Here is a 48,194-nt window from a genome sequence, read left to right as displayed (position 1 = left end):
GCCATGGCGATCACCGAGGCAATGATGATGGGCAGCATCATGCCGCCACCGGCCAGAACGAGATCAAGCATGTTCGTGGTAGGTCCTTGTCCGTGGATGAATGGGTTTGCTTCGATCCGCCTGCCGCGGCATTTCGGTCACTCGCGGCCCCACGGCGACGATCGCGCTGAAACGCTCGCCGGGGGATCCCGCCGCGGATGTCAGAACGGCGAGATCCGCTTGCCCTCGGGCCAGCGCACGCGATAGTCGAAGTCGATCTGCCAGGGCTCGTCGGGCACCAGCTCACGCTGGTAGGCCCAGACGCCCTTCTGGTCGTCGAAGGCACGTTCGGTCGGCGTGTCAGCGGCCGAAAGCGGCTCGACCACGATGTCGGCGTCGAGCGGTGTCGGCATCCGCATCAGCACCGTCACCGGCACGGCCTCGCGATGGCGACTGGTCACCGTGACCTGGCGACGGCGCTCGATCTGGTGGAACTTGCCGATCAGGCCGTGGCCGGCCCGCTCGTCCGGCGGTGCCTGGTAATCGACGACCAGTCGCGGATCGACACCGAAGCTCAGCTCGACCGGCTCGTCGGGCTGGAGCGCCGGCCGCGACGCGCTCGCCTGCTGCTGGCCGTCACGGTGGATCTCCCAGCGACCGGCCGGCAACGGGTTGACGATACTCGGCGCGAACCGGGCCACCACCACCGCGTCGCGGCTCGCCTGTGGCGCGACGCGCAGCGACATGGTGGCATCGAGCCCCTGGTCCAGCACCGAGAGGTTCACCCCGCCCTCGCCACTGGGAACGGAGGCCGGCCTGTTCACCGCGATGCGGGTCGCAAAGCCCGTCTCGTCCTCGACCCGCGCGGCCTCGGCCATGCCCGCGGCGTCCGCGCGCATCAGGGAGTGCTTGGCCAGCGGCCGCACCGGCGCGCCGTCATCGGGATCGACAAAGCCGATGGTCAACGGCGCGAGTTCCGGCACCGGGTAGAACCGCCGCTGGTCGCTGGTCACCAGCGTCATCGGCACCGCCGGCCAGTCCTCGCCGGTCTGCTGGTGCACCCGCGCGTTCATGCGCCAGTCGACGTGCCGCTCGGTCGTGTCGAGCCGCACACGGTAGATCGGCTCCCAACCGGCGTCGGCGACCCGGTACGCCAGCCGCACCGCCTCGTCGCCCCCTTCCAGCTCCGCCTCCCTGAGCGCCACGCCGACCTGCCAGCCGGGCGCCTGCCCCGCCAGCTGGTCGAGTGCGCGGCGCAGGGCATCGCGGTCCTCGTCGATCGTCGCCTGCCGCTCGAGCAACGCCTGGCGTTCCTCGGTCAGGCGCGACATCAGCGTATCGACCGTGCCGTTTTCGCCCCACAGCGTATCCACGTCGCCGTCTGCCGGCTCCAGGGCGGCCAGCTGGTCACGGGCGATGCCACGGCGCAAGTCGTTCTCCTCGAGCTCGGCCGCCACCCGGCGGGCGTCGGCCCGCAACTCGTCGAGACGCTCGGCCAGGCGCCGGTAACGCGGCGTCTCGCGCATTTCCTCGCGCTCGAGGCGTAGCCCGGATTCGGTATCGACCCGCGCGCCCTGCACCCGCAGGCTGTCCCGGTCGAGGTCGGCCGGCAGGCCACCGATCCAGAGGCGGCCGCCCTCCTCGCGCGGGTCGCGATGCAGCAACGAGCTGTCGCCCGGTTCGAGCGCCGCCAGTGACTCGGTCGTCAGCGAGCGGCTCACCCAGGCCCCCGACGGGGCCACCGTCAACTGGTCGATGCCCATCGCGTGGTCATCGACCGATTCGATCAAGGCCTCGATCTCTGCCGAAGCCGCCTGCAGCCCCCCGGCCCAACCCAGCCACGGCGCACCCAGCGCCAGGACCAGCCCGACACCGCCGCGGCGCCAGGCCGGCAGACGATGACAGCGGCTGCGAGTTGGCTCAGCCATGTTCCGGCAGCTCGTCGAGCACGCCACCGCCGGCGCGACGGATGCGCACGGCTTCGGCGAGCCGGTGGATCACCGCACGGCTGTCGTCCCAGCCGATGCAGGCATCCGTGATGCTCTGGCCGTAGTGAAGCGGCTTGCCCGGCACCACGTCCTGGCGGCCGGCGACCAGGTGACTCTCGACCATCGCGCCGACGATCCCGGCGTTGCCGCCGGCGATCTGGCCGGCGACGTCCTCGGCCACCTGGATCTGGCGGGCATGCTGCTTCTGGCTGTTGGCGTGCGAGAAATCGATCATCAGCCGCTCGGGCATCTCGGTCTGGCGCAGCTGCTCGAGCGCCTCGGAGACGCTGGCGGCATCGTAGTTGGTGCTGCGCCCGCCGCGCAGGATGATGTGGCAGTCCGGGTTGCCGCTGGTGGCGAAGATCGCCGAGCGGCCGGCCTTGGTCACCGAAAGGAAATGGTGCGGGCGGGCCGAGGCGCGGATCGCGTCGATGGCCACGCGCAGGCCGCCGTCGGTGCCGTTCTTGAACCCCACCGGGCAGGACAGCCCCGAGGCCAGCTCGCGGTGCACCTGCGACTCGGTGGTGCGCGCGCCGATCGCGCCCCAGCTGATCGAGTCGGAGATGTACTGCGGGCTGATCAGGTCGAGGTACTCGGTGGCCGTGGGCACGCCCATGTCGGCCAGGTCGACCAGCAGGTGGCGGGCCACGCCCAGGCCCTTGTTGATGTTGAAGCTGCCGTCGAGATCCGGGTCGTTGATCAGCCCCTTCCAGCCGACCGTGGTGCGCGGCTTCTCGAAGTAGACCCGCATGATCAGGAACACGTCTTCCTTGACCTCGTCGGCCAGCTCGCGCAGCCGGGCGGCGTAGTCGCGCGCCGCGTCCACGTCGTGGATCGAGCACGGTCCCATCACCACCATCAGCCGGTCGTCCCGACGGTCGAGGATGTTCTGGATGGTCCGGCGGGCGTGATCCACCAACTCGGCGCCCCGTTCCGAGAGCACGTATTCGGCCCGGAAGACCTCGGGCGGGGTCAGCTGGTGGATCTCCTCGATGCGCAGGTCGTCGGTCTGTACGGTCATCTTCGCTCAACTATTGGCTATGGTCGCCCGGACAAGCATTGCCGGGCCGAAATTCAGGGATTCCATGGTAAAGGCCCAGCGCGATTTGCGCCATGGGCGCGGGCCAACTCAGCGACCGTCCGAAAAGACCTCGGGCCGGTGCAGCCGCCGCACGGGAAAGCGTTCCCGCAGGCCGCGCAACCAGGGGTACTCCAGCCGGGCCAGGCGAACGACATCGGCGGTCTCGCCGGCATCCGCCAGCACGCGCCCCCAGGGGTCGACGATCAGGCTGTGACCGAAGGTCTCGCGCCCGTCGGCATGGCGCCCGACCTGTGCGGCGGCCACCAGCCAGCAACTGTTCTCGATCGCCCTTGCCCGCACGAGCACTTCCCAATGCGCCTGTCCCGTGGCCCGGGTGAAGGCCGACGGCAGGCAGAACCAGTCCGCTCCCGCCGCGGCGAGGTGGGTGAACAGCTCGGGAAAGCGCAGGTCGAAGCAGGTGGCCATCCCCAGGCGACCGGCGGGCGTGTCGACGACCACGGGGCGATCGCCGGCGACGAAGGTGGCCGATTCGCGGTAGCTCTCGCCGTCCGGCAGCACGACGTCGAACAGGTGGATCTTGTCGTAGTGGGCGACGATGCGTCCGGTCGAGTCGATCACCAGGCTGCGCGAGAAGACCCGATCGGTCTCGGCCGGGTCGTCGGGCACGAACGGCAGGGTGCCGGCCACCAGCCAGATGTCGTGTTTGCCGGCCCAGGCGACCAGGTCGTCGACCGCGCCCGGCGTGTCCAGCCGCGCCATTCCGACCAGCTCACGCGGGTCGGCCGGCATCGCCAGGAGGTTCTCCGGCAGGACCACCACGCTTGCCCCGCCCTCGGCCGCCGCGGCGATCAGCGGCTCGACGGCGGCGCGATTGGCGGCCCAGTCACCACGACCGTTGAGTTGCACGACGGCGACGGTCGGTGTCGCTTCGGTCATGGACTGTCTCCTTGGGTGGCCTCGGGCTGGGTGACCTCGGGCTGATCGAACGATCCACCGACATGGTAGGTGACCGACGGCTCCGGGGCCTGATCGAGTTGCCGGAAGGTCTCCTGCAGGGCCAGCACCGCCCCGCCCACCAGCGGGCCACCGGCCACGGTGCCGATCAGCGGCAGCAGCATGCCGAAGTCGGCGTAGATGCGGGCGGTCAGGTCGAGGCGTCGCTCGACCAGCTGCAGTTCGCCGTCGATCAGGACGCTCAGCGACGGGTTGATCAGCTCCAGGGGGTCGACCATCAGCCGGCCGCGATCGAGCCGCCACTGCCCGGCCAGCGTCTCGAAGTACAGACCCTCGCGGGTGACGTCGCGGAAATCCAGGCGCAACCGGTCGGCCAGCGCTCCGAGGCTCATCAGCCCGACCAAGCGACCGGCACCCGGGTCGATGCGTCTGAGCTGCCCGTCGGACAGGAGGAACTGGCCGTTGCCGGCCGCCCGACCGACGAAGAAGCTCGTCGGGCTGCCGGGCCAGGCGAGGGTCAGCTGCCCCTCGTCGACGTCGCCGCCCTGGATGGGCGAATCGCCGTTGACGGCCTCGATCGCCGCACCCACGTCCTTGCCGTCGATCGCCAGCGACAGACGGGTACGCTGGCCCTGCGGCCCGTCTCCGACCCCGTCCTCGACGCGCCCGCTCCCCGAGACGCTCAGGCTGGACACCGGCTGCCAGTCGATGCGGTCGATCCGGTAGTGATCGTCTTCCGGCAACGCCTCCACGCCCAGCCGACCGAGTCGGAGCTTGTCCACCGTGAGGGCATCCACGCGCAGACTGGCCGCCGGGAGTCCTGCCAGGTCCCACGCCTGCGGCGGGGCGGGCGCTCGATCGGAGGACGCCGACTCGCGATGCAGGCGCAGGCGATCGAACTCTCCCTCCAGTCGGCCGGAGGGCGTGGCCCCGCCGTCGGCAAGGCGCAGCTCGCCGCGGTTCTCCTCACCGGAGACGCCCAGCCACCAACCATCGTCACGAGTCGCCCAACCGACCGTGACGCCCTCTAGCCACCAATCGCCCAGCCACAATCGATCGAGGCGCGCATCCACCCACCAGGACCCGGCATCACCGGCGACACCGGTCTTGCCCGGCCCATCCGATTCGACCGATTCCCACCAGGACAGCCACGGGTCCACCGCCAGCTCCTCGAGCGTCAGCCCCACCCGGTGCGCCGCCGCCTTGCCCTGATCGTCTCCGATCTCCGCCAGGTCACGATTGCCCACACGGGTTTTCACCAGCGAGCCGTCGTCGTCGAAACCCAGATCGGCGCGCCAGGTCTGGCGACCGTCGAGTCGCGCGGACAGGGTGCGCAACCCGCCATCGCGCACCGCCATGTCGACCGTCAGCGGCCACCGGACCGGTGCCGGCTTGTCCAGCGGGGCGGGAAGACGGCTCTGCCATCCCTCCAGCCCGGTCTCGACGCGCACCCCGACCGCGCCCCCGCCGTGCGGCACGTCGACACGCATGCCCACGTCCGTTTCCCCCTCGAGCTCGGTGATCAATGCCCGGGGCAGCGGGGTTCGGCCGACCTCGCCCAGCACCGAGGTCAGACCGCCAGGTGTAAAGCGCGTACGGGCCTGGATACGGGTTGCCGAACCCTCCGCCGCGGGATCGATGCGGGCGTGGAAGGGCCGGTCGAGAAAGCGCCCCTCGATATCCTCGGCGCGAAACCGGGTATCCGAGAACCGCAGCGGTCCCCGGACGTCCTCGAAAACGAAGCGCCCGTCGGCCACCGAAAGGCGGTTTCCGTCAAACCGGTACGCCCCGGAAGCTGACGGCGGCGGTGAGCCCGGGGTCAGTCCGATCAACACGTCCAGGGTCAGGCGCCCGTCACCGCTACCCGACAGCCCGGCCAGCGCCCCGGCATCGATCAGCGGGGTCTGGCCCAGACCGTCTAGCAGGGTATCGATGGCCACCGGACGGTCGACGGCGACCTGCAACCTGGGCTCGTCGAGTTCGAAGATGCTCACGCGCGAGCCGCCGACCGGTACCGGTCCGACACGCCCCTGCTCGACATCGACGTGGTATTGCTTGTTGACGAACGCCATGCTGCCGCCGGCCTCTGTCAGGTCCGGCCAGCCCGGACGATACGGCAAGGTCACGTCGTGGAAGTCGAACACGATGGAGAAGTAGCCGCCGCCGTCGGTGAACGGCATGCGCGACGGATCGCCATGGAAGATGAACCGTCCGCCGTCGATGCGTCCCCGGGCGCCATCGCCCTCGAGGGCCGCATCGAGCCAGCTGAGCGTGTTCGGACCGATCACGTGACGCGGCAGGTATGCCGGTGCCTGACGCGTATCCTCGACGGCAAAGCCGCTGTCGATACCGAGGTAACCGGGCTGCTCGTCGGTCGCCTGGCGATAGAAGAACCGCCCGGCGACGTCAAGCCCCGGGGATTCGAGTACCAGGTTCGGGCTGTACAGCGCCAGCCCCGCCCCCGGCGTCGCTTCATCGGTTGAGGCGATCCGGTCGAACCAGTAGAGATCGCCGTGGAGCCGATCGACTGCCACCGGCTCGCGGAACATGCCCGGCACCGCCAGGATGAGGTCAGACTGGTCGACGCGCGCCAACCAGCCGCCAGGCCGCCGGTACAGGGTCAGATCCGCGCCACCGCGCCCCGAACGGGTACCGATGACCGGTCGCAGCGGCACCCCGGTGGTGTTGCCGAAGCCCCGGAGATCGAGAAAGCCCTCGACGAACTCTCCGTCGACAAAGCGTAGGCGCACGTCACGTGCCTGGCCACGCGGCACGTTCTGGTCGAGCAGTTCGAGAAAGTCGGTCGGCAGGGGCGCGGCGGCCAGCCAGACGGCCAGGTGGCCGAGATCGGCGTGATCGGTGGCAAACCGCAGGTCATCCCCGACCGAGCGCATGCGCACGAACTCGGTCGGCAGCGGCTCCTCCTCACGCGAGGGGCGCACCCTGACGTCCTCGGCATCGAGGTGCCAGCCGTCGGCATCACGCACCCAGGCCAGCGTCGTCGAGACCCGATCCAGCGAGGCCTGGCGGGCGTCGTCCACGCCCAGCAGTTGTTCGCGCGTCACGGCGAGATCGCGCATGTCGGCTTCCACGGTGAGATCGGTCAGACGCTGCTGGTGCCAGTCCAGCCACAGCCGACCATCCAGCACGCCGGAGTCGACCTGCGGCATGCCCACCTCGCAACGCGCCGGGTCGCCGTCGCCGGGGCAGCCACCCAGGCTGCGTCGGACGCCGGGGCCGCCGTAGCGATCCAGCCGCCGCTGCACCGCGGGCAGTTCCCAGTCCGTCACCTGCAGGAACAGCGAGACCTCGCCAGGCTCGCCGAAGCGCCCCTCGCCGGCGAACCGCATCGGCTCGTCGCTGATCCCGGCGAGCCGGGCGTTGCCCGATGCCCGCCAATGCTCGCGGTCGAGCTCGGCGGCCAGGCTGAACGTCAGCCGGTCGCCCTGACCGTCGGGATCGCGGAACTCGACCACCGCATCGCGCACCGACAGGTGCCCCAGGCGCGCCAGCTGGTCTTCCACCTCGGCCCAGGAGACGCGCTGTGCGGTCACGCCGGCCCGCCCCTCGAGCGACAGGTCGGCCACCGACCAGCCTTGCCGGTCGCGAATCAGGGTGAACCGGGGGGCATCGAGGGTGATCTTGTCGGCGACCAGGCGCCACTCGGTGAGGCTGCGCCACCAGGAAAGCCCCAGGCTCAGCGCGTCGGCCCGCGGGCCGGCATCGATGCGCACGTCGCGCAGGATCAACTGCGGCTGGTAGCCCTGCCAGCGCAGGTCGAGGGCACCGAAGCGCACCGGCACGTCGAGCGCCTCGCTGACCCTCGCCTCGAAATCGGGCTGGTAACGCTCCACCCAGGGAAGCAGCGCGCGCGAGACGGCGCTGAGTGCGGCGATCAGTACCACCAGCAGCGCCCCCGCCATCAGCAGGCGGCGAAATGCCACGCGAAGGCGGCGTTCCCTTTTTTCGCTGCTAGTCCCCATTTACCCGGCCACTCCGCATGCGTCCGCCAGCCCAGCCATCCCCGGCCACCGGGGCCGGCCGTGTCCGATCACATCAGGACGATGTCGTATTGTTCGGGCTGATAGTGCAGGTCAATCTGCAGTTTAAGCGGAACGCCGATGAATTCCTGCAACTCGGCCAACGAGGTGGAGTCCTCCTCGCGTAGCCGGTCGATCACCGAGGCGCTGGCGATCACCAGCATCGACTTGGGCCGGTACTGACGCGCATCCCGGGTGACCTCGCGGAAGATCTCGTAACAGACCGTCTCGGCGGTCTTGACCGACCCGCGCCCGGCACAGACCGGGCAGGTCTCGCAGAGCACGTGCTCGAGCGACTCGCGGGTGCGCTTTCTCGTCATCTCGACGAGACCCAGCGTGGAGACGTCGCAGACCTTGGTGCGCGCGTGATCGCGTTCCAGCGCCCGGTTGAGCGCCTGATGCACCTGTATCCGGTGTTCCGGCTCGGCCATGTCGATGAAGTCGATGATGATGATCCCGCCGAGGTTGCGCAGCCGCAACTGGCGCGCGATCGCCGCGGCCGCCTCGAGGTTGGTCTTGAAGATGGTCTCTTCGAGCGTCTTGTGACCGACGAAGGCCCCGGTGTTGACGTCGATGGTGGTCATCGCCTCGGTCTGGTCGATGACGATGTAGCCGCCGGACTTCAGCGCGACGCGCTTTTCCAGCGCACGCTGGATCTCTTCCTCGATGTTGTGCAGCTCGAAGATCGGCCGCTCGCCGGGATAGTGCTCGACGATCGGCAGGATGTCCGGGACCATCTCCTCGGCAAACGCGATCGCGCGGTGGTAGGTCTCGCGCGAGTCGATGCGGATCTTCTCGACGAACTGGCCGAGGGTGTCGCGCAGGGTGCGCAGCGCCAGCGGCAGGTCCTCGTAGACCAGCCCGGGATCGGTCATCTGCTGGCGACGCTCGGCCAGGTTGCTCCACAAGCGGCGCAAAAAGCGGTAGTCGTGGCGCAGCTGCTCTTCCTCGACACCCTCTGCCGCCGTGCGCAGGATCAGGCCACCGACACCCTCGAGCGAGCCCTCCTCCTCGAGGATGATCTCGGTCAGCCCCGTCTTGAGCCGGTCACGCTCGTTCTTGTCCTCGATGCGGCTGGAAACCCCGATATTGCGCCCGTTGGGCACGTAGACCAGGTAGCGCGACGGAATGGTGATCTCGGTGGTCAGGCGCGCGCCCTTGGTGCCGATCGGGTCCTTGATCACCTGCACCAGGAGGTTCTGCCCCGTGCGCAGCAGCATCTCGATCGACGGCGATGCGGACTCGAGCTCGGTGTCCGGATCGTCCACCTTCAACTCGACGTCGGAGACGTGCAGGAAGGCCGCACGCTCCTCGCCGATGTCGATGAAGGCCGCTTCCATGCCAGGCAGCACGCGGGTCACGCGCCCGCGGTAGATGTTGCCCACCATGCCCCGCGAGCGCGAGCGCTCGATGTTGATCTCCTGGAGCACCCCGTTCTCGACCATCGCGATGCGGGTCTCCTGCGGGGTGATGTTGATCAGGACTTCTTCACTCATGACTCAGTTCTCGTTGTTATTCCGTGTCGCCCCGATCCGTTCGCCTCGGTCCATCCATGCCGGCCGGATTCCGAACGACGCCAGCAGTCGACGCGTGGCCGCCAGGGGCAGTCCGATCACCGCGCTGCAATCGCCATCGATGGCCGCGACGAAACTGCCGCCCCGGCCCTGCAGGCCGTAGGCGCCTGCCTTGTCCAGCGGCTCACCGGTGGCCACGTAGGCCCGGATCGTCTCCCGGGAGAGTGGGTCGAAGCGCAGCCGCGAGGTGACCACCTCGTCGCCGAACCGCTCACCGTCACCGACCGCGACCGTGGTGACCACCTCGTGCCAGCGACCGCTCAGGGTAGCCAGCATCGCCTCGGCATCGGCCGCGTCGGCGGGCTTGCCCATTGGCCGACCATCCGGTCCGGAAACCAGGGTGTCCGCCGCCAGGAGCACCGCGCCCGCCGGGCGCGCCGGGTCGGCCAGCGCGGCTTGCAGCTTCGCTCGCGCCAGACGACGCGATGCCGCACCGGCCGCCTCGCCCGGCAACAGCGACTCGTCCACCTCTCGCGTGGGCCGTGCCCGTCCGGCGATGAGGAAGCCGGCCTGCTCGAGCAATTCCCGCCGCCGCGGCGAACCGCTGGCCAGCCACAGTGACGGCGGATGGGGACTGGAAGTCATCGTCTCATTCTAGGGAAACCCGCCACGTAATGGCATGGCATCCGTGCACAGGTTCCCTGACAAGTCCATCCCATACGTGGGGCCGTTCTCGCGGCCTTCACTCGCGGTGGTAGGGATGATTCTGGTGCAACGACCAGGCGCGGTAGAGCTGCTCGGCGACCAGCACGCGCACCAGCGGGTGCGGCAGGGTCAGCGCCGACAGACGCCAGGTCTCGTCGGCGCGCTGGCGCAGGGATTTCGCCACGCCGTCCGGGCCACCGATCACCAGGGCCACATCGCGCCCCTCGACCAGCCAGTCTCCCAGGGCAGCGGCCCACTGGCGGGTATCGCGATCACGCCCCCGCTCGTCGAACAGGATCACGCGCGCCCCGGCCGGGATGGCCCGCTCGATGCGCTCGGCCTCCATCGTCTTGACGCGGTCGATGTCGGCGTTCTTGCCGCGCGGGGCGGCGGGGATTTCCGTCAGGCGCGCCGGGCAGCCGGCCGGCAGCCGCTTGAGGTATTCCTGCGTGCCCTCCTCGGCCCAGCCAGGCAGCTTGTGGCCGACGCTGATCAGCTCGATCCGCATCCGGGCCTACGCGTCGGAGGCGGACGGGTCGGCCGCGGGGGCCGACCAGAGCTTTTCCAGCTGATACAGCGCGCGGGTCTCGGGCATCATCAGGTGCACGATCACGTCGATGAAGTCGACCAGCACCCATTCGGTCTGCGGCGTGTCGTCGCCCTCGACGTTCATCGGGCGCATGCCGTGGTCCTTGAGGGTCTTGACCACTTCCTGCGCCATCGCCTTCAAGTGGCGATCGGAGGTGCCGGAGGCGAACACCATGTAGTCGGTGAAGTTGCAGCGTTCGCGCACGTCGAGCGTGACCAGGTCGACGGCCTTGAGCCCCTCGAGCGCCTCGACGGCGTGCTTGAGGATCTCGTCGGCCGGCATCGGCGGGGTCTGGTCGACCGGCTCGTTGCGGGTGGATGGCGGTTGCTTCGCGCTCATGTAGGAAAACCTGTGGCATGGCGGCACCGGGCCGCCAATGGAAAATGAAACGGGGAAAATGAAACGGGTTGATTAGGCGTCGAAAACCGGCAATGGTCGACGTAACCGGCGATGCGGTCAACCACGGCGGAAATGGCGCACCACCGGCTCGGGCACGAGATAACGCAGCGAGCGGCCCTGATCGATGAACCCGCGCAGCGTGGTCGCCGAGATGTCCAGCCGGGTAATGGCCACCGACACCATCCGGCCCGCCGGGGCCGTCGCCAGCTCCGCCGGGTCGACCCGGCGCTCGGCCAGCCATTCGGCCGCCCTCCCCTCGGCCCGCGATCCGGGACGGGTGGCGACCGCGATGTGGGCGAGTTCCAGGATGCGCCCGACCTCGTGCCAGCCCGGCAGGCCGTTGAAGGCATCCATGCCCATCATCAATACCAGCGGCTCGCCCGGGTACTCGGCGGCGAACTCGGCCAGCGTGTCGGCGGTGTAGGACGGTCCGGTCCGGCGGTGCTCGCGGTCGTCGAGCAGGAAGCGCGGCTCGTCGGCGATCGATTGCGCCACAAGATCGAGGCGCGTGGCCGGATCGAGCAGCGGCTCGCCCCGGTGCGGCGGAATGGCCGCGGGCACCAGGTGCACCCGATCCAGACCCAGAGTCTCGGCCACCTCGGTCGCCAGGCGCAGGTGGCCGATGTGGACCGGGTCAAACGTGCCGCCAAAAACACCGATCATGATCCGCTCCTCAGGCCTGCTGCGCGGCTTGATTGCGGCGTCGCGTGCGGACTCGGGGCGTCCCTGCCCCTCGCAAGCGCAAGCGGAGCTTGCGTCCGGAATGGCGTCCCGGCCATTCCGTCGCTCGCTCCTCTCGATTCGCCGAGAGCGAATCGAGGCGCACTAAGTGCGCTCGAAGAGTGCAGGCCAAGGATGGCCTGCATCTGCCTATCGATCGGATATGTCTCGTCGCTCACTCCGCGGCTCCTTGCACTCAAGCCGCTCACGACGGCCTGAGAAGCGGATGCGATACCGGTCTCGTCAATGACGCGTCTCGCCGTTGCCCAGCACGATGAACTTCTGCGAGGTCAGCCCCTCGAGGCCGACCGGGCCGCGGGCGTGGATCTTGTCGGTGGAGATGCCGATCTCGGCGCCCAGACCGTATTCCATGCCGTCGGCGAACCGTGTCGAGGCGTTGATCATCACCGAGGCCGAATCGACCTCGCGCAGGAAGCGCCGCGCGGTGGTGTAGTTCTCGGTGACGATGCTGTCGGTGTGGTGCGAACCGAAGGTCTCGATGTGCTCGATCGCCGCGTCCAGGCCGTCGACCACGGCCACGGCCAGAATGGGCCCGAGGTATTCCTCGCCCCAATCTTCCTCGGTCGCTGCGGTCATCGAGGGCACGATCGACCGCGCACGCTCGCAACCGCGCAGCTCGACGTCTAGCTCGCCGAAGCGGTCGGCGAGATCCGGCAGCACGGTCTCGGCCACGGACTGGTCGACCAGCAGGGTCTCCATCGCGTTGCACACACCATAGCGATGCGTCTTGGCGTTGACCGCGATCGCGCGGGCCTTGTCGAGATCGGCATCCCGGTCGATGTAGACGTGGCAGACGCCGTCGAGGTGCTTGATCACCGGCATGCGCGCCTCGCGCGAGACCAGCGCGACCAGCCCCTTGCCGCCGCGCGGGATGATCACGTCGAGCGCCTCGGGGCTGTGGAGCATCGCCGTGACCGCCTCGCGGTCGGTGGTGGCGACGATCTGCACGGTCTCGGACGGCAGGCCGGCGGCCTCGAGCCCGTCGCGGATGCAGGCGGCCAGCGCCTGGTTGGAATGGATCGCCTCGGAGCCGCCACGCAGGATGGTGGCGTTGCCGGATTTCAGGCACAGCGCGGCGGCATCGATGGTCACGTTGGGACGCGACTCGTAGATGATGCCGATCACGCCCAGCGGCACGCGCATGCGACCGACCTGGATGCCCGAGGGACGGAACACGGTGTCGGTGATCTCGCCGACCGGGTCCGGCAGGGCGGCGATCTGGCGCACGCCCTCGGCCATCTTCTGGATGCCGGCGGTGTCGATGGCCAGCCGCTCGATCATCGCCTCGTCCAGGCCGTTGGCACGGCCGGCCTCGAGGTCCTTCCTGTTGGCCTCGATCAGCGTTCCGGCGTGCTCCACCAATTGATCCGCGATCGCCAGCAGGGCGGCGTTCTTCTTCTGCGTGTCGACCCGCGACAGCGCACGTGCCGCGCGGCGGGCCGCCTGGCCCATTGCCTGAATGGTCTCGGTGACGCTCTTGTCATTGGCCATCGGTAGCTATCTCCTGATCAGGTTCGAAACGAGCCAACGGGGGCGCTCGTCATGGATTCGGTCAAGGCTGGAGGCGTTTTCCCGGGATCATTCAAGGGATTCAACGCCCCGGCCGGGTCGCGTGCAGCATCACCCGGTCGAGCAAGGCCCAGACCCGCGCCCCGCCGTCGGCCGTGTTGCAGCCCTCGCCCAGGCCCTTGATGCAGCGGTCGACCTCGGCGCAGCCGGCCAGCAATCGCTGCCAGTTACCCGGCGGCATCATCCGGGCGCGCGCCTGGTAGCGGCGGGCGAGAAAGGCCGGGATGCGGGTCTTCTTGAACCCCGCCTGGTCGTTGCCCGCCAGCGCGACCAGTGCCCGCAGATCCCGGGCGATCACCCACAGGATCAACAGCGGCTCGGTGCCCTCGGCGCGCAGGCGCGAGAGCAGGTACAGGCCGCGCTCGCGGTCGGCGTCGAGCACCGCGTCACTCAGGGCGAAGGTATCGACTCGCGACTGGTTGGCCAAGCCCTGGGCGACCCGGGCGGCATCGACCGGACCCTCGATGTCCATCAACGCCAGCTTCTCGATCTCCTGGGCGGCGGCGAGCAGGTTGCCCTCGACGCGCCCGGCGATCAGTTCGGCGGCGTCGCGCTCGAGGCTCACGCCCTGCGCCGCGGCCCGCCGGGTGATCCAGGCCGGCAGTTGTGCCAGCGGCACATCGTTGAACCGCACCGCCAGCCCCGCCCCGGCCAGTGCCTTGAACCAGGCGCTTTTCTGCAGCTGGTTGTCCAGCCGGGGCAGGCTGACGATCCAGACATCCGACTCGTCGCCGCGCTTGACCCGTTCGGCCAGCGTGCTCAACGCCTTGGAGCCCACACGGCCCGGCTTGCCGCCCGGCATGCGCAGGTCGATGATCCGCTGGCTGGCGAACAGCGACAGGCTCGCCCCCTGGCTTTCCAGCGCGCCCCAGTCGAACTTGCCGTCCACCTCGAAACGCAATCGTTCCTCGCAGCCGGCCTCGCGGGCCTTTGCCACGATCGCATCACGCGCCTCCTGGACCAGCAACGGCTGATCGCCGCCGATGACATAGAGGGATTCCAGGCCCCGCGCGAGGCGCTGCTCGAATTCCTGTGGCTTGGCGAGCACCTAGGCCTCAGCGACCGTCGGCGGGGTCGATCAGGGTATCGGGATCGACCGGCGCGAGCAGGCGGTAGAACAGCAGCTGCCCCACCAGCTCGCCCAGCTCGCGACGAATCTGGCCCTCGTTGCTCGACGAGGCCAGCACCCCGGTCGGGTCGTAGTTGTAGTTGCGCGCCTGGCTGATCTCGCGGCTGGGCGTGCGCGACCCGTCGGGCAGCTCGATGTGGTAGCGCAGTTCGTGCAGCAGTTCGTACTGGCGCACGTCGGCGCTGGGATCGACCACCGAGGCACGCTCCTCGACCGAATCGCTCTCGACCACGAGTCGGGCCGTGGCCTCGCGACGGTCGTCGACCAGCACCGCCTCCGACTTGTCCAGTTCGGCGACCAGCGCACGGTAGACCGGGCTCGATTTCGACAGCCCCGAGACGTGCACCCGCTCGAAAGTCGGGTCGACCTCGGTCACGCCCCGCAGGTGGTATCCGCAGCCAGAGGTCACCAGCAGCGCCGCGGCCACCGCCATGACCATCCAGACGGTAACGGCGTGCCTGCCGACGGTTCGGCCGGTCGTCCTAGCCCGGGTCGTATCCATTACTTCGCCACCACGATATTGACCAGTTTGTTGGGAACCACGATCACGCGCTTGATCTCGCCCTCATTGGTAAAACGCTGCACGTCCTCATTGGCCAGCGCCTGCGCCTCGATGGCGGCCTTGTCGGCGCCGGACGGCACATTGATCTTTGCGCGCAGCTTGCCGTTGACCTGCACGACCATCTCGATCTCGTCGCGCACCAGCGCGGCCTCGTCGACCGTCGGCCACGCCGCATCGGCAATGCAGCCATCCCCGCCCGTTTCCTTCCAGAGCACGTGGGTGATGTGCGGCACGATCGGCGCGAGCATGCGCAGCATGTCCTGGATGACCGCGGCGACCACCGCCTGCCCCGTCTCGTCGGTCGCCTCGAACCGGGCCAGCTCGTTGAACAGCTCCATGTTCGCCGCGATCACGGTATTGAAGGTCTGGCGCCGATCCATGTCCTCGGTCACGCGACCGATGGTCTCGTGGAGTTTGCGGTAGAGCTCCTTGGCGGCTGCCTCGCTGTCGGCCAGCTCGTCGGCCGACTCGATCCGCCGGGACAGGTCGATGCCCGCTGACCGGCGCTCGGCCACCTGCCGCCACAGGCGCTTGAGGAAGCGGTGCGCGCCCTCGACGCCCGAGTCGGACCACTCCAGCCCCTGGTCGGGCGGCGCGGCGAACATCATGAACAGGCGCACGGTGTCCGCGCCGTATTCCTCGATCAGCTCCTGCGGGTCGACGGTATTGCCCTTGGACTTGCTCATCTTCGCGCCGTCCTTGTTCACCATGCCCTGGGTGAGCAGGCGGGTGAACGGCTCGGCGCAGTCGGCCGGGATCAGGCCCTCGTCGCGCATCAGCTTGTGGAAGAAGCGCGCGTACAAGAGATGCAGCACGGCGTGCTCGATGCCGCCGACGTACTGGTCGACCGGCAGCCAGTAGCCGGCGCGATCGTCGAGCATCGCCTCACTGGAATCGGCGCTGGCGAACCGGGCGTAGTACCAGCTCGACTCGAAGAAGGTGTCGAAGGTGTCGGTCTCGCGCTCGGCGGGCGCGCCGCATTCCGGACAGGTGGTGTCGATGAACTCGCGATCGGACTTGATCGGCGAGCCCGGCCCGTCCATCACCACGTCGGTGGGCAGGACCACCGGCAGGTCCTCGTCGGGTACCGGCACCGCACCACAGTGCTCGCAGTTGACGATCGGGATCGGGCAGCCCCAATAGCGCTGCCGCGAGACGCCCCAGTCGCGCAGGCGGTAGTTGATGGTCTCCTCGCCGCGGCCGTCGGCAGCGAGCCTGGCCACGATCCGGTCGAAGGCTTCGTCACTGGAAAGCCCCGTGAACTCGCCCGAGTCGATCAGCGTACCCTTCTCGGTCATCGCGCCCTGAGCGTAGTCGTGATCGGGGTCACTGCCCTCGATCACCGGCTTGATCGCCAGATCGTGCTTGGTCGCGAACTCCCAGTCGCGCTCGTCGTGCGCCGGCACGGACATGACCGCGCCGGTGCCGTACTCCATCAGGACGAAGTTGGCCACCCAGACCGGCACCGACTCACCGGTCAGCGGGTGCGTGGCGGTCACGCCCAGCGGCAACCCCTTCTTCTCCATGGTCGCCATGTCGGCCTCGGCGACCTTGGTATGGCGGCATTCCTCGCGGAACGCGGCCACCTGTTCGTCCTGCTCGGCGGCGGCCACCGCCAGCGGATGGTCGGCGGCCACGGCCAGATAGGTCACCCCGTACAGCGTGTCCGGGCGCGTGGTGAACACGCGCAACGGCTCGCCGTTATCGACCGCAAAGTCGAGCTGCACACCACGGGAGCGACCGATCCAGTTGGCCTGCATGGTGCGCACCTGCTCGGGCCACTGGTCGAGCTTGTCGAGATCCTCGAGCAGCTGGTCGGCGTAGTCGGTGATGCGGATGAACCACTGCGGGATCTCGCGGCGCTCGACCGGCGCGCCGGAGCGCCAGCCCCGTCCGTCGATGACCTGTTCGTTGGCCAGCACCGTCTGGTCGACCGGGTCCCAGTTGACCACCGCGGTCTTCTTGTAGGCCAGGCCCTTCTTGACCAGGCGGGTGAACAGCCACTGCTCCCAGCGGTAGTAGTCCGGGTCGCAGGTGGCAAGCTCCCGGTTCCAGTCGTAGGCGAATCCCAGGCGCTGGAGCTGGCCGCGCATGTAGTCGATGTTCTCGAAGGTCCAACGCGCCGGCGCGGCCTTGTTCTTGAGCGCGGCGTTCTCCGCCGGCAGGCCGAAGGCGTCCCAGCCCATCGGCTGGAGGACGTTCTTCCCCAGCATGCGCTGGTAGCGGCTGATGACGTCCCCGATGGTGTAGTTGCGCACGTGCCCCATGTGCAGCCGTCCGGAGGGATACGGGAACATCGACAGGCAGTAGAACTTCTCGCGGGTGGGATCCTCGCGGACGTGGAATGCCTGCGTCTCTTCCCAGAAGCGTTGCGCCTCGTCCTCGATCTTCGCGGGGTTGTATTGCTCGTGCATGAACTAGGGGGTCTACCTTGGCTGCGTGCGTGTTATTTGCCCGACTGGCAAGAAGGCCTGCAATCGGCCACGATAAAGGAACCTCTGCTCGAATAGTATTACCGCTCTGCGCGGCTTGAGCGGGGCAGATGCAAGGCATCCGTCCGTAGTGGAAGGGTTGCTCCCTTGCCAAGGACGGTAACGCCGCAGATGCCCCGCTCAAGCCGCGCCCGCAGGGGCTTGCCGAGCCACCCGCCCCTCGGCGTTGCGATGTCTTGACGGGACCACCGGCACGCCGGCGCCATCGCGCCTTGATGGCGAGCGGCTCGGCAAGCCAGAGCGGCAATACTATTCGAGCAGAGGTTCCATAGAGGCGACTAGAATACCGAAAGGAGCCCCCCCCTGCACGACTCGACGCGCACGACGTCGCAGCGGGAGAGGCCCTTCCAGACGACAAGACGGAGACCAGAGCGAATGACCCAAGACCAGCACGAGCACAGCGAGACCTTCGACGCCCTGCGGCACGGCTACTACCAGCTGCTCGAACGGATCTACGCCCGCCTGCTCGACGAGCCCGAGAACCGCCCGGCCGACCGCGCCCGCATCGCGCAACTGGCCGAGGAGGAGGCCGCCGGGCTCGACACGCCCGATTTCCGTCACGAGATCGTCGAGGCGGTCAAGGACGATCTCGAGCACACCCGCGAAAATCTCGCCCACGAGGGCGAAAGCATCCGCGAGACCCTGCGCGACTGGGCCGGCGACATCGGCGCCAAGCTGCTGTCGATCGCCGATCACACCGACGTGACCCTGGAACAGATCCGCAACGAGGCCGAACGCACCCGGCCACGCGAATGGGCCGCCGGCCACGTCACCAGCCCGAAGCGACTCAAGTGCGTCGACTGCGGCGCCATCCTTCACCACGACACCTTCGGACCGCTGCCGAAATGCCCCGAGTGCGGCGGCCAGTCCTTCCGGCGCGCCTGATCGCCGGACTCAGTCGCGCTTGAACAGCCGCGGATTGGCCTCGAGAAAGGAGGCAATCCACTGTTCGAGAAACGACCGGCCAGCGGCCACCTTCAGATAACCGTAGCCCAGCACGGAGATCACCCCGGCACCGAGGGCATCCACGATCAGATCCCACATGGTGTCGGTCAGACCGGAGGGATCGCCGAGCATCGCCTTCTGCATGTCGGTGCCGAACCATTCATCCATCGAGAACTCGAAGATCTCCCACAGGGCCCCTATCCCCAGCGCGAACATGAAGGCGAACAGCGCCACGAAGCCCGGGGTCATGTGAAAGCGGAGATTCTTCTTCTCGTTGAGGATGTAGACCAGCAAGAAACCGACGATGCCCAGCAGGAACCCCGAGGCGGTGTGGAGCACCAGGTCCCACCACCAGAAGCGCGTGTAGTACCCCTGCACCTCGCCGAGAAACAGCGAGGCGAAGATGAACAGGGTAGCCAGCAGCTTGAACTCCGAGGGAATGAACACCTCGAAGCGCCTGACCATCAGCACGGGCGCCAGGGTCAACAACAGGATGAAAACCGTCATGGCGGCCGTCAGCCACAGCCCCTCCCACAGGGCGAAGGCCAGCTCGATCAGCATGATCACCTGGATCACCTGAGTGACGCGCTGATGAATTCGTCGTCGTTGCATACACTCCTCACGCTCGAACCCGTTGAGGTGAACAGACGAGCCGCGGCCCGGCCGGCGCGGTCACCCAGCGCCGGTCCCCGTGAAGCCCAAGACCGCGTTACGTCCCCCGGATCGAAGCCACCTCGAGGCGAAAGGGTCCGGCCCGACGGTCCGCCAGCAGAAACCCCAGCCGATTGATCCGCTCGGGCGACAAAGGCGGTGCATCCGGCACGGCCTGACCCCGAAACACGGCCGCGAACATCTCCCAGGCCAGGGGGATCTCAAGCCAACGACCGGCAACGGTGTCGAAACCGGCGGCGTAGGAAACGCCCGGCGGCACTTCCTCCGTTCCGACCCGACACTGGTAACGCCGCCCGTCACCGCGAACCCGAAGCACGATACCCGCCGCGTCGACCAGCTCTCCCGTCCGAATCTGCCGTCGGACCGAGGCGAATCCACCGCCATGCGCCAGCGACAGCTCGCCGCTGAACACACCGACCCCGCCTTCGACATGAAACCCACCGGAGGAGATCCCGCCCATCACCCCGTCGTTGACGTCGCGCCAACGGCATTCCTCGTCGGTATCGGTAAACTCGATTACCTTGCGCATGCCGGGAGCATAGACACCCTGCGACGGCGGGCGCGGAAAACGACCGTCACCACCGGCCGGGTTTCAGGAAGTGCTTGAAAGCGGCACCCCGGACGAGCACCATCCAATGCAGGACCTGTCAGACGCCACCCTGACCGGATCGCGCGACGAGACGAGGCCCTCGATCCCGCCCATGTCCATTAATGCCCTGAAAGCGATCGCCCGGAAACTCGCCAGACTCTCCAGCCCCGGTGTCCTGATGGGCCTGTGGCTGGTCTATTCGCTGGCGATGCTGGGCTATCTGGCTCATCTTGACGCCCAGCGCGGCATTTTCTGCATGAGTCTCTGACCCGGCAAAACATCGAGCAAGGACCCGATGAACGCATCTTTCCTTCAGCAACTGCAGAACGAGACGGAATTCGATTGGTTGTTGCGCCCGTACCGGGAGCGCGCCGACCGCATCATGCTCGGCATGCTGCTGTTCCTGCTCGCCGTCTGCCTGTTCCTCGTGCCACTGCGCGACACGCTCTGGTCGGTACTGCTGATCGGCCTGCCGACCCTCGCGCTGGGCCTGTGGCTTGTCCGGAGTCACGGCGGGGAACTGGTCACCCGCCTGTTCATGGCCTCGGCCTTCATGGTGTTCACCGGCCTGATCATCCACCAGAACGCGGGCGACATCGAGGCGCATTTCTCCGCCTTCGGCCTGATCGGCGTGCTCCTGTACTACCGGGACTGGCGCACCATCGCCATGGCCACGCTGGTCATCTACCTGCATCACCTGGTCCTCGGTTACGCCCAGACCATCGGTGTACCCGTCTACGTGTTCGACAGCGATCAGTACTGGCCACTGTTCTGGATACACGTCGCCTACTTCCTGCCCTTCGTCCTCATGATGGGCTATCTCTCGATCTGGTTGCGACGTGAGGGTTACGAGGACCAGCACGTGATCGCCCTCGCCCGCCAGATCACGCGCGGCAACCTCACGGTCGATCAGGAATTGCCGCAGGACGCCCGCGAATCGCCATTGATCGAGGCGGTGCTGATGATGAAGACCCGCCTGCTCGATCTGCTGCGCGTCATGCCGGTGCCTGCGGCGGTCATCCGGATCGACAGCGAAACCATCGTGAACGTCAACGAGGCCTGGGCACGGCAGATGGGGTCGACCGAGGTGGGCGCCTCGCTGCGCGAGACGCCCATCTGCTCGATTCCCGGCACCTGGGACCGGCTGATGCAGGAGTTGAACGACTCGCCGGACAAGCTGCTGGACAAGCGGGAAATCCGGCTGCGCTATCCGCAGGGCAAGGAGGCCATCTGCGAGGTCTCGGTCATTCTTCACGAGGAAATCGAGCCGGTCATGGCCATCGTGACGCTGGAGGACATCACGCGGCGACGCGAGGCCGAGGAGACCATGAAGGAACTGGCCTACCACGACATGCTGACCGGCCTGGCGAACCGGAGCCGTCTTCAGGAGGCCATGCAGACGGCGGTGCGGCAATGGCGGGAAGAAGGCCGACCATTCGCCGTGCTCATGATGGACCTCGACGGCTTCAAACCGATCAACGACCAATACGGTCACGATGCCGGTGACGCGGTGCTGCGCATCGTGGCCGAGCGCCTGCGCGGCGAGGTCAAGCGAGACGACCTGATCGCCCGACTTGGTGGAGACGAGTTCGTCGTACTGCTTCCGGGCTGTCGCTCGACCGAAGAGGCGGGCGAGGTCGCCGGTCGGCTGATCGACTCCGTGACCCAGCCGATCCGGTTCGAGAGCGGCGACGAGGTCTCGGTGGGCATCAGTGTCGGCATCAGCCACGTGGACCGGGGGGCTCGTGACGGCGACCAGTTGCTCAAGCAGGCGGACACGGCACTTTACGAAGCCAAGCGCGCCGGCAAGCGACAGTTTCGGGCCCACGCCTAGATCCGTCGGGGCGGCTATCGACGCCCATGGCTTGGCGCTGACCTTCCCTACCGCATCTCCTCGGCCACCGCGTCCACCAGTTGCTCGACACGGAGCGTGTCGGGGAACATGGCGACCAGCTCGCCCCGGGGATCGATCAGATAACTGTAGGTGGTGTGGTCGATGGAATATCCCATCGCCGAGTCGGTCCGCTCGCCACGTGCGTAATCCACGTGGTAGCGCTCGGCCACCTCGGCAATGGCTTGCTCACTACCGGTGATGCCGTCGAAGTCGGGATGAAAAAAGCGGGCAAGAGGCCCGAGTGTCGAGGGTCGATCGCGGTTGGGATCGACCGAGATGAACAGCAGCGCCTGCGGCCGGCGCCCCTCTCGCCGCTCGAGTTCCCGGAAGACCTCCGACCAGCGCGCGAGACTGTTGGGGCAGACGTCCGGGCAGGCGGCATAACCGAAGTAGAGCACCACCCATTCACCGCGATGGTCACTCAGGGCGAGCGGCCCATCCGCCGACTCGAGCCGGAAATCACCCGCCGGCGGGTTCGGCCGCAGATCGGCCTCGAAAAGCATGAGTGTCAACGGTACCGCCGCCAGAAGCAGGACGAAAAACGCGAGCCTGAACATGCCTTCCCCGAAAACGCGGTGATCGCCGACATTAGCATGCACTGGTTGCCGGTCGGAACATTCCGGGGCCGCCCGAGAACAGGCGTGTCGACGGCAAGGCCGACGCAACACGTCGATCCTGCTGGCAGGATGGAGAGCGTCGTTTGCACGGCATTAGCCGGCCCGCATATCGCATGACTGCGCGTGACAACCGCACTGGATACGCGCCCGACAAGGATTTTCGCGGCCGAGCGCCGTGCCGGGGAGCACGGCCGAGTGGCGAAACGCTCGTGCGCGGTCGGATCAGGTGTGGACTTCGTGAGACATCCGGGCTAGAAAACGGGAGACCGGGATCGAATCCAACCATGGAGAAACGCTGACATGCGACCAACTCATCTCGTTCTCGCATCCTTCGTGCTGTTCCTCACCCCGGCGCTCGGCGCGGACGAACCCTGGAAGCAGCCCGGATGGGAACCGATCACCGACGAGGAGCGCCAACCAGCCAGCCCCGACGAGGTGGCCGAGAGTGCCGTGGAGGTACGTGAGTACCAGGGAACGCGCTTCCTGACCGGCGGCCTGGGCACCGCGGAACGCGCTTGGCTGCAAGAGCACGGTGCGGACTACCCCGTGGCCCTGCAATTCTCGAAGGGCCAGCGCGGCGCATTCGTCTCGGCGGTCGATGTGCGCGTCCGCACACCCGATGACAAGACGCGATTCGAGGCCACTACCGACGGGCCGATGCTCTTCATCGACCTGCCGGAAGGTCGATACACCGCCAGCGCCAGTTACAAGGGAGAGGATCGCGAGTTCAGCCTCGACGTCCCCGCCAACGGCCAGGTCAGCCGCTCGATCAACTTTCCCGAATAGTGCAGGTCAATTCGCGCAGAACGAAAAAGCCCGGGTCGCTGTGACGCGAACCCGGGCTTTTTCGATGTTTGGTGGAGCCAGGCGGGATCGAACCGCCGACCTCCTGCATGCCATGCAGGCGCTCTCCCAGCTGAGCTATGGCCCCTCGTGCCTGAGGAATGCGCGCATTGTACCGGCCCAACGGAGGCTGTCAACACCCTGTCACGCGGATCTTGTCACGATCGACACAAGCCCCTGATTCCCCGACATACCGGCGCCGCAGAGCCCCCGAATTGGACCGGTGCTCCGCATGCCGCCGGGATTTTGGTTACATTACCGCCACACGATCGGGCAGACACCACCTGCATCTGCCGTCTACCGCGACGTGCGCGGAGCGGAGTGGGTCCGAGTTCAGGCCTGATGCGGCCGGCAAGTGTTCAAAACTACCTGATAAGTGACTTATTTTATTAGGTCACAATGGTGCGTTTTGATGCCCAAACTCACACCCGAAAATCGCAGGTAACCACATGACTCCAAACGCAAACCCGTCAGTTTTATTCGTCTGCATGGGCAACATCTGCCGTTCGCCCACCGCCCACGCCGTTTTCGAGCGGCTGGTCGAGCAGGCTGAACTGGCCGACCGCATTCGCATCGATTCGGCCGGCACGCATGCCTATCACGTCGGCAACCCGCCCGACGAGCGCGCCATGCGCGCGGCCATGGCCCGCCAGTACCGCATGGACCACCTCACCGCACGCCAGGTACGCCCCGAGGACATCGTCGAGTACGACTACGTGCTCGCGATGGATCTCGCCAATCTCGAGATTTTGCAATCGCTGGCCGACGAGGCCCTGCGGGAGAAGCCGCACCTGTTCATGAGCTACGCACCGGACTACGGCCTCGAGGAGGTGCCGGATCCGTACTACGGTGGCACGAACGGCTTCGAGCAGGTGCTCGACATGGTCGAGGCGGCCGCGGACAATCTGCTCGAGGACATCCGCCGGCGCCACCTGGGATAGACCACGCCCAGACCGGCCGCACCGACCATTCATCCGGCTACATACACAGAAAAACGCCCCGCTCGATACGGGGCGTTCTGGTTTCCGGTCGACTCCAGACCAGATCAGCGCTCGCGCTTGTCTTCGTCGGCCGTTGGCTCAGCGGCGACCGACGCATCGCTGGTCGCCGCTTCCGGCGTCTCCGATGCTTTCACCTCGGCGTCCGGGACCGATGCCTCCTCTACTGCACCTGCCTCTTCCGGTGCCGTCTCTTTCGGCGTCGCCTCTTTCTGCGCCTCGGCCTCTTCGGTCAAGGTGTCGGCAGCGGATTCCGTGCCTTCCGGTCCGGTCGTCTTCGGCTTCTCGACTCTCGCCTCCGTTTCGGGCACGTCCGGCTGCTCGGCCTCGGCGGCCGGCATCGCCTCGGCGGCTACCGCTTCGTTGCTGGACGCGCCCGGCGCGGCCGTCTGCGGCTTTTCCGCGGTGTCTTCCCCGACGGACTCGCCTTGCGTCGACTCGGTTTCCGCCACCCTGGTCTCGACCTGGTCATCGGCCTGCCAGGATATACCGGAATCGTGCACCTCCGGGCCGGATGCCGCCAAGCTGGCCTCGGCCGACACCGCCTTGGGCGCGGCGGCCTTGCTGGCCTGGGCGTCACTCGCCTTGACAAGCCGGTCGCTGGTTTCCAGACGCACGGCAGCGTTCGGCGGCAATTCCTCGGCTACGCCCTTCTTCTTCGAAACGTCCAGCGGCAGGCTCTTGCCTTCGCTGATAGGCGCGGCCAGCTGCTGCTCGACCATCTGGCGCTCACGCTCACCCAGCGGCGGCGGGGTACGCGGCTCGCTCTTCGGCCCACGATCGCCGCGGCTCTTGCCGCCGCCATTCCGGCCGCCCGTCTCCCCGGAGAACTTGCCCCCGGAGGAGTCGGGCCGGCCCTTCGATTCGGGCTTGCCGGACTCGGTTGGCTGTTCCTGCTTCCGCTCGGGCTTCTGCTCGAGCTTCTGGCCAGCGGCTTGCTGGGCGGCGTTGCCACCGTTGCCGCGACGCCCGCGACTCCGACGGCGCCGACCACCCGACTTGCTCTTGCCCTGCCCCTTGTCCTGATCCTTGTCCTGGGACTCGTCACGGGCGGTCTTGGCCTTCTCGCCACTCTCCACGCCGGATTGACGACGACCGCTACCCTTGCGACCGCCGCGGTCGGCGGTCTTCTTGCCACCCTCCTGACGCTCGCGAGACTCGGCTTCCGTGTCCTCGTCCGCACGGGCGCCGAAGAGCTGACCCACCACGCGTCGCAGGAGCGACACGGCACCATTGGCCAGCGGGCGCACCGGCGCCTCGGCGGCGACGGGCTTGGGCGCGCGGGGCGACTCGGCAGCCGGCGCTGCCGGCTCGGGTGGCTTCTCCGGCGCGGGCTGCGCCTTGCGGGGAATGGTCTGCACAGCGGCCTTCTCGGCCTGGCGATGGCGCGGTTCGGGCGACGGGGTCTCGACGGTCAACGGCTCGATCAGCTGCTGCACGTCGCGGGCCCGCGCCTCGTTGTCGTCGGCACGCACGCGCTCGATCTCGTAGTGCGGCGTCTCGAGGTTGATGTTCGGGATCAGGAGCAGGTCGACGTTGTTCGCCTGCTCGATCTCGTTGATCTGGTCGCGCTTCTCGTTGAGCAGGTAGGTCGCCACGTCGATGGGCACCTGCGCAATCACGCGGCCGGTGTTGTCCTTCATCGCCTCGTCGACCAGCAGGCGCAGGATGGCCAGCGACAGCGACTCGACCGAGCGGATCACGCCCTGGCCGTTGCAGCGCGGGCACATGTGCTGGCTGGATTCCTCCAGCGATGCGCGCAGGCGCTGGCGCGACATCTCCAGCAGGCCGAAGCGCGAGATGCGGCTGGTCTGCACCCGGGCGCGGTCGTACTTCAAGGAGTCGCGCAAGCGGTTTTCCACCTCGCGCTGGTGCTTGGAGGAATTCATGTCGATGAAATCGATCACGATCAGCCCGCCCAGGTCCCGCAGGCGCAGCTGGCGCGCGATCTCCTCGGCCGCCTCCAGGTTGGTGTTGAAGGCGGTGTCCTCGATGTCCTGGCCCTTGGTGTTGCGCCCGGAGTTGATGTCCACCGCGGTCATCGCCTCGGCGACGTCGAACACCAGCTCGCCGCCCGAGGGCAGCGTCACGTTGCGCTGGTAGGCCGACTCGATCTGCGACTCGATCTGGTAGCGGGAGAACAGCGGGGTCGGGTCGTCGTAGAGCTTGATCTTCTCGGCGACCTTGGGCGTGACCATCTGCACGAAGTCCATCGCCTGCTGATAGATGGTCGGCTCGTCGATCAGGATCTCGCCGATGTCGTTACGCATGTAGTCGCGCAGCGCCCGGATGATGAGGTTGCTTTCCTGATAGATCAGGAACGGCGCCGGGCGACTCTCGGCCGCCTCGCGGATCGCGGTCCAGACCTGGACGAGGTAGTCGAGGTCCCACTGGAGTTCCTCGACGTCGCGCCCCACCCCGGCGGTACGCACGATGAGGCCCATGCCAGCGGGCACATTCAGCTGCGCCAGGGCGCTCTTGATCTCGGCGCGATCGTCGCCCTCGATGCGGCGCGAGACGCCACCGGCCTTGGGGTTGTTGGGCATGACCACCAGGTAGCGCCCGGCGAGGCTGACCAGCGTGGTCAGGGCCGCGCCCTTGTTGCCACGCTCTTCCTTCTCGACCTGGACGATCAGTTCCTGGCCTTCCTTGAGCGCATCCTTGATGACCGGACGGCCCTTGTCGTCGACCGCCTTTGGATCGAAATACTCGGGCGAGATCTCCTTGAAGGGCAGGAAACCGTGGCGGTTGGCGCCGTAGTTGACGAACACGGCCTCGAGGCTGGGCTCGATGCGCGTGATGGTGGCCTTGTAGATGTTGGCCTTCTTCTGCTCCCGGGACGGGGTCTCTATGTCGATGTCATAGAGGCGTTGCCCGTCTACGAGCGCAACGCGGATCTCCTCGGAGTGCGTTGCGTTGATCAGCATTCGTTTCATGAAAAAAATCTCGACGTTTCTGCACGAGTCGCGGCTGGCAACGGGCCGCTCGCGACAGGTGACTTGACTTCAGAGGAACGTCCCGGCGCGCCATTACCACCGACCACCCCGCCAGCCGACGGGCCGCATGCGGCCACGACGCCTGCCGTCCGACCGCAACGAGGCGGCACAGGACGGAGAGCGGCAGAGAAAGGAGACGGTAAAGGCGCATTGGGTTCAGGACGTAACAACCATTGATCGTTCTTGGCAACTGTGGGCGGGCGGCAGCCCGAGGCTTGTCGTGCCCGTCGGGACCCGGCCGGGGTTGTTGGCAAGGCCGCGTCAAAGGCAAGCGGGATGGTCTGGCGCATGGCACCGGCTGGGTAAAGCCCGAGCGCTCGCTGGCTGCCGCGGGTGGCCGGCACCGGCCGCACCACCTGACTTTCGCCACAGTGCACTGATACTATCACAACCCCGCCGGGCCACCGCCGTGAATTGCCCGTGCCCCGCCAGCGACTGCCGCGCCCCGTCGGCGCCCGGTCACCGCCGTAGCCAAGCCCGCAAAATGACAGCCGAAAAACGCCTCGACATCACCGAGCAGACCGCCGCCCTACCCCGGGATCGTCACGGGGGCGGCGCCGATGACCGGGGAGAGGATCGTCCCCGGGTCCGCCACGAAACGGTGGACGCACGTAGCGACGGCCAGCGCCTGGACAATTTCCTGTTGCGCGAACTGGGCGCCCAGCACGACAAGCAGCCGCGGGCGCTGGTCTACCGCCTGATCCGCAAGGGCCAGGTTCGCGTCAACAAGAAACGCGCCAAGCCGATGCAGCGGCTGAAAGCGGGCGACGTCGTCCGTATCCCGCCGGTGCGCGACCTGCGCGGCGATCCGGACGCCGCCCGCCCGACGGCGACCATCCCGGCCGGCTGGCTCGAACGCGTCGACACTCTGATACGCCACGAGGACGAGGTCCTGCTGGTGGTGGACAAGCCCGCCGGCCTGGCCGCCCACGCCGGCAGCGGCTACGACTTCGGGCTGATCGAGCTGCTGCGCGCCGCGCGACCGAAGGAGGCGATGCTGGAGCTGGCGCACCGCATCGACCGGGAAACCAGCGGCCTGATCGTGGTGGCCAAGTCGCGCGATGCCCTGCTCGCCCTGCAGGCACAGTTCCGCCCCGAGGGAGCGGCAAAGAAACGCTACCTCGCCCTGTGCCACGGCCATTGGCGCGAGGCGCGCCAGACCATCAGCGCCCCGCTGCGCAAGGAACAGGGCGAGGGCCGGGCCCACCGCGTGGTCGTCGACGAACAGCGCGGCAAGCCCGCCCGCACCGACTTCGAGCGACTGGCGACCAGCCATCGCGGCCCGGCTGTCAGCCTGATGGCCGCCACCCTGCACACGGGTCGTACCCACCAGATACGGGTGCACTGCCGGCATGCCGGGCATCCCATCGTCGGTGACAGCAAGTACGGCGACCGTGGCCTCGATCGCCCGCTATCTCACGGTGTGGCGCGCAACCGCCCCAACCTGATGCTGCACGCCTACCGCCTGACACTGGCCCACCCGGTTCACGATGGCCGCCTGACCATCACCAGCCACCCGCCGGACGCCTGGCAGGCGGTGCTGGAAGATGCCGGCCTGACCCTGAAACCGATCTGACCTTGAAAACCACCCGTCCAACCCGATAACCGTCTCCATGACCGACATGCATCCACTCCTCAATCGCCCGACACACCTGACCGCCCCGCCCCGCCTGGTCGTCTTCGACTGGGACGGCACGCTGGCCGACTCCACCGGCCGGATCGTCACCGCCTTCCAGGAGGCCCTGGCGGAGGTGAGTCACCCGCCGCTGCCGAACGACTCGATCCGCGGCATCATCGGGCTGTCACTCGCCAATGCCATCCTCGAGCTGTTCCCCGAGGCCGAGGATCGTTTTCGCGAGGCGCTCGCGCAGGCCTATCATCGTTGCTACTTCGCCAACGAGGAGCCGGTCGCGCTCTACCCGGAGGCCCAGGCGTTGCTCAAGGGGCTGGCGGAAAGCGGCTGCCTCCTGGCCGTGGCCACCGGCAAGTCCCGCCGCGGGCTCGATCGCGCCCTTGCGCAGACCGGCACGGCCGACTACTTTCACCACACACTCACCGCCGAGGAAACGCGATCGAAGCCGCACCCGGAAATGCTCGAGGGCATCCTCGACTACACCGGCAGCCACCCGACCGAGACCTGGATGGTGGGCGACACCGACTTCGATCTGCTGATGGCCCGCAATGCGGGCACGCACGCGATCGGCATCACCCACGGTGCGCACCCGCTCGAACGGCTCGCCGCCGCCGGCCCGGACTGGCTGATCGAGCGACTGGCCCAGTTGCACGGCGACCAGCGGCACGAAGCCCTCGCGGACACGCCCGGCCGGCACGACCGGGTGGAACCCGACAGCCGCCCCGCCGTCTGAACCGGAGCCGCGCCGTCGCCGGCGGCGACCAATCGGACGCCAGGACCACCACCCGGGGAGGACTCCCGCCCCGAACTCACCTTTGACGACTACCCAGGCAAGACCGCCATGAGCCAGAACATCCCGCCAGACGACGTGCGCATCGAACCACCCGGTGGCCCGGACTATCACCCCGGCGAGCCGACCGACACCGGCAAGCGCACGCGGCGTGACCGGGGCGAGGGTTCGCCCGACTGGGCCCGCGACGCCCTGCTCGACATGGCGCGTCACGGGCTGGTCGAACAGCGCCGCGCCCGTCGCTGGAAGGTATTTTTCCGCTTCGTCTCCGTCGCGCTGGTGATCTGGTCGCTGACCCTGATCACCCTGCTGTTCACCGCCGGCGATCGCAAGGCGCCCGGCGTGGGCAAGCCGGCGGCGGCCGTCATCGACATCAACGGCCTGATCGCCGCGGGCGAGACCACCGAGGCCCGCCGCGTGATTCCGCAGCTGGAAAAGGCCTTCGAGGAAGAGAACGTCAAGGGCATCGTGCTGCGCCTGAACACCCCAGGCGGCAGCCCGGTCCAGTCGAGCGCGATCTTCAACGCCATCCGCGAACTCAAGGACGAGTACCCGGACAAGCCGGTCTACGCGGTGGCCGAGGACATGGCCGCATCCGGTGGCTACTTCATCGCCGCCGCGGCCGACGAGATCTACGCCAATCCCTCGTCGATCGTCGGCTCGATCGGCGTGCGCATGGACAGCTTCGGCTTCGTCGACGCCATGGAGAAACTCGGGGTCGAGCGTCGGCTGTTGACGGCCGGGGAAAACAAGGCCCTGGGCGACCCGTTCAGCCCGGCAGATCCGGCGGAAACGGAGTATCTCGAGGGCGTGCTCGACGAGATCCACGCCCAGTTCATCGAGGCGGTCAAGGCCGGCCGGGGCGACCGCCTCGATGATGACGAGGCGATCTTCTCCGGGCTTTTCTACACCGGCGAGACGGCGGTGGAGAAGGGACTGATCGACGGGTTCGACAGCGTGCGCGGCGTGATCCGCGAGCGCATCGGTGTCGAGCACCAGATCGACCTCACCCCGCGCAGCAACCGTCTGGAAAAGCTGCTGGGCGCGACCGCCGAGGAATTCGGCTCGGCCCTGACGGGTATCAGGAGCGAGCCGGCACGACCGATGATGCTGCCCTGACGCTCGGGTTAGACTGTGGGCATGACTGACAGCCGCCATTTCCATCGCCCCGTCATTGCCGACATTGTCGCCGGTCCACAGACCACCCATCGCCCGCTGGAGACCGAGGAGGTCTCCGAGCAGGCGATCAGCGACGAGCCGCCCATGTACCGGGTGCTGTTGTTGAACGACGACTTCACCCCGATGGACTTCGTGGTTCAGATCCTCATGCAGCTCTTCGGCATGACCTTCGACCAGGCCAATGTCGTCATGCTGGAGGTGCATCACAACGGGCGCGGCGTCTGCGGCGAGTACACCCGCGAGATCGCCGAGACGCGCGTCAGCCAGGTAAATCAGATCGCGCGGGAACACGAGTACCCGCTGATGTGCGTGATGGAACGCGCCGAGTAACAGCCGTCGAGACGGCGCAAATGTCCTCGCCCCGTTGGCAACGCCGGAATCCGGCGTATCATCGGGAGACAGGCCCGCGGTTCGACACCGAGCCGAGGCCGGGCCATCGCAGATACCCCGGAGGAGAGGATCGGTGCTGAGCAAATCCCTCGAAACCACACTGAGCCGCGTGTTCGATCGCGCCCGGCGTCAGAACTACGAATTCGTCACCCTCGAGAGCCTGCTGCACACGCTGCTCGAGGACCCCGACGCGCGCATGGTGCTGGAGGGCTGCAACGCCAACATCTCGCAGCTCGCCATGGACCTCGAGGCGCACATCCGCCGCACCACGCCGCGCATCCCGGAGAACGACCCGCGCGAGACCCAGCCGACACTGGGTTTCCAGCGCGTGCTGCAACGTGCCGTGATGCAGGTGCAGGCCGCCCAGCGCAGCGAGGTCTCCGGTGCGCACGTGCTCGCCGCGATCTTCGGCGAGCAGGACGCCCACGCCGTGCACCTGCTGCACAAGGCCGGCGTGACCAGGCTGGACGTGATCAACTTCATCTCGCACGGCCCCGAGGCCGACGACGAGGGTGTCGATGAAGACGAGCCCGAGATCAACCAGGCGGACGTCGAGGCCGCCGAGGAGCAGCCGGCCGACGAGAACGCCTTCGAGAACTTCGCGATCAACCTCAACAAGCAGGCCGCCGAGGGCAAGATCGATCCGCTGATCGGGCGGACCGCCGAGCTCGAGCGCGTCCAACAGGTGCTCTCGCGACGCCGCAAGAACAACCCGCTGCTGGTCGGCGAGGCCGGCGTCGGCAAGACCGCGATCGCCGAGGGCCTGGCGCGCAAGATCGTCGACGGCGAGGTGCCCGAGGCACTTTCCGAGGCGACCATCTACGCCCTCGACCTCGGCGCTCTGGTCGCGGGCACCAAGTACCGCGGCGACTTCGAGAAGCGCCTCAAGATCGTGCTGAAGAAGGTCCGCTCGGTGCCCGACGCAATCCTGTTCATCGACGAGATCCACACCCTGATCGGTGCGGGCTCGGCCTCGGGCGGATCGATGGACGCCTCCAACCTGATCAAGCCGGCACTGGCCTCTGGCGAGCTGCGCTGCATCGGCTCGACCACGCACCAGGAGTACCGCAGCATCTTCGAGAAGGATGCCGCCCTGACCCGCCGCTTCCAGAAGATCGACGTCCCCGAGCCTACCGAGGACGAAACCGTCGACATCATCCGCGGCCTGCGCGAGGGTTACGAGAAGCATCACCACGTGGTCTACACCGACGAGGCGATCGAGGCGGCGGTGAAACTCTCCACCCGCCACATCAACGACCGCCACCTGCCCGACAAGGCGATCGACGTGATCGACGAGGTGGGCGCGCAGTACCGCCTGCTCCACCCGCGCCCCGAGGACAACCGCATCACCGCCAGCGACATCGAGCGCGTGGTCGCCCGCATGGCGCGCATCCCCGAACGCAGCGTCTCCACCTCGGACCGCGAGGTCCTGAGAAACCTCGACCGCAACCTCAAGATGGTGGTCTTCGGTCAGGACGAGGCGATCGCGCAGATCACCACCGCGATCCGGCTGGCGCGTTCGGGCCTGCGCCCGGACAACAAGCCGATCGGCTCGTACCTGTTCGCCGGACCGACCGGCGTGGGCAAGACCGAGGTCTCCAAGCAGCTCGCGCGTCTGCTCGGCATCGAGCTGGTGCGCTTCGACATGTCCGAGTACATGGAGCGCCACAGCGTCTCGCGGCTGATCGGCGCCCCGCCGGGCTACGTCGGCTTCGACGAGGGCGGTCTGCTCACCGAGAAGGTGCACAAGAACCCGCACTGCGTGCTGCTGCTCGACGAGATCGAGAAGGCCCACCCGGACGTGTTCAACGTGCTGCTGCAGGTGATGGACAACGGCTCGCTGACCGACACCAACGGCCGCAGCATCGACTTCCGTCACGTCATCCTGATCATGACCTCGAACATGGGCGCCGAGGAGATGGCGAAGAACAGCATGGGCTTCGTCGCCCAGGACATCGGCTCGTCGGGGATGGAGGCGATCAAGCGCGGCTTCACGCCGGAGTTCCGCAACCGGCTCGACGCGATCATCCAGTTCCGTTCACTGGGCACGCGCCAGATCGCCAACGTGGTCGACAAGCTGCTGCTGGAGCTCGAGCAGCAGCTCGAGGCGAACCACGTCACCCTGCAGGTCGACGACGAGGTGCGTCACTGGCTGGGCGAACACGGCTACGACGTGGTGCTGGGTGCCCGGCCGATGGCCCGCCTGATCCAGGACAAGCTCAAGCGGCCGCTGGCCGAGCAGATGCTGTTCGGCGATCTCGCCGATGGCGGGACGGCACGGTTCACCATGGACGAGGACGAGCCGGCCCTGATCGCCACGCCGGCCGCCGAGTCGGTCGCCGAGGAATCCTCCACGGCCTGACCAGCCCGGCAAATGAACGGCATGCAAAACGGCGCCCTCGCAGGGGTGCCGTTTTTCTTGGCGAGATGCTTTCGGCGGGCGCAGAAACGCGCTCGCCCGGCTCACGCCAGGCGTGGTCGGGTGGGGCCATCCATGGAGTCGGCGGCAACCTGCCAGCGGCTGCCCGGGCCGGGATCAGCGGGAGCGGAAGGAGATGCGACCCTTGGTCAGGTCGTAGGGAGTCAGCTGCACCGTGACCTTGTCGCCGGTCAGGATGCGGATGTAGTTCTTGCGCATGCGCCCGGAAATGTGGGCGGTCACCACGTGGCCGTTTTCCAGCTCGACCCGGAACATGGTGTTCGGCAGGGTGTCGATCACCACGCCCTGCATCTCGATGTAATCTTCTTTTGCCATAAATCCTCTAGCGGGTTGAAATGGGGCGTGATTATCGACGAAAACCGGGCTCGCGCCAAGAATCCGCCCCGATGGGCCCGCGAGACGTTACAAACCGGAACCCGTTTTCGATGGCCAACCGGCGCTGGCCGCAAGCGCGCCATTATGAACGAAAACGCTCCCAGCCGATATCGAGATTCCGAGAACATGAACGAACACCGTGACCTGGTCGATACCCTGATCAACCGCCACTCCACGCCGGCGACCTGCCTGACCGAACCGGCACCGGACGACGACACCCTCCGGCGCATCCTGCAGGCGGCCGAAAGCGCCCCGGATCACGGCGGCCTGCACCCGTGGCGCTTCCTGGTGATCGACGGCCCGGCCCTCGATCGACTCGGCGAGGTGTTCGTCGAGGCAATGCGCAAGAAGGAGCCGGAAGCGAGCGACGAGGTGCTTGATCGCGAACGACTCCGGGCCCAGCGTGCGCCGATGATCATCGCCGCGATCGCGCGGGAAGAGGCGGGACACGCCAAGATCCCCGAGATCGAGCAACTGCTTTCCGCCGGCATCGCCGCCCACCACGTGCTGCTGGCCGCGCAGGCGTCCGGGTTCGGCGCGATCTGGCTGACCGGCCTGCGGGTCTACGACGAGACCGTCATGGCCTCCCTCGGGCTGGCCGAGAACGAGCGCCTGATCGGCCTGATCAACATCGGCACCGCCAAGGAAGGCGCACCGACCAAGGGCAAGCGCCGTCGCAAGGCCCCGATCGACCGCTGGTCGGGCTGAGACCCCGTGGCGCCGCTCATCTGGGCCGGTATCGCGCCGTGGTCCGGGCGGGACCACGGCGAGCGGGCCGATTTTTCGTACAATGCCCGCTTCACACGCGATCGCTGCCCTCGCTCTCACGCGGCGGGCCCGATCCACTCAGCGCCCATCCACCCGAGCCAGCCGAGGCACATCGAGCAAGCATGTCCGAATCCAACGAGCCGATCAGCCACTTCATCCGCAACCGCATCGACGCCGATCAGGACAAGGGCACCTACGGCGGCAAGGTGACCACGCGCTTTCCGCCGGAGCCCAATGGCTACCTGCACTTCGGACATGCCAAGAGCATCTTCCTCAACTTCGGCCTGGCGCGCGACTACGACGGCATCTGCCACCTGCGCTTCGACGACACCAACCCGGTCAAGGAAGAGCAGGCGTACGTCGATGCCATCCGCGAGGACATCGAGTGGCTGGGCTTTCGCGACCCGGCCCACGAGCACTTCGCCTCGGACTACTTCGAGACGCTCTACCAGGGCGCGGTCGCGCTGGTGAAGGCGGGGCTGGCCTACGTCGATTCGCAGTCGGCCGAGCAAATGCGCGCCAATCGCGGCACGCTCACCGAGCCGGGCACGAACAGCCCCTTCCGCGAACGCTCGATCGAGGAGAACCTCGATCTGTTCACCCGCATGCGCGCGGGCGAGTTCGAAAACGGCGCACACATCCTGCGGGCGAAGATCGACATGGCCTCGCCGAATCTGAACATGCGCGACCCGGCGATCTACCGCATTCGCCACGCGCATCACCACCGCACCGGCGACGACTGGCCGATCTACCCGATGTACGACTACGCGCACTGCGTGTCGGATGCCATCGAGGGGGTCACCCATTCGCTGTGCACGCTGGAGTTCGAGGATCACCGCCCGCTGTACGACTGGTTCATCGACAAGCTCGCGGATCTCGGCTTCTTCGAGCGCCCGCTGCCGCAGCAGATCGAGTTCTCGCGCCTGAATCTCACCTACATGCCGCTGTCCAAGCGCAAACTGATCCAGCTGGTCGAGGGCGGCCATGTCGACGGCTGGGACGACCCGCGCATGCCGACGCTCAAGGGCGCGCGGCGCCGCGGCTTCACACCGGCGGGCTTCAAGCTGTTCACCGACCGCATCGGCGTGTCCAAGTCCGACAGCCTGATCGACTACGGCGTGCTCGAGGACTGCATGCGCGAGACGTTGAACGAGTCGGCCGAGCGCCGCATCGGCGTGCTCGAGCCGTTGAAGCTCGTCCTGGTGAACTTCCCCGAGGACCACGAAGAGACCTGCTACGCCCCCAACCACCCGCAGAAGCCGGACTGGGGCAAGCGCGAGGTCACCCTCACCCGCGAACTGTGGATCGAGCGCGGCGACTTCGCCCTCGACCCGCCGAAGAAGTACTTCCGCCTGAAACCCGACGGCGAGGTGCGCCTGCGCTACGGTTTCATCATCAAGCACGTCGGCCACGACGTGGACGAGGCCGGCAATGTCACCTGCGTCTACGCCGAGTACGACCCGGACACCAAGTCCGGCACGCCGGGCGCCGATGCCCGCAAGGTCAAGGGCAACATCCACTGGCTTTCGGCGCGCGAGGCGATCGAGACGGAGATCCGCCAGTACGACCGGCTGTTCAACGTGCCCGCACCGGGCGCGCGCCGCGAGGGCGACGACCCGGAAGTCGAGCGCGACTTCCTCGACGACCTCAACCCCGACTCGATCCACACCCTGACCGCCTTTATCGAGGCCGGGGCGGCGAACGCCGAGCCGGAGTCGATCTACCAGTTCGAGCGCCACGGCTACTTCGTCGCCGACCAGAAGGAACACGCGCCCGGCCAACGCCCGGTGTTCAACCGGGCCGTGACGCTGCGCGATTCCTGGGGACAAAAGAAGTAAGGCGCGGCGCTGGCTCCACACGGCCAATACGGCCTTCACCGATCCATTCGGTGCCTGCAATGAATCGGCCCGGGACACCCGGGCCGTTTTTCGTTGTGCGACCGGATCAGACGATCCGGGGCACGCGACTCATCCTTTCACGTAGGAACTGCACCAGCCGCTGCCCTTGACCGCCTTGCCGCGGAAGATGGAGCACCCGCCCCAGCCCTCGCCCGCCGCATCGGCCCGATAGAGCGCACAGTTCTCGCAGGTCTGACCACTCTTGTACGAGCCATGCTCGACGTCGCCGGCCTCGTGCTTGTAGTCCAGCGACTTGGCCATCGCGTTGTCCTCGGACAGTCTCTCGAGTTCCTGGGCCCCTGCCGGGGTGATCGCCATCAGCGGGATCACCGCCGAGGCCAGCGCCCCACCCACGAAGCGCCGGCGCGCCCGGTCCACTGGCATATCAAATTCCGTTGATTGCTTATCCGTCATGTTTCCTCTCCCTTGGGTGGATTGAAAGCACGTCGACCTTAACCCGCTTTAAACCCGCAGGGAAACCATTTAAATAACGCTAACTTGTTAATATACAAACGGTTCTCATTATCCCGTCCATTCGCGTTCGTCTCACGAGATGGCCAAGCTGAACACCAGCATCAGCAGCGCGGCGACCACCAGCCACCAGGCCAGCCGCGAGGATTCCCGGGCCCGCTCCTCCTCGTCCGGCTCGCGGCCTTCGCGTTCGGCCGGCGATAACGGCTCGCGCTGCTCGTACTCGGCGATCACCCGCTCGGCCCGGTCGGCGTCGCGCTCGTCGATCAGCATCACCCGGGCGAAGTCCTGCGGGGCCAGCTGGCCCACGGCGCCCTGCTGATAGAAGCCGGCGACCTCGGCCTCGATGCCCTCGGCATTCAGCATGCCGGCGACGATGTGCGCCTCGAGGATGTCCGTCGCCCGGTAGATGGTTTTCATGTCGACTCCAGTCGTTCCGATACTCGTTTCCCCGCCACCCCCGCAGGGGCGAGAGGCCGAGATTGATGTAGACTACGCGCCATTCCAATCCAAGCGCTCAGCCTACCGCCATGTCCCAGGAAAAGTCGCCGGAAATGTCTCCGGAAAACACCCCCCTCACCTACCGCGACGCGGGCGTCGACATCGATGCCGGCAACAGCCTGGTCGACCGCATCAAGCCCGCGGTCAAGCGCACCCAGCGCCCCGAGGTGATGGGCGGCCTGGGTGGCTTCGGCGGCCTGTTCGCGCTGGACACCAGCAAGTTCAGGCAGCCGGTGCTTGTCTCGGGCACCGACGGCGTGGGCACCAAGCTGCGCCTGGCGATTGACCTCGACCGGCACGACCGGATCGGCATCGATCTGGTCGCCATGTGCGTCAACGACATCCTGGTCACCGGCGCCGAGCCGCTGTTCTTCCTCGACTACTACGCCACCGGCAAGCTCGACGTCGACGTGGCCACCCAGGTGGTCGAGGGCATCGCCGAGGGCTGCTCGCAGGCCGGCTGCGCGCTGATCGGCGGCGAGACCGCCGAGATGCCGTCGATGTACGAGCAGGGCGACTACGACCTGGCCGGCTTCGCCGTCGGCGCGGTGGAGAAGGACCAGCTCATCGACGGCAGCAAGGTGGCCGCCGGCGACCAGCTGATCGCCCTGCCCGCCTCCGGCCCGCACGCCAACGGCTACTCGCTGATCCGCAAGATCATCGAGCGCGCCCAGCCCGACTGGACCACCGCCGAGGGCAAGGCCCTGCTCGACCAGTTGCTCGCCCCGACGCGCATCTACGCGCGTGCCGTCAAGGCGCTCGCCGAGACCGTCGAGATCCACGCCATGAGTCACATCACCGGCGGCGGGCTGACCGAGAACCTGCCGCGCGTCTACCCGGACAGCCTTGCCGCGGTCATCGACTGGTCGAGCTGGGAGCGCCCGGCGGTATTCGACTGGCTGGCCGATCAGGGCAACGTCGAGATCGGCGAGATGCGCCGCACCTTCAACAACGGCGTCGGCATGGTGATCATCGTCGCCGCCGACCAGGCCGAGGCCGCGGTCGCTGCCATGCAGGCGGCCGGGGAGAATGCCTGGGTGATCGGCGAGATCGTCGAGCGGGGTAACGGCGAGCCCGTCGTCTACCGTTGATGGCGGGGCACGAGAAAGCGCGGCTGGTCGTACTGGCCTCCGGCAACGGCTCGAATTTCCAGGCGATCATCGATGCCTGCGAGTCCGGCCGGCTGGATGCCGAGGTCGTGCTGCTGGTGGTCAACCGGCCCGACGCCTACGCGCTCGAGCGGGCACGGACGCACGGCATCCCGTCCCGGCTGATCGATCACACGACCTACCCCGACCGCGAGGCCTTCGACGCCGCCCTGGCCGAGGCCATCGACGAGGCGCGCCCGGACTGGATCATCATGGCCGGCTTCATGCGCATCCTCACCGACGGCTTCGTCGACCGGTTCCAGGGGCGCCTGATCAACATCCATCCCTCGCTGTTGCCGAAGTACCCGGGCATGAACACCCACGCCCGGGCGCTCGAGGCCGGTGACCTCAAGCACGGCGCGACCGTGCATTTCGTCACCCCGACCGTCGATGCCGGCCCGCCGATCGTGCAGGGCCGCCTCGAGATCCTTGGCGACGACGACGTCGACTCGCTCAAGCAGCGCATCCACGCCGTCGAGCACAGCATCTACCCGCTGGCGATCGACTGGCTGGTCAAGGGCAAGATCGACTTCGATCGCGCCGAGAAGCAGACCCGCCCGGCCGTGGTGGATGCCTCCGGCGCGCTGATCGTCCCTCCCAGCCCCTGAGCCGCCTGCCCCTCTGTGGGCGCTTGCCTCGCAAGCGAATCGCGCCGGTGACGCGAGTCCAGCAGGCGGTCACCGCTACGATCCCGGGAAGGAAGATTTGGACGCGACGGCCGCCACGGCGGCCTTCGCCTGCAAGGCAAGCTCCCACAATGAGATTCCTTCAGCGCCCGGCCCGGCTCCACAACCACGGCATCGCCACCATCAAGAGCAGGCTGAGCGTGTACGCCGTGCCCGCGACCGGGTCACGGCCGCCCAGGTATTCCGCCAGCGTCAGGCCGCGCAGGCCGAGGACCAGCGCAACCTCCGCCAGCAGCAACCAGCCCACCGCCAACATGCCCGTCGCCAATCGTGTCGGCACCGACGCGGACAATGTGAAGCGGCGCACCGTCCAGCGAGCGGCCAGCACGATCACCAGCCACATCACCGGCATCTCTGCCAGCTCGGCGGCCCGGGCACCCAGCCACGGCGCCAGCCACAGTTCGCGGACCACGCCCAGCACGAACCCGGCGGCGAACACCCACAGGAAATAGACCGATCCGGCCCTGATTGCCCTCACGACCTCTCCTCACGATCCTCAAAAGAAAAGGGCCCACCTGAATCAGGCGGGCCCTTGACGCAAGCCATCGGCAGGACCGATCAGCCCTTGAGCATGCCGTAGAGCTCGTCTTTCACCGCCAGGCGCTGCTTCTTCAGGTCTTCCATGTGCTCGTCGGTGACCGGCTCGTCCTGCTTTTCCAGCCGCTCGATTTCCTTGGTCAGCTCGTCGTAACGCTCGAACTGCTTGTGGAAATGGTTGTCGCTGGTCTTGAGCTCGTGAATGCGCTGCTTGAACTCCGGGAATTCGTGCGCCAGATCGTGATGTTCAACCTGCATCGGTCACCTCTGTCTTGGGATGAAAAACCTGCCGGAAGGTCCGGCTGTCGTCAGGATAGATGATAGCGTCGAACCCGACTTGCGTCTTCCCAGTCAATCGCCCGGGATTCGGTCGCAACGTTACCTCCATCCCGGACACACAAGGACATGGAGATCGGCGCCGTAGGCCATGGCGGGATCCCAGTGCGGCCCTTGAGGCCAGACGACACAGGGCGACACGCGACCCCCGATTGCCCAAGAGTGGGTGGATCGACTGATCGGCCAGTACGGTATCCATTAGCGGACAGGTGCGCACCTGAAACATGACTCCCGGCCCAGCACACGCCAGCTGGGCCAGCGAGGCTGCGTCGATGCGCGGAGATCCTGGCATGCGTTCCCGCTGTCCGACCGGAGCGACCGAAAACCTGACCGGTCACACTCCGCGCAATGGTCAATCCGGCGACACCGGTCTGCCATGGAGGAATCCCTGTTGCACGATGGACGGATCCAGCGACCAGAGATATTCGGCTTGAGCCTGTGTCTCGACTCCTTCCGCGACCACCAGCAGTCCCATGCGAGCCGCGACCATGATCATCGCCTCTACCAGAGCAGCCGTCTGGGGGTTCTCAAGCGCACCTTGCACGAACTCACGGTCGATCTTGATCTCGTGGATGGGCAGCCGACGCAGATAGCCCATCGAGGAATAACCCGTCCCGAAATCGTCGATGGAAAAACGCAGACCAAGCTGTGTGAGTTCCTGCATCCGGTCTCGCACCATGTCGGGGTTGTCGATGAACACCCCTTCGGTGACTTCGAGCACCAGCCGCTCTGGCCGCGCACCACTTTGAGCGAGCATGTCCCTCAGATCCCGAACGAATCCCGGCTGGCGGAATTGTCGCGGACTGACATTCACGGACAACGTCCATTCCGCCTCCGCATTTCCAGAACCGGCCAGCAGCGCCAACGATTGCTCGAGCACCGAGCGGCCAAGCGAGAGGATAAGGTCGGATTGCTCGGCCACGGGGATGAAGTGGGCAGGCGAGATCATCCCTCGCTCGGGATGCTGCCAGCGCACCAGCGCCTCTCGACCGACCACCCGGCCATCGCGCGCCACCTGCGGCTGCAGATGCAACAGAATCTGACCGCCATCCAACCCGAGACGCAAGTCCCGCTCGATCCGGAACTGCTCTCTGGCCGGCTCGTCCATGCCGGCCTCGAAAAACACCACCTGGTGCCCACCTCGTTCCTTGGCCCGGTGCAGTGCCGTGTCGGCCCGCTGGATCACCTGGACGGGGCTCTCGTCCGAGCACTCCGGGAACAGGGTCAGACCGATGCTGGCTCGCAACGAGAAGGTCTCTCCGTCAAGCGTCACCCTCTCGGCCACCAGCGTCCCGATGCGCTCCGCCACGGCGAGTGCAGACACACCGGCGTGATCGTCGATCCCGTGGCTCGGTTGCAGGATGGCGAACTCGTCTGCCCCCATACGGGCGACGGTCGAGGTGGAGGGCAGAGACTCGACCAGCAACTGCCCGACAGCGTGCAACAGCCGATCCCCAATATCATTGCCCCGCACATCGTTGATCAACTTGAATCGATCAAGATTGATCAGCATGAGGGCGTGCCGGGCGTTCGCTCCCGGCTCGCTCACGAGGCTCTGACCCAGGCGCTCCATCAGCAGGCTGCGATTGGGCAGTTCGGTCAGCGGATCGAAGTAGGCGAGCCGACGGATATGCTCCTGGTGCGCGTCCTGCTCCGTGACGTCCTCGGTGATCGACAGGTAGTGTGTAACCGCACCGTCCGATTCTCGAACGGGCACCAGCGTGGACGAGGCAATGTAATGCTCTCCGTCGCGGCGGCGGTTGACGAACTTGCCACTCCATGTCTCGCCGGCATTCAGCGTCTCCCACAACTCTTCATAAACCTCGGGGTCCGTCTGGCCGGACTGGAGCAAGGCCGGCGTGCGACCGATGACCTCGTCCCCGGCATAGCCTGTCTGCTGGGTGAAGGCGGCATTGACGTACTCGACCGTGCCCACCGGATCGGTAATCATGATCGCGTGAGGACTTTGGGCCACGGCCAGCCCCAGCTTGCGAACCTCGGCAGCCGAGGACTGGAGGGCATCCTGGGCCCGCTGCAATACGCGATTTCGACGCCGCATCGTGACGAGCATCACTGCCAACAGCAGCCCCAACAAGCCGAACGTACCAAGCAACGGCAACTGCCATTGCTGCCAAACGTCATTGAAAGTCAATTCGGGGGACTGATCGAAAGGCGGCAGACGAAGCTCGCGCAGCAGGGTGTCAATGCTCCGATAGTCACCGGGAAACGTGAACCCCTCGATCTCGAGGCGACGCGCCACCTCGGCGTCGTGTGGCAGGCTGAGCAAAGCCGCGGCCACATGGCGGTTGAGCTCCGCCGGCGTGTGGGGCATGGCCACGAACGGCCACTCGGGATAAAGACGGGTCGATGTCAGGAATGGGAAATCCGGACGGCGTTCCGCTCCTACCAGACGCAGTTGTCGCGGCTCCAGTCGGCCCGATTGGGCCAACCCCTCGAGGACACCGGTACGAACGAAACCGGCGTCGACCTCACCACCAAGCACCGCGTCAACCGCATTGATCTGCGGCTGACCGGTCACCACGAAGTCCACGTCCGCACGCGTCACGCCGTGCTGCAACAATTCGAAGGCCTGCATCTGGAACGCGCCCAACGAGTTGAGACCGGCGATGGCGACTCGTCTGCCGGCCAGATCCTCGATCGTGTTGAGGTCGTCACGGTCGGCCCGCACGAAAATCACACCACCGAAGCGATCGCTGCGCTCACCGAGCTCCCGGTTCACCACCGTCGCCAGCGGCGAGGAAAACCCGGCCTCGTAGGTCATGGCGACGTAGTGCGAGGGCTGGGTGAACACGAAGTCCACTTCGCGACGCTGCACGGCTTCGCCCATCTCGTCCAGATGAAGGATCTTCAGCGCGAACCCGCGCCCGGGAATCCGCTCGGAAAGGTAATCGACGAGCGGTAGCCATCGTTCACGGGTCGAGTCAATGCTCCTGTAGGCCAGCACGGCCACCTTCCAGGGCTCGCCAGCCACTTTTTCAGACGTCGAGGCCGAAGCCGGCGCAAACCCGGCCAGCAACAGAACCGAGGCGATCGCGGACAGGAAGGCGAATCTCGACATCACTCGACCACGACTCGATTTCGACCACCGTGCTTGGCGCGATAAAGTGCTCGATCGGCCCGCAACAGCACGTCGTCGACGTCACGATCCTCGGGACGGATCGCGGTGCAACCGATACTCACCGTGAAGTCGATCGGGACACCTGCGTCACTCTCGACCGAGGATTGCATCACCTCGGTTCGCAACTCGTTGGCCAGTTTATAGGCAAGCTCCACGGGTGTGTCGGGCAGGAGCAGAACGAACTCCTCGCCACCAATACGGGCCGCGACATCGGTACGCCGACGGTTCGAGCCGATCAGTTCGGCGAACTGGAGCAGCACGCGGTCTCCGACAGCATGGCCGAAATCGTCGTTGATCCGCTTGAAGTGATCGAGATCGAACATCAGGAGGCTGGACTCCAGCCCGCTGCGATTGACCCGCAGGCATTCCTCCTCCAAACGCTCCATCAGCACCCGCCGGTTGACCAGGCCCGTCAAGGCATCAGTGGTGGCCATTTCCCGCAGGCGTGCCTCGAGCATGCGTCGCTCGGTCACATCCTGGAACACCACCACGGCGCCTACCGTGCGACCAGCCGCCTGAAGAGGCGCCACCCGCAGGTGGATCGGGAACACGCTGCCATCCTTGCGGATAAAGGCATCCTCGCCCTCACGGGCGCGCTGATCCCCAAGCGTCTTGTATACGGGGCAATCCTCGTGCGAATAGGCCGCACCGTCTTCACGCCGGTAATGGAACAGCGCATGCTGGTCATGCCCAATCACTTCCTCTTGGCTGAAGCCGAGCATCTCCAGTGCGGCCGGATTGACGAAGGTGCAACGCCCGGCGAGGTCGACCCCGTAGATCCCATCCCCGGCCGACTCGAGCAGCAATCGATTGCGCTCGGCCAGCTGATCACGCTCGTCCTCGGCCGCCTTGCGTGCAGTCAGGTCACTGAAGGCCGCCACGGCGCCGACCAGTTTGTCCTGCTCGTACAGCGGGCTTACCACCAGATCGACGGGGAAACGCTTACCGTCGGCCCGGAAAAACCACTCATCGACGTGGCGAACCTGGTGGTCCGCCAGCGTCCGGGAAATCGGACATTCGGATTCCGGATAGGCCCGACCGTCCGGATAATGATGGTGAAACAACCGGTGCTGGTTCTCCCCGATGACGTCTCGCTTTTCGGCACCCAGCATCCGCCGCGCGGTTCGATTGATGAACGTGCAGCGCCCTTCCAGATCCACCCCGTAGACGCCCTGGCCCATCGCGCCGAGCAGGCGCTCGAAGCGCAATCTCGCCAGGCTGACACGGCGCAACAGCGCCGCGAGGAGCACGAGCAGCAGGAGAATGAGAGCCATGGCGACACCCAGCAGAACCAACATCAGCCCCCAGCGCTCCCAAGCGTCGGCCAGCGTGAAGTCAGGTGCGCGCTCGAAAGGCGGCAGTCGTAGCTCGCGGGCCAGATCCTCGACGGGGAGATAGTCGTCGGGGATGGTGAACCCGTGAATCCCCGCTGCCATGGCAGCCGGATGGTCCGGCTCGATGGCGAACAGCGCCGCGGCGAGGTGACGTGTCACATCCTCCGGCACGTGCGCGAGCGCAAAGATCGGCCATTCCGGGTATAGCCGGGTGGACACCTGATGCGGGAAACGGGGGAAATACTGGGCATTGATGAACGTGACCGCCCCCGCGGACAGCGTGCCCTCGGCGATCATGCGCTCGACGGTTCCGTCGCGCGCAAACGCCACGTCGGCCCGGCCGGCCACTACGGCCCGGACGGCCGCATCGTTAGTGCCGGTCTCCACCAGGCGCTCGATATCCTCGGGCACCTGAATGCCGGCTCTCGCCAGTTCCAGAGCCTGAGAGCGGTAGCCACCGAGGTGCATTGTGCTCGGCGCGGCGATCACCTTGCCCACCAGATCACCGAGCTCGTGCAGATCCTCCCGGTCCGATCGCGTCACGATCGCGCCGCCAAGTTGATGCATGGGCTCGCCGTTGGGTCCGGACTCGACCAGGGTGGCGACCACCCCGGTCAGCGGCTGGCGCTTGCGCATTACCAGGAAGTGGGTGGGATTGGTGGTGACGAAATCGACTTCACGCCGGTTGACGGCCTCGTAAAGTGCATCCTGCGACAATACGCGCAGTTCGATGCGCTCCTCGGAAAGCACCGAGTTGAGGTGATCGACGATAGGCTGGTACTTGGCCTGGGTGCGCTCCTCGCCGAGATAGGCGAACACGCCGAATACCAGCACGTCGCGTTCCGAGGCAAGCACAGTCCCTGGCTGGGAGAAGCCAAGCACCAGCAACGTGGCGAGGGCTACACGCGTGCACATGGTCAAGAGTGTTGCGCCGGGCGACGTCTTGGGACAGAGGCTCTCAGGGGGCAATATTCATTCCTCGGGTCTCACGTTTTAAGTCGGCAACGCCCACTCAAAACATCTCTTTGCACCACACGCGCTCCATCAAATCTGCCGAGCCTGCAAACAGGCCACGTGCCAGTCCCGCGATGCTAGCGGTCACCGGCGTGGCAGCGGATCAGCGGCAGACCGGGTGGCACTTGCGGAATTTGCCGCACTGAAAGCTGCGGCCTCTCCACGGACCCGAGAGATAGAACGGGACGGTTTCCAGATCGCGACTCGATTGCGAGCGACCCCGCGCACGAGAACCCTCTCGACCGGAGATTCCCGAACCATCCTCATTCGCCAACTCGACGCTCCTCCTTGACTTGCCCATGTTGCCAGAAAACGACGACACGGGCGGACAGGGTTTATAAACAAACCATCATTGCCGATCAACTTTATTGATCACAAGGCTCGGGATAGCAGGAAACCGCGGAGCGATATCGGTCTGATTCAGCGCCACCCTAGAATCTGGCGTTGACCTGCAGGCCGAGGATGTCGACCTCGGCTTCGTACTCACCCTGCAGCCGATCGGATAGCGGGGCGGAGGTCACGTTGTCGATGGTGCTGTCATTGAGCCAGATGTGGGTATAACCCAGATCCACCGACCAGTGCTTGTTGAGTTCGTAACCCAGGCCAATGGACCCCCAGATGCGATCCGCGTCCGGCAAGCGGGCTGTCCGGAATTCCGCGCTAGGCACCGGCGTCGGGTCATAGGCGCCACCGGCGCGCACGGTCCAGCGCGGGGCGAATTCCCATTCGCCGCCCATCGAGACGCGCAACGTGTCATCCCAGTTCTCGCGAGTCACGATATCGTCCAGCCCCGTCTCGGTCTGTCGCACCCGCAGTTCGTCGAAGCTCGACCAACCGGTCCACAGCAAACCGAGCGAACCACGCACCGAATCCGTGAACTCGTGCGTGACGGTCGCGGCGACCGACGACGGCAGGTCAAGCCCGGCCCGCACGTCGCCATCGATCATCGGCGTGGCCGAGTACTCGATATCCCCGTCTAGCCCGTGATCGACGCCGGAACGGTAGCTGACCCCCACTCGGGTCTGGTCGGTGGCTTGCCACAACAGACCGAGATTGAAACCGAGGGCCCAGTCATCACCCTCGATCTCCGCCGTGCCCTCCGGGGTGCCCTGAGCGAGGTCGGGCGGCGTGGCCGACGTGAGTTTGGCCTCCGAGTACTGGGCAACCAGCCCGGCGGCGATCGACAGCTCGGGCGTGACATCAAGGCTGAACGCGGGATTGAACTCGATGACTTCCACTCGACTTTCGATGCCGTGATACCGGCCAAGCCACTCCTCGTCGTACTCCGTGGCCAGACCAAACGGCACGGTCAGCGCCACGCCCACGCGGGTACGCTCGTTGATCTGATGCACGATCGAGGCGTTCGGGATCACCGCGGACTCGCCCGCATCGCCCCCCAGTCCACCGGCGGTCGGTCCAAACGCGCTCTGCGAGGTCGCCCCGGCCTGCAGTTCGAACGACGGGCGGACATGAGCGAGGCCACCGGAAACGCCCGTGCCATCGATCTGCGTCATGGCCGCCGGGTTGCCGACCATGCCGCTGGCCTGGCCGTTGCCCGTGGCGAGGTTGGCGTACGCCTGGCCCAGGTCGGTGGCGTTCTTTTCCATCAGGGCAAAGCCGGCGGCCTGGGCCTGACCGCCAAGCGAGGCCATCGACAGCGACACGGCGGTCGCCAAGGTGGTCTTGTGGATGCGGCTCACGGTGGGCTTCTCCTCGGTTCCTTGTTTTTTCTCTTTGTTTTCTCTGACGACGGGCGGTAGCAACGCCCGCTATCGTCTGCTGCTCTGCCTGAGGGAGCTTGCATCGCAAGCGAATCGCGCCGGGGGCGCGATCACCGTCCTTGGTTGCATTCCTCTCTTGCCGGGCTGGTGTTTAGCCGGGACGGCCGCTCACGCGGCCTTCGCCGGCCAAGCCCGCTCCCACAATGACGCTAGCGCCCGGCGAACAGCTCGGCGATGTCCTCGGCGTGTTCCTTCTCGATCAGCGGGCGCTTCAATTTCTGTGTGGGCGTCATCAGGCCGTCTTCGATGGTCCACGGCTCGGTGAGTATCTTCACGCGGCGGATCTGCGCGTAGCCGGGGAAATCGTCCAGGCGGGCATTGATGCGCTTGAGGACCAGCCGCTCGACGAAGCGGTCCTCGAGCGTCTCCGGGTCTTCGGGGTCGAAGTCGAACTCGTGCATCAGCCCGGCGAAGGTCTCCGGCTCGACCACCACCAGCGCGGCGAGCTGATGCTCTCCCTCGCCGAGCACCAGCACCTGGTCGACCAGCGGGTCGAGGCCGATGGCCGTCTCCATCG

39 protein-coding genes, 1 tRNA gene and 1 pseudogene are annotated in these 48,194 nt (G+C 66.8%); 14 read left to right on the top strand and 27 right to left on the bottom strand.

The features are described from left to right. Positions 1-200: 200 nt before the first annotated feature. From ACLFRM_RS02405 to leuS, 13 genes are all read right to left on the bottom strand, one after another. Positions 201-1,907, bottom strand: a complete 1,707-nt coding sequence (locus tag ACLFRM_RS02405; protein ID WP_410754101.1) for a mucoidy inhibitor MuiA family protein — start codon at positions 1,905-1,907, stop codon at positions 201-203. Beyond that, the gene (locus ACLFRM_RS02400) at positions 1,900-2,988 is read right to left on the bottom strand and encodes a 3-deoxy-7-phosphoheptulonate synthase (RefSeq protein WP_410754099.1); all 1,089 of its coding nucleotides are present in this window, start codon (positions 2,986-2,988) and stop codon (positions 1,900-1,902) included. The genes ACLFRM_RS02405 and ACLFRM_RS02400 overlap by 8 nt, the downstream gene beginning before the upstream one ends. 108 nt (positions 2,989-3,096) lie before the next feature. Then, on the bottom strand, positions 3,097-3,945 hold the full coding sequence (locus ACLFRM_RS02395; RefSeq protein ID WP_410754097.1) for a carbon-nitrogen hydrolase family protein: 849 nt from the start codon (positions 3,943-3,945) through the stop codon (positions 3,097-3,099). Continuing rightward, positions 3,942-7,907, bottom strand: a complete 3,966-nt coding sequence (locus ACLFRM_RS02390; protein WP_410754095.1) for a YhdP family protein — start codon at positions 7,905-7,907, stop codon at positions 3,942-3,944. Before ACLFRM_RS02390 ends, ACLFRM_RS02395 begins: the two co-directional genes overlap by 4 nt. 107 nt (positions 7,908-8,014) lie before the next feature. Continuing rightward, positions 8,015-9,499: a ribonuclease G gene (gene rng, locus ACLFRM_RS02385; RefSeq protein ID WP_410754093.1), complete on the bottom strand. Its 1,485-nt coding sequence runs from the start codon at positions 9,497-9,499 to the stop codon at positions 8,015-8,017. Positions 9,500-9,502: 3 nt separating this feature from the next. Beyond that, a complete protein-coding gene (locus tag ACLFRM_RS02380) occupies positions 9,503-10,162 on the bottom strand; it encodes a Maf family protein (RefSeq protein ID WP_410754091.1) in 660 nt (219 codons plus the stop codon). A 97-nt stretch (positions 10,163-10,259) separates the two neighbouring features. Beyond that, positions 10,260-10,730, bottom strand: coding sequence for a 23S rRNA (pseudouridine(1915)-N(3))-methyltransferase RlmH (gene rlmH / locus ACLFRM_RS02375; protein ID WP_410754089.1), 471 nt, complete (start codon positions 10,728-10,730; stop codon positions 10,260-10,262). 6 nt (positions 10,731-10,736) lie between these two features. Beyond that, positions 10,737-11,150 (bottom strand): ribosome silencing factor, encoded by a 414-nt coding sequence (gene rsfS / locus ACLFRM_RS02370; RefSeq protein WP_410754087.1) that lies wholly within the window; start codon positions 11,148-11,150, stop codon positions 10,737-10,739. Between the two features lie 117 nt (positions 11,151-11,267). Further along, a complete protein-coding gene (nadD, locus tag ACLFRM_RS02365) occupies positions 11,268-11,873 on the bottom strand; it encodes a nicotinate-nucleotide adenylyltransferase (protein ID WP_410754086.1) in 606 nt (201 codons plus the stop codon). Positions 11,874-12,173: 300 nt separating this feature from the next. Next, positions 12,174-13,442, bottom strand: a complete 1,269-nt coding sequence (locus ACLFRM_RS02360; protein WP_410754084.1) for a glutamate-5-semialdehyde dehydrogenase — start codon at positions 13,440-13,442, stop codon at positions 12,174-12,176. A gap of 100 nt (positions 13,443-13,542) precedes the next feature. Beyond that, entirely contained in the window at positions 13,543-14,568 is a 1,026-nt protein-coding gene (gene holA, locus ACLFRM_RS02355; RefSeq protein WP_410754083.1) for a DNA polymerase III subunit delta, read from the bottom strand. A 7-nt stretch (positions 14,569-14,575) separates the two neighbouring features. After that, the gene (gene lptE, locus ACLFRM_RS02350) at positions 14,576-15,082 is read right to left on the bottom strand and encodes an LPS assembly lipoprotein LptE (protein ID WP_410754081.1); all 507 of its coding nucleotides are present in this window, start codon (positions 15,080-15,082) and stop codon (positions 14,576-14,578) included. 68 nt (positions 15,083-15,150) lie between these two features. Beyond that, positions 15,151-17,625, bottom strand: coding sequence for a leucine--tRNA ligase (gene leuS / locus ACLFRM_RS02345; RefSeq protein WP_410754079.1), 2,475 nt, complete (start codon positions 17,623-17,625; stop codon positions 15,151-15,153). 453 nt (positions 17,626-18,078) lie between these two features. Here leuS and ACLFRM_RS02340 point away from each other — a divergent pair, with 453 nt between their 5' ends. After that, positions 18,079-18,588 carry a zinc ribbon-containing protein gene (locus ACLFRM_RS02340; RefSeq protein ID WP_410754078.1) on the top strand — a complete coding sequence of 170 codons (510 nt, stop codon included), beginning with the start codon at positions 18,079-18,081 and terminating at the stop codon, positions 18,586-18,588. A 9-nt stretch (positions 18,589-18,597) separates the two neighbouring features. Here ACLFRM_RS02340 and ACLFRM_RS02335 read toward each other — a convergent pair whose 3' ends face one another. Then, complete coding sequence (locus ACLFRM_RS02335) at positions 18,598-19,260, bottom strand: hypothetical protein (RefSeq protein ID WP_410754077.1); 663 nt, start codon at positions 19,258-19,260, stop codon at positions 18,598-18,600. A gap of 97 nt (positions 19,261-19,357) precedes the next feature. Beyond that, entirely contained in the window at positions 19,358-19,849 is a 492-nt protein-coding gene (locus ACLFRM_RS02330) for a CIA30 family protein (RefSeq protein WP_410754075.1), read from the bottom strand. A 106-nt stretch (positions 19,850-19,955) separates the two neighbouring features. Between ACLFRM_RS02330 and ACLFRM_RS02325 the strand changes: the two genes are divergently transcribed. After that, positions 19,956-20,177, top strand: a complete 222-nt coding sequence (locus ACLFRM_RS02325) for a hypothetical protein (RefSeq protein ID WP_410754073.1) — start codon at positions 19,956-19,958, stop codon at positions 20,175-20,177. 27 nt (positions 20,178-20,204) lie between these two features. Beyond that, a complete protein-coding gene (locus ACLFRM_RS02320) occupies positions 20,205-21,743 on the top strand; it encodes a diguanylate cyclase domain-containing protein (protein WP_410754071.1) in 1,539 nt (512 codons plus the stop codon). Positions 21,744-21,790: 47 nt separating this feature from the next. Here ACLFRM_RS02320 and ACLFRM_RS02315 read toward each other — a convergent pair whose 3' ends face one another. Beyond that, a complete protein-coding gene (locus tag ACLFRM_RS02315; RefSeq protein WP_410754070.1) occupies positions 21,791-22,360 on the bottom strand; it encodes an SCO family protein in 570 nt (189 codons plus the stop codon). 360 nt (positions 22,361-22,720) lie between these two features. On the opposite strand from ACLFRM_RS02315, the gene ACLFRM_RS02310 reads away from it, so the two are divergent. Then, the gene (locus tag ACLFRM_RS02310) at positions 22,721-23,206 is read left to right on the top strand and encodes a hypothetical protein (RefSeq protein ID WP_410754068.1); all 486 of its coding nucleotides are present in this window, start codon (positions 22,721-22,723) and stop codon (positions 23,204-23,206) included. A 69-nt stretch (positions 23,207-23,275) separates the two neighbouring features. Here the strand turns inward: ACLFRM_RS02310 and ACLFRM_RS02305 are convergent. Beyond that, positions 23,276-23,351: transfer RNA gene (locus ACLFRM_RS02305), tRNA-Ala, on the bottom strand. Positions 23,352-23,712: 361 nt separating this feature from the next. On the opposite strand from ACLFRM_RS02305, the gene ACLFRM_RS02300 reads away from it, so the two are divergent. Beyond that, a complete protein-coding gene (locus tag ACLFRM_RS02300) occupies positions 23,713-24,204 on the top strand; it encodes a low molecular weight protein-tyrosine-phosphatase (protein ID WP_410754067.1) in 492 nt (163 codons plus the stop codon). Between the two features lie 104 nt (positions 24,205-24,308). Here ACLFRM_RS02300 and rne read toward each other — a convergent pair whose 3' ends face one another. Continuing rightward, on the bottom strand, positions 24,309-27,197 hold the full coding sequence (gene rne, locus ACLFRM_RS02295) for a ribonuclease E (protein ID WP_410754065.1): 2,889 nt from the start codon (positions 27,195-27,197) through the stop codon (positions 24,309-24,311). A gap of 544 nt (positions 27,198-27,741) precedes the next feature. Between rne and ACLFRM_RS02290 the strand changes: the two genes are divergently transcribed. From ACLFRM_RS02290 to clpA, 5 genes are all read left to right on the top strand, one after another. Beyond that, entirely contained in the window at positions 27,742-28,833 is a 1,092-nt protein-coding gene (locus tag ACLFRM_RS02290) for an RluA family pseudouridine synthase (RefSeq protein WP_410754064.1), read from the top strand. A 37-nt stretch (positions 28,834-28,870) separates the two neighbouring features. Continuing rightward, positions 28,871-29,623 carry an HAD-IA family hydrolase gene (locus tag ACLFRM_RS02285; protein ID WP_410754063.1) on the top strand — a complete coding sequence of 251 codons (753 nt, stop codon included), beginning with the start codon at positions 28,871-28,873 and terminating at the stop codon, positions 29,621-29,623. 108 nt (positions 29,624-29,731) lie between these two features. Further along, complete coding sequence (locus ACLFRM_RS02280; protein ID WP_410754062.1) at positions 29,732-30,799, top strand: S49 family peptidase; 1,068 nt, start codon at positions 29,732-29,734, stop codon at positions 30,797-30,799. A gap of 21 nt (positions 30,800-30,820) precedes the next feature. Then, positions 30,821-31,189 (top strand): ATP-dependent Clp protease adapter ClpS, encoded by a 369-nt coding sequence (gene clpS, locus ACLFRM_RS02275; RefSeq protein ID WP_410754061.1) that lies wholly within the window; start codon positions 30,821-30,823, stop codon positions 31,187-31,189. A 133-nt stretch (positions 31,190-31,322) separates the two neighbouring features. Then, positions 31,323-33,611 carry an ATP-dependent Clp protease ATP-binding subunit ClpA gene (clpA, locus tag ACLFRM_RS02270; RefSeq protein WP_410754060.1) on the top strand — a complete coding sequence of 763 codons (2,289 nt, stop codon included), beginning with the start codon at positions 31,323-31,325 and terminating at the stop codon, positions 33,609-33,611. A gap of 174 nt (positions 33,612-33,785) precedes the next feature. On the opposite strand, the gene infA is transcribed toward clpA, so the two are convergent. Then, on the bottom strand, positions 33,786-34,004 hold the full coding sequence (gene infA, locus ACLFRM_RS02265; protein ID WP_058574334.1) for a translation initiation factor IF-1: 219 nt from the start codon (positions 34,002-34,004) through the stop codon (positions 33,786-33,788). Between the two features lie 186 nt (positions 34,005-34,190). Here infA and ACLFRM_RS02260 point away from each other — a divergent pair, with 186 nt between their 5' ends. After that, complete coding sequence (locus ACLFRM_RS02260; RefSeq protein WP_410754059.1) at positions 34,191-34,772, top strand: nitroreductase; 582 nt, start codon at positions 34,191-34,193, stop codon at positions 34,770-34,772. 182 nt (positions 34,773-34,954) lie between these two features. Then, positions 34,955-36,670: a glutamine--tRNA ligase/YqeY domain fusion protein gene (locus ACLFRM_RS02255; protein ID WP_410754058.1), complete on the top strand. Its 1,716-nt coding sequence runs from the start codon at positions 34,955-34,957 to the stop codon at positions 36,668-36,670. A gap of 129 nt (positions 36,671-36,799) precedes the next feature. On the opposite strand, the gene ACLFRM_RS02250 is transcribed toward ACLFRM_RS02255, so the two are convergent. Then, on the bottom strand, positions 36,800-37,114 hold the full coding sequence (locus ACLFRM_RS02250; RefSeq protein ID WP_410754056.1) for a high-potential iron-sulfur protein: 315 nt from the start codon (positions 37,112-37,114) through the stop codon (positions 36,800-36,802). 162 nt (positions 37,115-37,276) lie between these two features. Next, positions 37,277-37,621: a DUF2007 domain-containing protein gene (locus ACLFRM_RS02245; protein ID WP_410754055.1), complete on the bottom strand. Its 345-nt coding sequence runs from the start codon at positions 37,619-37,621 to the stop codon at positions 37,277-37,279. A 134-nt stretch (positions 37,622-37,755) separates the two neighbouring features. On the opposite strand from ACLFRM_RS02245, the gene purM reads away from it, so the two are divergent. Beyond that, complete coding sequence (gene purM / locus ACLFRM_RS02240; RefSeq protein ID WP_410754054.1) at positions 37,756-38,793, top strand: phosphoribosylformylglycinamidine cyclo-ligase; 1,038 nt, start codon at positions 37,756-37,758, stop codon at positions 38,791-38,793. After that, complete coding sequence (purN, locus tag ACLFRM_RS02235; RefSeq protein ID WP_410754053.1) at positions 38,793-39,458, top strand: phosphoribosylglycinamide formyltransferase; 666 nt, start codon at positions 38,793-38,795, stop codon at positions 39,456-39,458. Before purM ends, purN begins: the two co-directional genes overlap by 1 nt. 160 nt (positions 39,459-39,618) lie before the next feature. On the opposite strand, the gene ACLFRM_RS02230 is transcribed toward purN, so the two are convergent. The 6 genes and pseudogenes from ACLFRM_RS02230 to ACLFRM_RS02205 form a co-directional block, all read right to left on the bottom strand. Beyond that, positions 39,619-40,014 carry a hypothetical protein gene (locus tag ACLFRM_RS02230; RefSeq protein ID WP_410754052.1) on the bottom strand — a complete coding sequence of 132 codons (396 nt, stop codon included), beginning with the start codon at positions 40,012-40,014 and terminating at the stop codon, positions 39,619-39,621. Positions 40,015-40,094: 80 nt separating this feature from the next. Then, positions 40,095-40,331: a YdcH family protein gene (locus ACLFRM_RS02225; RefSeq protein ID WP_410754050.1), complete on the bottom strand. Its 237-nt coding sequence runs from the start codon at positions 40,329-40,331 to the stop codon at positions 40,095-40,097. Positions 40,332-40,761: 430 nt separating this feature from the next. After that, the gene (locus ACLFRM_RS02220) at positions 40,762-43,488 is read right to left on the bottom strand and encodes an EAL domain-containing protein (RefSeq protein ID WP_410754049.1); all 2,727 of its coding nucleotides are present in this window, start codon (positions 43,486-43,488) and stop codon (positions 40,762-40,764) included. Continuing rightward, positions 43,488-45,797: a diguanylate cyclase gene (locus ACLFRM_RS02215; protein ID WP_410754047.1), complete on the bottom strand. Its 2,310-nt coding sequence runs from the start codon at positions 45,795-45,797 to the stop codon at positions 43,488-43,490. Before ACLFRM_RS02215 ends, ACLFRM_RS02220 begins: the two co-directional genes overlap by 1 nt. A gap of 530 nt (positions 45,798-46,327) precedes the next feature. Beyond that, positions 46,328-47,596 carry an OmpP1/FadL family transporter gene (locus ACLFRM_RS02210; protein ID WP_410754046.1) on the bottom strand — a complete coding sequence of 423 codons (1,269 nt, stop codon included), beginning with the start codon at positions 47,594-47,596 and terminating at the stop codon, positions 46,328-46,330. Between the two features lie 230 nt (positions 47,597-47,826). Further along, positions 47,827-48,194: pseudogene (locus tag ACLFRM_RS02205) on the bottom strand (long-chain fatty acid--CoA ligase); the annotation flags it as partial.

This window comes from Guyparkeria sp. (genome assembly GCF_046540515.1).
GTDB lineage: Bacteria > Pseudomonadota > Gammaproteobacteria > Halothiobacillales > Halothiobacillaceae > Guyparkeria.
The sequence above is the reverse complement of the archived record's forward strand: the minus strand, read 5'-3'. Positions and strand labels throughout refer to the sequence as shown.

Excerpts from the sequence above, each read along its gene's own strand:
- ACLFRM_RS02250 (WP_410754056.1), bottom strand. The coding sequence starts at position 37,114 with ATGCCAGTGGACCGGGCGCGCCGGCGCTTCGTGGGTGGGGCGCTGGCC.
- lptE (WP_410754081.1), bottom strand. The coding sequence starts at position 15,082 with ATGGCGGTGGCCGCGGCGCTGCTGGTGACCTCTGGCTGCGGATACCAC.
- ACLFRM_RS02215 (WP_410754047.1), bottom strand. The coding sequence starts at position 45,797 with ATGTGCACGCGTGTAGCCCTCGCCACGTTGCTGGTGCTTGGCTTCTCC.
- ACLFRM_RS02245 (WP_410754055.1), bottom strand. The coding sequence starts at position 37,621 with ATGAAAACCATCTACCGGGCGACGGACATCCTCGAGGCGCACATCGTC.
- rlmH (WP_410754089.1), bottom strand. The coding sequence starts at position 10,730 with ATGCGGATCGAGCTGATCAGCGTCGGCCACAAGCTGCCTGGCTGGGCC.
- purM (WP_410754054.1), top strand. The coding sequence starts at position 37,756 with ATGTCTCCGGAAAACACCCCCCTCACCTACCGCGACGCGGGCGTCGAC.
- purN (WP_410754053.1), top strand. The coding sequence starts at position 38,793 with ATGGCGGGGCACGAGAAAGCGCGGCTGGTCGTACTGGCCTCCGGCAAC.
- ACLFRM_RS02315 (WP_410754070.1), bottom strand. The coding sequence starts at position 22,360 with ATGTTCAGGCTCGCGTTTTTCGTCCTGCTTCTGGCGGCGGTACCGTTG.
- rne (WP_410754065.1), bottom strand. The coding sequence starts at position 27,197 with ATGAAACGAATGCTGATCAACGCAACGCACTCCGAGGAGATCCGCGTT.
- ACLFRM_RS02290 (WP_410754064.1), top strand. The coding sequence starts at position 27,742 with ATGACAGCCGAAAAACGCCTCGACATCACCGAGCAGACCGCCGCCCTA.
- ACLFRM_RS02260 (WP_410754059.1), top strand. The coding sequence starts at position 34,191 with ATGAACGAACACCGTGACCTGGTCGATACCCTGATCAACCGCCACTCC.
- ACLFRM_RS02300 (WP_410754067.1), top strand. The coding sequence starts at position 23,713 with ATGACTCCAAACGCAAACCCGTCAGTTTTATTCGTCTGCATGGGCAAC.
- rng (WP_410754093.1), bottom strand. The coding sequence starts at position 9,499 with ATGAGTGAAGAAGTCCTGATCAACATCACCCCGCAGGAGACCCGCATC.
- ACLFRM_RS02320 (WP_410754071.1), top strand. The coding sequence starts at position 20,205 with ATGAACGCATCTTTCCTTCAGCAACTGCAGAACGAGACGGAATTCGAT.
- ACLFRM_RS02255 (WP_410754058.1), top strand. The coding sequence starts at position 34,955 with ATGTCCGAATCCAACGAGCCGATCAGCCACTTCATCCGCAACCGCATC.
- infA (WP_058574334.1), bottom strand. The coding sequence starts at position 34,004 with ATGGCAAAAGAAGATTACATCGAGATGCAGGGCGTGGTGATCGACACC.
- ACLFRM_RS02405 (WP_410754101.1), bottom strand. The coding sequence starts at position 1,907 with ATGGCTGAGCCAACTCGCAGCCGCTGTCATCGTCTGCCGGCCTGGCGC.
- ACLFRM_RS02310 (WP_410754068.1), top strand. The coding sequence starts at position 22,721 with ATGCGACCAACTCATCTCGTTCTCGCATCCTTCGTGCTGTTCCTCACC.
- ACLFRM_RS02360 (WP_410754084.1), bottom strand. The coding sequence starts at position 13,442 with ATGGCCAATGACAAGAGCGTCACCGAGACCATTCAGGCAATGGGCCAG.
- ACLFRM_RS02330 (WP_410754075.1), bottom strand. The coding sequence starts at position 19,849 with ATGCGCAAGGTAATCGAGTTTACCGATACCGACGAGGAATGCCGTTGG.
- nadD (WP_410754086.1), bottom strand. The coding sequence starts at position 11,873 with ATGATCGGTGTTTTTGGCGGCACGTTTGACCCGGTCCACATCGGCCAC.
- leuS (WP_410754079.1), bottom strand. The coding sequence starts at position 17,625 with ATGCACGAGCAATACAACCCCGCGAAGATCGAGGACGAGGCGCAACGC.
- rsfS (WP_410754087.1), bottom strand. The coding sequence starts at position 11,150 with ATGAGCGCGAAGCAACCGCCATCCACCCGCAACGAGCCGGTCGACCAG.
- ACLFRM_RS02335 (WP_410754077.1), bottom strand. The coding sequence starts at position 19,260 with ATGCAACGACGACGAATTCATCAGCGCGTCACTCAGGTGATCCAGGTG.
- ACLFRM_RS02225 (WP_410754050.1), bottom strand. The coding sequence starts at position 40,331 with ATGCAGGTTGAACATCACGATCTGGCGCACGAATTCCCGGAGTTCAAG.
- ACLFRM_RS02220 (WP_410754049.1), bottom strand. The coding sequence starts at position 43,488 with ATGTCGAGATTCGCCTTCCTGTCCGCGATCGCCTCGGTTCTGTTGCTG.
- ACLFRM_RS02325 (WP_410754073.1), top strand. The coding sequence starts at position 19,956 with ATGCAGGACCTGTCAGACGCCACCCTGACCGGATCGCGCGACGAGACG.
- ACLFRM_RS02380 (WP_410754091.1), bottom strand. The coding sequence starts at position 10,162 with ATGACTTCCAGTCCCCATCCGCCGTCACTGTGGCTGGCCAGCGGTTCG.
- ACLFRM_RS02395 (WP_410754097.1), bottom strand. The coding sequence starts at position 3,945 with ATGACCGAAGCGACACCGACCGTCGCCGTCGTGCAACTCAACGGTCGT.
- ACLFRM_RS02285 (WP_410754063.1), top strand. The coding sequence starts at position 28,871 with ATGACCGACATGCATCCACTCCTCAATCGCCCGACACACCTGACCGCC.
- ACLFRM_RS02340 (WP_410754078.1), top strand. The coding sequence starts at position 18,079 with ATGACCCAAGACCAGCACGAGCACAGCGAGACCTTCGACGCCCTGCGG.
- clpS (WP_410754061.1), top strand. The coding sequence starts at position 30,821 with ATGACTGACAGCCGCCATTTCCATCGCCCCGTCATTGCCGACATTGTC.
- ACLFRM_RS02280 (WP_410754062.1), top strand. The coding sequence starts at position 29,732 with ATGAGCCAGAACATCCCGCCAGACGACGTGCGCATCGAACCACCCGGT.
- ACLFRM_RS02400 (WP_410754099.1), bottom strand. The coding sequence starts at position 2,988 with ATGACCGTACAGACCGACGACCTGCGCATCGAGGAGATCCACCAGCTG.